Annotated in this window: 52 protein-coding genes (2 of these 52 only partly in view); 29 read left to right on the top strand and 23 right to left on the bottom strand. The window is 64.9% G+C overall.

Annotated features, from left to right (window positions below):
- The 5 genes from ACWFUC_RS03135 to ACWFUC_RS03115 all read left to right on the top strand — a co-directional run.
- Positions 1-921, top strand: the 3' portion of a protein-coding gene (locus ACWFUC_RS03135) for a XylR family transcriptional regulator (protein ID WP_209569452.1). Its footprint begins 345 nt before the window's first position; only the last 921 of its 1,266 coding nucleotides appear in the window; its start codon lies beyond the left edge, outside the window; it ends in the stop codon at positions 919-921.
- Positions 918-1,982: an aldose epimerase family protein gene (locus ACWFUC_RS03130; protein WP_489637439.1), complete on the top strand. Its 1,065-nt coding sequence runs from the start codon at positions 918-920 to the stop codon at positions 1,980-1,982. The genes ACWFUC_RS03135 and ACWFUC_RS03130 overlap by 4 nt, the downstream gene beginning before the upstream one ends.
- Before the next feature lie 264 nt (positions 1,983-2,246).
- Entirely contained in the window at positions 2,247-2,861 is a 615-nt protein-coding gene (locus ACWFUC_RS03125; protein ID WP_134223783.1) for a (2Fe-2S)-binding protein, read from the top strand.
- Entirely contained in the window at positions 2,858-5,110 is a 2,253-nt protein-coding gene (locus tag ACWFUC_RS03120) for a xanthine dehydrogenase family protein molybdopterin-binding subunit (RefSeq protein ID WP_489637438.1), read from the top strand. The genes ACWFUC_RS03125 and ACWFUC_RS03120 overlap by 4 nt, the downstream gene beginning before the upstream one ends.
- 18 nt (positions 5,111-5,128) lie before the next feature.
- Entirely contained in the window at positions 5,129-6,487 is a 1,359-nt protein-coding gene (locus tag ACWFUC_RS03115; protein ID WP_489637437.1) for a c-type cytochrome, read from the top strand.
- Between the two features lie 104 nt (positions 6,488-6,591).
- On the opposite strand, the gene ACWFUC_RS03110 is transcribed toward ACWFUC_RS03115, so the two are convergent.
- The gene (locus tag ACWFUC_RS03110; protein WP_489624074.1) at positions 6,592-7,605 is read right to left on the bottom strand and encodes an XdhC family protein; all 1,014 of its coding nucleotides are present in this window, start codon (positions 7,603-7,605) and stop codon (positions 6,592-6,594) included.
- A 371-nt stretch (positions 7,606-7,976) separates the two neighbouring features.
- On the opposite strand from ACWFUC_RS03110, the gene ACWFUC_RS03105 reads away from it, so the two are divergent.
- The gene (locus tag ACWFUC_RS03105) at positions 7,977-9,026 is read left to right on the top strand and encodes an NAD(P)-dependent alcohol dehydrogenase (RefSeq protein ID WP_039783185.1); all 1,050 of its coding nucleotides are present in this window, start codon (positions 7,977-7,979) and stop codon (positions 9,024-9,026) included.
- Positions 9,027-9,126: 100 nt separating this feature from the next.
- On the opposite strand, the gene ACWFUC_RS03100 is transcribed toward ACWFUC_RS03105, so the two are convergent.
- Positions 9,127-9,540 carry a (R)-mandelonitrile lyase gene (locus ACWFUC_RS03100; protein WP_489624073.1) on the bottom strand — a complete coding sequence of 138 codons (414 nt, stop codon included), beginning with the start codon at positions 9,538-9,540 and terminating at the stop codon, positions 9,127-9,129.
- Positions 9,537-10,766 carry an MFS transporter gene (locus tag ACWFUC_RS03095; RefSeq protein ID WP_489637436.1) on the bottom strand — a complete coding sequence of 410 codons (1,230 nt, stop codon included), beginning with the start codon at positions 10,764-10,766 and terminating at the stop codon, positions 9,537-9,539. Before ACWFUC_RS03095 ends, ACWFUC_RS03100 begins: the two co-directional genes overlap by 4 nt.
- A gap of 256 nt (positions 10,767-11,022) precedes the next feature.
- Between ACWFUC_RS03095 and ACWFUC_RS03090 the strand changes: the two genes are divergently transcribed.
- Both ACWFUC_RS03090 and ACWFUC_RS03085 read left to right on the top strand, forming a co-directional pair.
- The gene (locus tag ACWFUC_RS03090) at positions 11,023-11,934 is read left to right on the top strand and encodes a LysR family transcriptional regulator (RefSeq protein WP_489635016.1); all 912 of its coding nucleotides are present in this window, start codon (positions 11,023-11,025) and stop codon (positions 11,932-11,934) included.
- A gap of 115 nt (positions 11,935-12,049) precedes the next feature.
- A complete protein-coding gene (locus ACWFUC_RS03085; RefSeq protein ID WP_489624070.1) occupies positions 12,050-12,514 on the top strand; it encodes a cyclophilin-like fold protein in 465 nt (154 codons plus the stop codon).
- Positions 12,515-12,527: 13 nt separating this feature from the next.
- On the opposite strand, the gene ACWFUC_RS03080 is transcribed toward ACWFUC_RS03085, so the two are convergent.
- Complete coding sequence (locus tag ACWFUC_RS03080) at positions 12,528-13,481, bottom strand: LysR family transcriptional regulator (protein ID WP_489624069.1); 954 nt, start codon at positions 13,479-13,481, stop codon at positions 12,528-12,530.
- Positions 13,482-13,632: 151 nt separating this feature from the next.
- Here ACWFUC_RS03080 and ACWFUC_RS03075 point away from each other — a divergent pair, with 151 nt between their 5' ends.
- Together ACWFUC_RS03075 and ACWFUC_RS03070 are read left to right on the top strand one after the other, a co-directional pair.
- Entirely contained in the window at positions 13,633-14,190 is a 558-nt protein-coding gene (locus tag ACWFUC_RS03075; protein ID WP_489624068.1) for a flavodoxin family protein, read from the top strand.
- A gap of 126 nt (positions 14,191-14,316) precedes the next feature.
- A complete protein-coding gene (locus ACWFUC_RS03070; RefSeq protein ID WP_489624067.1) occupies positions 14,317-14,853 on the top strand; it encodes an SRPBCC domain-containing protein in 537 nt (178 codons plus the stop codon).
- A 3-nt stretch (positions 14,854-14,856) separates the two neighbouring features.
- Here the strand turns inward: ACWFUC_RS03070 and ACWFUC_RS03065 are convergent, their stop codons facing one another.
- Entirely contained in the window at positions 14,857-15,774 is a 918-nt protein-coding gene (locus tag ACWFUC_RS03065; RefSeq protein ID WP_121040963.1) for a LysR substrate-binding domain-containing protein, read from the bottom strand.
- A gap of 233 nt (positions 15,775-16,007) precedes the next feature.
- Between ACWFUC_RS03065 and ACWFUC_RS03060 the strand changes: the two genes are divergently transcribed.
- Complete coding sequence (locus ACWFUC_RS03060; RefSeq protein ID WP_489624066.1) at positions 16,008-18,032, top strand: TonB-dependent receptor; 2,025 nt, start codon at positions 16,008-16,010, stop codon at positions 18,030-18,032.
- Between the two features lie 59 nt (positions 18,033-18,091).
- On the opposite strand, the gene ACWFUC_RS03055 is transcribed toward ACWFUC_RS03060, so the two are convergent.
- From ACWFUC_RS03055 to ACWFUC_RS03020, 8 genes are read right to left on the bottom strand one after another with little or no spacing between them, the layout of a single operon-like run.
- A complete protein-coding gene (locus ACWFUC_RS03055) occupies positions 18,092-18,463 on the bottom strand; it encodes a RidA family protein (RefSeq protein WP_083859679.1) in 372 nt (123 codons plus the stop codon).
- Between the two features lie 52 nt (positions 18,464-18,515).
- Positions 18,516-19,919 (bottom strand): FAD-dependent oxidoreductase, encoded by a 1,404-nt coding sequence (locus ACWFUC_RS03050; protein ID WP_489624065.1) that lies wholly within the window; start codon positions 19,917-19,919, stop codon positions 18,516-18,518.
- Positions 19,916-20,227, bottom strand: a complete 312-nt coding sequence (locus ACWFUC_RS03045) for a (2Fe-2S)-binding protein (RefSeq protein ID WP_121041360.1) — start codon at positions 20,225-20,227, stop codon at positions 19,916-19,918. The genes ACWFUC_RS03050 and ACWFUC_RS03045 overlap by 4 nt, the downstream gene beginning before the upstream one ends.
- Entirely contained in the window at positions 20,199-21,323 is a 1,125-nt protein-coding gene (locus ACWFUC_RS03040) for an NAD(P)/FAD-dependent oxidoreductase (RefSeq protein WP_121040959.1), read from the bottom strand. Before ACWFUC_RS03040 ends, ACWFUC_RS03045 begins: the two co-directional genes overlap by 29 nt.
- The gene (locus ACWFUC_RS03035) at positions 21,320-22,120 is read right to left on the bottom strand and encodes an ABC transporter permease (protein ID WP_034334763.1); all 801 of its coding nucleotides are present in this window, start codon (positions 22,118-22,120) and stop codon (positions 21,320-21,322) included. Before ACWFUC_RS03035 ends, ACWFUC_RS03040 begins: the two co-directional genes overlap by 4 nt.
- Positions 22,117-22,977, bottom strand: a complete 861-nt coding sequence (locus tag ACWFUC_RS03030; protein ID WP_121040957.1) for an ABC transporter permease — start codon at positions 22,975-22,977, stop codon at positions 22,117-22,119. Before ACWFUC_RS03030 ends, ACWFUC_RS03035 begins: the two co-directional genes overlap by 4 nt.
- Positions 22,974-24,026, bottom strand: coding sequence for an ABC transporter ATP-binding protein (locus tag ACWFUC_RS03025; RefSeq protein WP_489624064.1), 1,053 nt, complete (start codon positions 24,024-24,026; stop codon positions 22,974-22,976). The genes ACWFUC_RS03030 and ACWFUC_RS03025 overlap by 4 nt, the downstream gene beginning before the upstream one ends.
- Positions 24,027-24,065: 39 nt before the next feature.
- Complete coding sequence (locus ACWFUC_RS03020; protein WP_489624063.1) at positions 24,066-25,097, bottom strand: ABC transporter substrate-binding protein; 1,032 nt, start codon at positions 25,095-25,097, stop codon at positions 24,066-24,068.
- 240 nt (positions 25,098-25,337) lie between these two features.
- Here ACWFUC_RS03020 and ACWFUC_RS03015 point away from each other — a divergent pair, with 240 nt between their 5' ends.
- Entirely contained in the window at positions 25,338-26,231 is an 894-nt protein-coding gene (locus ACWFUC_RS03015) for a LysR family transcriptional regulator (RefSeq protein WP_034334773.1), read from the top strand.
- Here ACWFUC_RS03015 and ACWFUC_RS03010 read toward each other — a convergent pair.
- Entirely contained in the window at positions 26,209-27,195 is a 987-nt protein-coding gene (locus tag ACWFUC_RS03010) for a LysR family transcriptional regulator (RefSeq protein WP_051057571.1), read from the bottom strand. The genes ACWFUC_RS03015 and ACWFUC_RS03010 overlap by 23 nt on opposite strands.
- Before the next feature lie 155 nt (positions 27,196-27,350).
- On the opposite strand from ACWFUC_RS03010, the gene ACWFUC_RS03005 reads away from it, so the two are divergent.
- The 3 genes from ACWFUC_RS03005 to ACWFUC_RS02995 are packed head-to-tail and all read left to right on the top strand — an operon-like array spanning position 27,351 to position 29,117.
- Positions 27,351-27,977, top strand: coding sequence for an FMN-dependent NADH-azoreductase (locus tag ACWFUC_RS03005; protein ID WP_489624062.1), 627 nt, complete (start codon positions 27,351-27,353; stop codon positions 27,975-27,977).
- A 13-nt stretch (positions 27,978-27,990) separates the two neighbouring features.
- A complete protein-coding gene (locus tag ACWFUC_RS03000; RefSeq protein ID WP_489624061.1) occupies positions 27,991-28,302 on the top strand; it encodes a YciI family protein in 312 nt (103 codons plus the stop codon).
- Positions 28,303-28,316: 14 nt separating this feature from the next.
- Positions 28,317-29,117 (top strand): alpha/beta fold hydrolase, encoded by an 801-nt coding sequence (locus tag ACWFUC_RS02995; RefSeq protein WP_489637435.1) that lies wholly within the window; start codon positions 28,317-28,319, stop codon positions 29,115-29,117.
- 21 nt (positions 29,118-29,138) lie between these two features.
- On the opposite strand, the gene ACWFUC_RS02990 is transcribed toward ACWFUC_RS02995, so the two are convergent.
- From ACWFUC_RS02990 to ACWFUC_RS02970, 5 genes are all read right to left on the bottom strand, one after another.
- Positions 29,139-30,590 carry a cytochrome c gene (locus ACWFUC_RS02990; protein ID WP_489624059.1) on the bottom strand — a complete coding sequence of 484 codons (1,452 nt, stop codon included), beginning with the start codon at positions 30,588-30,590 and terminating at the stop codon, positions 29,139-29,141.
- 11 nt (positions 30,591-30,601) lie between these two features.
- Positions 30,602-32,383, bottom strand: a complete 1,782-nt coding sequence (locus ACWFUC_RS02985) for a GMC family oxidoreductase (protein ID WP_039783206.1) — start codon at positions 32,381-32,383, stop codon at positions 30,602-30,604.
- A 45-nt stretch (positions 32,384-32,428) separates the two neighbouring features.
- Positions 32,429-33,136 (bottom strand): gluconate 2-dehydrogenase subunit 3 family protein, encoded by a 708-nt coding sequence (locus tag ACWFUC_RS02980; RefSeq protein WP_209583350.1) that lies wholly within the window; start codon positions 33,134-33,136, stop codon positions 32,429-32,431.
- Positions 33,137-33,278: 142 nt separating this feature from the next.
- Positions 33,279-34,859: a methyl-accepting chemotaxis protein gene (locus ACWFUC_RS02975; protein WP_489624058.1), complete on the bottom strand. Its 1,581-nt coding sequence runs from the start codon at positions 34,857-34,859 to the stop codon at positions 33,279-33,281.
- Positions 34,860-34,962: 103 nt separating this feature from the next.
- The gene (locus ACWFUC_RS02970; protein WP_209533924.1) at positions 34,963-35,874 is read right to left on the bottom strand and encodes a SphA family protein; all 912 of its coding nucleotides are present in this window, start codon (positions 35,872-35,874) and stop codon (positions 34,963-34,965) included.
- A gap of 427 nt (positions 35,875-36,301) precedes the next feature.
- Here ACWFUC_RS02970 and ACWFUC_RS02965 point away from each other — a divergent pair, with 427 nt between their 5' ends.
- The 5 genes from ACWFUC_RS02965 to ACWFUC_RS02945 all read left to right on the top strand — a co-directional run bounded on the left by ACWFUC_RS02965 (position 36,302) and on the right by ACWFUC_RS02945 (position 41,488).
- Entirely contained in the window at positions 36,302-37,090 is a 789-nt protein-coding gene (locus ACWFUC_RS02965; protein WP_039783210.1) for an SDR family oxidoreductase, read from the top strand.
- 104 nt (positions 37,091-37,194) lie between these two features.
- Positions 37,195-38,445 carry a styrene monooxygenase/indole monooxygenase family protein gene (locus tag ACWFUC_RS02960; protein WP_489624057.1) on the top strand — a complete coding sequence of 417 codons (1,251 nt, stop codon included), beginning with the start codon at positions 37,195-37,197 and terminating at the stop codon, positions 38,443-38,445.
- A 117-nt stretch (positions 38,446-38,562) separates the two neighbouring features.
- Entirely contained in the window at positions 38,563-39,015 is a 453-nt protein-coding gene (locus ACWFUC_RS02955; protein WP_245202271.1) for a flavin reductase family protein, read from the top strand.
- Between the two features lie 45 nt (positions 39,016-39,060).
- Positions 39,061-39,858, top strand: a complete 798-nt coding sequence (locus ACWFUC_RS02950) for a cyclase family protein (RefSeq protein ID WP_489624056.1) — start codon at positions 39,061-39,063, stop codon at positions 39,856-39,858.
- Between the two features lie 4 nt (positions 39,859-39,862).
- A complete protein-coding gene (locus ACWFUC_RS02945; RefSeq protein ID WP_489624055.1) occupies positions 39,863-41,488 on the top strand; it encodes a phytoene desaturase family protein in 1,626 nt (541 codons plus the stop codon).
- A gap of 81 nt (positions 41,489-41,569) precedes the next feature.
- On the opposite strand, the gene ACWFUC_RS02940 is transcribed toward ACWFUC_RS02945, so the two are convergent.
- Entirely contained in the window at positions 41,570-42,595 is a 1,026-nt protein-coding gene (locus ACWFUC_RS02940) for an AraC family transcriptional regulator (RefSeq protein WP_489624054.1), read from the bottom strand.
- Between the two features lie 482 nt (positions 42,596-43,077).
- Between ACWFUC_RS02940 and ACWFUC_RS02935 the strand changes: the two genes are divergently transcribed.
- The 9 genes from ACWFUC_RS02935 to ACWFUC_RS02895 all read left to right on the top strand — a co-directional run bounded on the left by ACWFUC_RS02935 (position 43,078) and on the right by ACWFUC_RS02895 (position 54,192).
- On the top strand, positions 43,078-45,282 hold the full coding sequence (locus ACWFUC_RS02935) for a thiamine pyrophosphate-dependent enzyme (RefSeq protein WP_489624053.1): 2,205 nt from the start codon (positions 43,078-43,080) through the stop codon (positions 45,280-45,282).
- Positions 45,283-45,341: 59 nt separating this feature from the next.
- Positions 45,342-46,850 (top strand): indolepyruvate oxidoreductase subunit beta family protein, encoded by a 1,509-nt coding sequence (locus ACWFUC_RS02930; protein ID WP_489637434.1) that lies wholly within the window; start codon positions 45,342-45,344, stop codon positions 46,848-46,850.
- A gap of 10 nt (positions 46,851-46,860) precedes the next feature.
- The gene (locus ACWFUC_RS02925) at positions 46,861-47,304 is read left to right on the top strand and encodes an acyl-CoA thioesterase (protein ID WP_039783218.1); all 444 of its coding nucleotides are present in this window, start codon (positions 46,861-46,863) and stop codon (positions 47,302-47,304) included.
- Positions 47,301-49,622, top strand: a complete 2,322-nt coding sequence (locus ACWFUC_RS02920) for a bifunctional salicylyl-CoA 5-hydroxylase/oxidoreductase (RefSeq protein WP_489624051.1) — start codon at positions 47,301-47,303, stop codon at positions 49,620-49,622. The genes ACWFUC_RS02925 and ACWFUC_RS02920 overlap by 4 nt, the downstream gene beginning before the upstream one ends.
- Before the next feature lie 31 nt (positions 49,623-49,653).
- On the top strand, positions 49,654-50,793 hold the full coding sequence (locus ACWFUC_RS02915) for a cupin domain-containing protein (RefSeq protein WP_204726887.1): 1,140 nt from the start codon (positions 49,654-49,656) through the stop codon (positions 50,791-50,793).
- Between the two features lie 53 nt (positions 50,794-50,846).
- The gene (locus ACWFUC_RS02910) at positions 50,847-51,782 is read left to right on the top strand and encodes a fumarylacetoacetate hydrolase family protein (protein WP_039783224.1); all 936 of its coding nucleotides are present in this window, start codon (positions 50,847-50,849) and stop codon (positions 51,780-51,782) included.
- Positions 51,783-51,842: 60 nt separating this feature from the next.
- Positions 51,843-52,868 carry a carbon-nitrogen hydrolase family protein gene (locus tag ACWFUC_RS02905; RefSeq protein WP_209533916.1) on the top strand — a complete coding sequence of 342 codons (1,026 nt, stop codon included), beginning with the start codon at positions 51,843-51,845 and terminating at the stop codon, positions 52,866-52,868.
- Positions 52,865-53,647, top strand: a complete 783-nt coding sequence (locus ACWFUC_RS02900) for a maleate cis-trans isomerase family protein (RefSeq protein WP_051156182.1) — start codon at positions 52,865-52,867, stop codon at positions 53,645-53,647. The genes ACWFUC_RS02905 and ACWFUC_RS02900 overlap by 4 nt, the downstream gene beginning before the upstream one ends.
- 101 nt (positions 53,648-53,748) lie before the next feature.
- Positions 53,749-54,192, top strand: coding sequence for a MarR family winged helix-turn-helix transcriptional regulator (locus ACWFUC_RS02895; protein WP_034333847.1), 444 nt, complete (start codon positions 53,749-53,751; stop codon positions 54,190-54,192).
- A 15-nt stretch (positions 54,193-54,207) separates the two neighbouring features.
- Here the strand turns inward: ACWFUC_RS02895 and ACWFUC_RS02890 are convergent, their stop codons facing one another.
- The 3 genes from ACWFUC_RS02890 to ACWFUC_RS02880 all read right to left on the bottom strand — a co-directional run.
- Entirely contained in the window at positions 54,208-54,825 is a 618-nt protein-coding gene (locus tag ACWFUC_RS02890; protein WP_489624050.1) for a flavin reductase family protein, read from the bottom strand.
- 141 nt (positions 54,826-54,966) lie between these two features.
- A complete protein-coding gene (locus ACWFUC_RS02885; protein WP_209583334.1) occupies positions 54,967-55,899 on the bottom strand; it encodes a TorF family putative porin in 933 nt (310 codons plus the stop codon).
- Positions 55,900-56,049: 150 nt separating this feature from the next.
- On the bottom strand, positions 56,050-56,566 hold the 3' portion of the coding sequence (locus ACWFUC_RS02880; RefSeq protein WP_034333841.1) for a putative urea ABC transporter substrate-binding protein. It continues 560 nt past the right edge of the window; the window shows 517 of its 1,077 coding nt (coding positions 561-1,077); its start codon lies beyond the right edge, outside the window; its stop codon occupies positions 56,050-56,052.

Here is a 56,566-nt window from a genome sequence, read left to right as displayed (position 1 = left end):
CACCTGATCGAAGCCGGCCTGCAGCATTTCGCCCTGTTCAGCCTGCCCGAGTCGCCCTGCAACCGCTGGGCGCAGGAGCGCGAGCGCATCTTCACCGACCTCACCGGTGCTGATGGCATCACCGGCCACATCTATCGCGGCGTGGGCACCAGTGCGCAATCCTGGGACGCCGCCGTGGAGCAGCAGATCGCCTGGGTGCGCAGCCTGCCCAAGCCGGTGGGCATCATCGCCGTCACCGACGCGCGGGCGCGGCAGTTGCTGCAGGCCTGCCTGTTCGCCGGCATCGCGGTGCCGGAGCAGGTGGCGCTGATCGGCATCGACAATGATCCGCTGGCCCGCGTGTTGACGCGCATCCCCTTGAGTTCGGTGATCCAGGGCAGCGTGGAGATGGGCCGCACCGCTGCGCACCTGCTGCACCAGATGCTGCACGGGGCGCGCTTTCCGGACACGCGCATCATGGTGCCGCCGGTCGGCATCAATGTGTTGGCCTCCAGCCGCCATGAGGTGCGCAACCATCCGCACGTGATGCAGGCACTGCACTTCATTCGCCAGTACGCCTGCCAGGGCATCAAGACTGACCAGGTGGCCGATTACGTGGGCATTTCACGCTCGTCGCTGGAATGGTATTTCCGCCGCGAGCTCGGCCGCAGCGTTCATGATGAAATCCTGCGCTTCAAGCTGGAAGCCGCCAAGCGCATGCTGGAGCAGGCCGGCAGCCATGCGGCCGAGATTGCCGTCAGCTGCGGCTTCACCACCGTGCAATACCTGCACGCCGTCTTCAAACGCGAACTGGGCTGCACGCCCAGGGAGTACCAGGAACAATTCGCCGCCGGACTGGAGCGCTCGGCTGCACCGTCCGCCCCTGCCGTCCGGCCCAAGAAGAAAACCACGGGGCCCTCCCTTCTTACCACCACAAAATGACGCACTTCACCCTCTCCCACACCACCTCCGCTGACGGCATCCGTCTCTACACTTTGCGCAACCACACCGGCATGCGCGTGACCATCAGCGACCTGGGGGCCACCATGGTCAACTGGTGGGCACCCGATCGCTATGGCCGCGAGGCCGATGTCCTGCTGGGCTTTGAGCGGGTCGAGCAATACACGAACAACCCGGCGTATTTCGGCGCCATCGTCGGGCGCTGGGGCAACCGCATCGCGGGCGGCCGTTTCGAACTCGACGGCGTGGCGCACCAGGTCGATTGCAATGAAGGCGAGAACCACCTGCACGGCGGCCGCGAAGGTTTCCATGCCCAGCGCTGGCAGGTGCAGCCCGATCCGGAAGGACTGCGCCTGATGCTGGTCTCGCCGGCCGGGCAGGCGGGTTTTCCGGGCACGGTGATGGCGTCGGTGCTGTACCGCCTGGATGACGAGGGCCAGTTGCGCATCGATTACACCGCCACCAGCGATGCGGCCACGCCCATCAACCTGACCTCGCATGCGTATTTCAACCTCAATGGTGGCACCTGCGACATCCGCGACCACATCATCGCCATCGAGGCCGATGGCTACCTGCAGGTCGATGCCAGGCTGATTCCGGAAGGCCGCGCCGATGTGGCCGGCAGTGCGTTTGATTTCCGCCAGCCGGCCCCCATCGGTCCGCGCCTGGACTGGCCCGATCCGCAACTGAAGCTGGCCGGTGGCTTCGACCATTGCTATTGCCTGCGCAGCGAACACGAACCGCAGCCGGGCCAGAGCCGCGTGGCGCAGACCCTGCGCGAAGTGGCCAGCGTCTACGAGCCGGGGTCGGGGCGTGAATTGCGCGTCTCCACCACAGAGACCGGGCTGCAGTTCTACAGCGGCAATTTCCTCTCCGGCGTACAGGGTCGGGGCGAGCAGCCGTATGCCATCCATGATGGCTTCTGCCTGGAGGCGCAGTCCTATCCGGACCAGGTCAACACGCCGCTGCGCGAAGCGGTGATCCTGCGGCCGGGGCAGGTGTATCGGCAGACCACGGTGTATCGCCTGGGGGTGCGGGACTGACCAGGAGGGAGGCGTGAATACCCCCGGAAATTTCGCCGCCCTTCCTCTGACTTGCTCCCCTCCCTAAGGTAAATTCCTTCATCTCCAGACGAGAATTCATTAGCTCGTCTAATATCCCCATTAAGCCCGGCTCAGCTAATCAGTCCCCGCGTGATGCGCCATCATGCGGGGATCCTGTTTAGTGTCGCCTTGCTGCGTCCTTCACTTCCCCTCCAGAGCGCCCGTCCGCGCTGGCTTGCGTTCTCAACCCCGATGGCAGGAACCATGGAACTCCAGATCAACGACAAGACTTACCAGATCACCTCCGATGCCGAGACCCCCCTGCTGTGGGTGATCCGCGATGAACTCGGCATGACCGGCACCAAATACGGCTGCGGCCTGGCCCAGTGCGGGGCCTGTTCCGTGATGGTCGATGGCGAGGTGCTGCGCTCCTGCGTCATGCCCGTCGGCGCCATGGCCGGACGCAAGGTCACCACCATCGAGGCGGTCACCGCCGATCCGGTCGGCCAGAAAGTGGTCGATGCCTGGGTCCGGCACCAGGTACCGCAATGCGGCTATTGCCAGTCCGGCCAGGTGATGGCTGCGACCGCCTTGCTGAAACAGGTGGCCCAGCCCAGCGACGAACAGATCGTCGGCGCCATGGTCAACCTCTGCCGTTGCGGCACCTACAACGCCATCAAGGCCGCCATGCATGAGCTCTCCGGCGGCACGGGCGCACCTGCCGCCGCTGCTGCGGCCACCACGCCCGCTGCACCGGCCGGCGCCGATGGCGTCAACAAGGCCGCTGTGGCCGCTGCCGCCGTGGTCGGCGTGGGGGCCGTCGCCGCCATCCAGTGGAGCAAGACCCAGAAGGCCAAGGCCGGCAAGGAGCAAGCATGAACCAGCTGCATGATCTTCCCCTGAACGAATTGCTGCCGGATGGTGCGCCGGTCAACGTCTCGCGCCGCCGCTTCCTGCTGGCCTCGGCCGGCACCGCTGCCGGTTCGCTGGTGGTCGGCTTCACCTTGCCGGCCGGCAATGCCCGCGCCCAGGCCAATGCTGCGCCGGCAGCACCGGGCACGCGCGTGCCGGCCTTCCTGGAAATCCGTCCCGACAACAGCATCCACCTGCAAAGTCCCTTCGTCGAAGGCGGGCAGGGCATCTTCACGGCCATGGCGCAGATCGTCGGCGAAGAACTCGATGCCGACCCCGCCCGTTTCGTGCTCCACAACGCGCCCGCCAATGACCAGTACAAGGTGATGGACATCGGCATCCGCATCACCGGCGGCAGCATGTCGGTGCGTACCAGCTATCCGACCATGCGGCGTGTGGGCGCACTGGCGCGCCACCTGCTGCTGCAGGCGGCCGCCAATCAATGGCAGGTGCCGCTGGAAAGCCTCACCACCGAGCCCGGCCGTGTCATGCATGCGGCCAGTGGCCGGTCGGTCAGTTATGGCGAACTCGCACCCAAGGCGCTGGACCTGCCCAATCCGCCGCTGGAGACCATCAAGCTCAAGGACGACAAACAATTCCGCTGGATCGGCAAGCCGCTGGCGCGGCTGGACGTGCTGGACAAGTCCACGGGCCGCGCGCAATACGGTATCGACACGCAAGTCGAGAACATGCTGCAGGCCGCCGTGCAACACGCACCGCGCCTGGGCCTGGACGTCGGCAGCATCCGCAATGAAGCCGAGGTACGCAAGATGACCGGCGTGCATTCGGTGCATCGCCTGCCGGGCGCTGTCGCCGTGGTGGCCGAGCGCTGGTGGAATGCCAAGCGTGCGGTGGAAGCGCTGCAGGTGGACTGGAGCGATCCCGGCCCGGCACCGGATCGCCGCTATGTGCCGGCCGACTTTTCCACCGAAGGGTTTGCCGAGCAGTTGGCCAAGTCCACAGCGGCCGTCGATGAAGCCGAGACCGAAGGCGATGTGACCAAGGCCCTGGCCGGTGCCAAGACCGTGGTGCAAGCCAGCTACCGCAGCCAGTACCTCAATCATGCCCAGCTGGAACCGCCTTCGGCCACGGCCCGCTTCAATGCCGATGGCACGCTGGAGATGTGGCTGCCCAACCAGGCCCCGGAAATGTTCCAGGCCGCCATCGCCAAGCAGACCGGATTGTCCCCGGAAAAGATCACCATCCATTCGCCCTTGCTGGGCGGCTTCTTCGGCCGGCACTTCCTGTACGAGACGGCCATGCCCTTCCCGCAGGCGATCCAGCTGGCCAAGGCCGTGGGCCGCCCGGTCAAGGTGATCTGGAGCCGCGAGGAAGAATTCGCTCGCGACACCATGCGCCCGATGGCGGTAGTGCAGTTCCGTGCCGGCCTTGATGACAAGGGTTTCCCCATCGCCATCGAAGCCATCAGCGCCACCGAAGGGCCGACCGAATCGATTGCCAACAAGCGCAACAAGATCGACCCCACTGCGCTGGAAGGGCTGGCCGGCAAGTCCTATCAGTTTGCCCACAAGCGCATCGGCCAGCGTTTCGTGAAGAATCCGCCCATCGTCGGCTACTGGCGCTCGGTCGGCAATTCGATGAATGACTTTTTCTACGAAGCCTTCCTCGACGAGATCGCCGACAAGGGCGGCCAGGATCCGCTCGATGTGCGCCTGCGCCTGCTGCAGGGAAATGATCGCCTGACCACGCTGCTCAAGGCGGCCGTGGATCTCTCCGGTGGATGGAAGCGCGGTCCTTTCACCGCCCCCGACGGCACGCGCCGTGCGCGCGGTGTGGCCATGGCCAAAGCCTTCGGTACCGAGACCGCAGCCATTGCCGAAGTCTCCATCGAGAACGGCCAGGTGCGCGTGCATGACATCTGGGAAGCCATCGATCCGGGCCGCATCGTCAACCCGGCCATTGTCGAGGCCCAGGTCAACGGAGCCGTGACGCTGGGTTTGTCGCAGGTGCTGCTGGAGGAAGTGGTCTACAAGGAAGGCGCACGGGTGGCCCGCAATTACGATCTCTATCCCATCCTGCCGCCGCAGCGCATGGCGCGCGTGCACGTCAAGATCATCGAGAGCGGTGCCAAGATGGGCGGCATCGGCGAACCGCCCCTGCCGGCCGTGCCGCCGGCGGTGGCCAATGCGGTCTCGCACCTGACCGGCCAGCGCATTCGCAGCATGCCGCTGTCGCATTACACCTTCAAGGCCTGATGGCAGACTGACGCATCCATGACTGATCATAAAAACGGCAAGCTGCGCGTCTTCCTGCTGATCCTCGCCGCGCTGCTGATCGCCGCAGCCTGGGTCGCCCTGCGCACTCCGGCCTCGCCCTTCGACAGCGCAGCTGCGCCGCCGCCTCCCTCCGCCGCGCTGATCCAGCGCGGCGAGTATGTAGCGCGCCAGGCCGATTGCGTGGCCTGCCACAGCACCCCCAAGAGCAAGCCCTTCGCCGGTGGCCTGGAGATGGCCACTCCGCTCGGTGCCATCTACGCCACCAACATCACGCCCGACCGCGGCAGCGGCATCGGTGACTACAGCCTGGCCGAATTCGACCGCGCCCTGCGTCACGGTGTGGCACGCGATGGGCACCGGCTCTATCCGGCCATGCCCTATCCGTCCTACGCCAAGATGTCGGATGAGGATGTGAGCGCGCTCTATGCCTACTTCATGCATGGCGTGAAACCGGTGGTGCAGGCCAACCAGGAGAGCGACATCCCGTGGCCGCTCAACATGCGCTGGCCGCTGGCGTTCTGGAATCTGGCCTTCACCAGCCCGCATCCCTACCAGCCCGATCCGAAACAGGATGCCCTCTGGAATCGCGGTGCCTACCTGGTGCAGGGCGCGGGCCACTGCGGCAGCTGCCACACGCCACGCGGCGTGGCGATGAACGAGAAGGGTCTCGACGGCGGCCATCCGCTGTACCTGTCCGGCGCGCTGCTCGATGGCTGGTATGCCCCCAGCCTGCGTGGCGACGTCAACACCGGCATCGGACGCTGGAGTGAAGCCGAGGTCGTGCAATTCCTCAAGACCGGCCGCAACCAGCACGCGGTGGTGTTCGGTTCCATGGCCGATGCCTTCAACAACTCAACGCAATTCCTGAGCGACTCCGACCTGCAGGCCATCGCCCGTTACCTGAAGTCGCTGCCGGGCGATCCCAAGCGCGATGGGGAACCGTGGAAATACGATAACGGCACCACCACCGCCCTGGCCGCACAACGCCTGGACAGCCCCGCTGCACGCACCTACATGGCCAACTGCGCGGCCTGCCATGCGGTCGATGGACGCGGGCGTGCGCCGTGGATTCCACCGCTGGCCGGTGCCGTCTCCTCGCTGGCCAAGGAGGATGCCTCGGCCATCAACGTGACCTTGAATGGCTCGGTGCGCGTGGTGGCTGATGGCGTACCGGATTCGTATCGCATGCCGCCCTTCCGCAGCCAGTTGAGCGATGCCGAGATTGCCGACGTGCTCAGCTTCATTCGCAGCAGCTGGGGCAATCATGGCGGTGCGGTCAAGGTGGACGACGTCAAGACTCTGCGCGACCGTACCAATCCGGCCAGCAGCAATCCCATCGTCTTGCAGATGCGCTGAATCGTTTTTTCATGAAGTCCCGTTCGGACCGCTGACCTTTGCAGGCAGCGGTCCTTTTTTCATGACGGGAGGAAAGAGGAAAAGCTGGCGCGAAGGATGAGAACTTAGAACGCAGTACCGGCCGTCTTCATCGCCGCCACCGAATGCACCGGCGTCAAGGCCACGCCATTCTTGACGGCCAGCACCTCGGCCATCACGCTCACCGCGATCTCGGAAGGCGTCTTGCTGCCGATATAGAGCCCGATGGGCCCGCGCAGGCGCGCCAGGCTTTCTTCGGTCTGCTCGAAGTGGGTGATCAAGCGGTCCTTGCGCGCAGCACTGTTGCGGCGCGAACCGATGGCGCCGACATAGAACGCCGGACTGGCCACCGCTTCCAGCAGTGCCAGGTCATCCAGCTTGGGATCATGGGTGAGGGCGATGACGCAGCTGCGCTGATCGGGACGGAAATCCAGCACCGCATCATCGGCCATGTCGGTGACGATGCGCACGCCCTCCACCGACCAGCTGCCCAGGTATTCCGAACGCGGATCGCAGATCGTCACCGCAAAGCCGTTGAAGAGCGCCATCGTCGCCAGGTATTCGGCCAGCATGCCGGCACCGATCAACAGCATCCGGTAATCCGGCCCCATGGTATGGCGCAGCGTATTTCCATCGAACAGCAGTTCGGCCGGTGACTCGCTGACCTCGATGCGGCTGCTGCCATCATGGCAATCGACGCGGCGACAGACCAGTTGGCCACGTTCCAGCGTACTCACCAGTTCGTCCAGCATGTTCAGCGCAGGATCGAATTCGAGCAGCAGCGTCAGCGTACCGCCGCAGGGCAGGCCGAAGCGATGCGCTTCATCGGCATCGATGCCGTAGCGCACCTGTTGCGGTGATCCTGCCTGGCCCCATGTGGCGGGGCGCTGGCGCAGGTACTGGAACAGCAGGTCATCCTCGATGCAGCCGCCGGAGACCGAACCGATGAGCCGGCCATCGTCACGGATGGCCAGTTGCGAGCCGACCGGACGCGGCGACGAGCCCCAGGTCGAAACCACGGTGGCCAGCAGCGCACTGCGCCCATTGCGCCGCCATTCGCGCAGGGCGCGCAAGACCTTGAGGTCGGAAGTATCGTTCATTGCGGCATCAGTTTACGTTCGATCGGAGGTCCAGTCTGCCATGACATCGGCACAGGAACTAATTAGCCGGGCTTATAGACCAATTAAGCCCGGTCCGGCTAATCCCGGTACCAATGATGAGGCAGAATCTGCAAGCTCGCACGCAGTGTGTGCGAGCGCCGTGTTGCCGGGGCACACGGAAGCGGATGTCGCGGGAATGACGCGCTTGTCTTCGCGATGGTCTCGGAATTTTAGGCAAGAATCATCGCGAAATAGGTCTGTCTTCGCGCATTGTCGGACGCCACAATCATCCATTTTCAAGACAGGTTGCCCACCCCTGACCTGTTCTTTCTCAACGCCAGCTTATTGGCCCGTTTACTGAGGAGATCCCCATGCCAGTCCACGCTTATGGCGCACACGCCGCCGACAAGCCACTCGAACATCTGGAAATCACCCGCCGCGCCACCGGACCGCACGATGTGCAGATCGACATCGCCTATTGCGGCATCTGCCACTCCGACCTGCACCAGGTCCGTTCCGAATGGGCCGGCACCCAATACCCCTGTGTCCCCGGTCACGAGATCGTGGGCCGTGTCGCCGCCGTCGGCAACCACGTCAGCAAATTCAAGGTCGGTGACCTGGTCGGCGTGGGCTGTATCGTCGACAGCTGCCAGACTTGCCCTGATTGCGAAGAAGGCCTGGAAAACTATTGCGACAACATGGTCGGCACCTACAACGGCAAGACCGATGACGCGCCCGGCTGGACCATGGGTGGCTACTCGCAGCAGATCGTGGTGCACGAGCGCTACGTGCTGACGGTCCGCCATCCGGAAGCCGACCTGGCCGCCGTGGCCCCGCTGCTGTGCGCCGGCATCACCACCTATTCGCCGCTGCGCCACTGGGGTGCCGGTCCCGGCAAGAAGGTCGGTGTGGTCGGCATCGGCGGCCTCGGCCACATGGGCATCAAGATTGCGCACGCCATGGGTGCGCACGTGGTGGCCTTCACCACCTCGGATTCCAAGCGTGCCGATGCCAAGGCCCTGGGTGCCGATGAAGTGGTGGTCTCGCGCAATGCCGAAGAGATGGCCGCGCATGCCAAGAGCTTCGACTTCATCCTCAACACCGTGGCGGCACCGCACGACCTCGATGCCTTCCTCTCGCTGCTGAAGCGTGAAGGCACCATGACCCTGGTCGGCGCACCAGCCACGCCGCATCCGTCGCCGAATGTCTTCAGCCTCATCATGAAGCGCCGTTCGCTGGCGGGTTCGTTGATCGGCGGCATCCCCGAAACCCAGGAGATGCTGGACTTCTGCGCCAAGCACAACATCGTGGCCGATATCGAGCTGATCCGCGCCGAGGAGATCAACACCGCCTACGAGCGCATGCTCAAGGGCGACATCAAGTATCGCTTCGTGATCGACAACGCCAGCATGGCGGCCTGAGGGCCAACGGCTGACCTGACATCGTAGTGAACGAAATCGGGCGGGCACCCACAAGGTGTCCGCCCGATTTTTTGATTACTGAGCGAAGTGGGGGGAAGCCTCAGTCCCTGACGACTTCACCACCGAGATACTGCGCATCGGTGACCGCCTCCATCCACTCCACGTTCTTGCCATCAAGCAGTTCGGTGATGGCCACGTGCGTCATGGCGGTGGTGTCGGTGGCACCGTGCCAATGACGGCGCTGGCACGGACACCAGACGACGTCGCCGGCGCGGATCTCGGTGCGCGGGCCGCCTTCGCATTGGGTCCAGCCGACGCCTTGCGTCACGATCAGGGTCTGGCCCAGCGGATGGGTGTGCCACACGGTGCGCGCACCGGGTTCGAAGGTGACGATGGCACCGCCCGCGCCCGCCGGTTCTTCACCCTGGAAGAAACTGTCGATGCGCACATGGCCGGTGAAGAAGGAGGCCGGTCCCTTGGCCGATGGGGTGCTGCCGTTGCGAATGATCTTCATGGAGATGTCCTTTCGTTGGAAGATGGCCGGCGATCCTGGCGGGCCGTGAGCGCCGCCAGCAAGGCTGCGGCCAGCAGCACGCCTGCGCTGGCAAAGAAAGTGATGTGATGGCCGCCGTGGTCAAACAGCAGTCCGCCCAGGGTGGACCCCAGGCCGATGGCCAATTGCACCAGCGCCACCATCAGCCCGCCGCCGGCTTCGGCATCGTGCGGCAGGGTGCGCGCCACCCACGACCACCAGCCCACCGGTGCGGCCGTAGCGACCAGACCCCACAGCGCCAGCAGCAAGCTGACCGGCAGGACGTGATGGCCGCAGGCCACCAGCGCCAGGGCGATGACGGCCATCAGCAGCGGGATGAAGACCAGCGTGCCGTAGAACGAACGGCGCAGCAGCCGTCCGATGAGCGTAGTACCGATGAATCCGGCCACGCCGATGGCCAGCAGGATCAGCGACAGGGTTTGCACCTGCACCCGCGTTTCGCTTTCGAGGAAGGGGCGCAGATAGGTGAAGAGCGTGAACTGCCCCATGAAGAGCAGGCTCACGCCCGCCATGCCCAGTGCCACCAGCGGCGTGGCGAGCAGGGCCAGCGGATGCGTGGGCGCGGTGTGGCGCGCGGCCGGACGCATGGCCGGCAGGCTGAGCGCCTGCCACAGCAGCGCCAGCAAGGTCACCGGTGCCAGGCACAGGAAGGCGCCACGCCAGCCGATGAGTGCGCCCAGGTAACTGCCCAGCGGGGCGGCCACGACGGTAGCCAGGGCATTGCCGCCATTGAAGACGGCCAGTGCACGCGCCACGTCCTGCGGCGGCACCAGGCGGATGGCGGCGGCGGCCGACATCGACCAGAAGCCGCCGATGGCGATGCCGATCAGTACGCGCCCGGCCATGTAGACCGGATAGTTGGGGGCCAGCGCAATGACCGGGCCGGAGATCAGCATCAGCGCCGTCAGCCACAACAGCAGCGTCTTGCGTGGCAGCTGCCCGACCAGGCGCGCAATGCTCAGGCTGGTGAGCACGGCGAAGGCGCCAGAGACCGAGATCGCTTGCCCGGCCAGGCCTTCGCTCACGCCCAGATCCTGTGCGATGGGCGTCAACAGGCTTACCGGCATGAATTCGGAAGCGACCAGGGCAAAGGCCGTGAGCGTCATCGCGAAGACGCCGCCCCAGTGCGCCTGTACCGGGGTGTCGGTGGCCTGCAGTGAAGAGGTGGTGCAAGAGGAACTGCTCATGATGATGTCGGGCAAGACTGTGCCCGCCGCAGCACGCCGAAAACCAGCATGCACGGGTCGCAGCGCTTGCCGTGGAGAATGTGAAGGCAATCAGTGTCGCGCGCGTGCGCCGTATTGACTAGGTAATCAATCCTTAATTACCCTATTAGAAAAACTAATCAATGAATCCCGTCCCCCTTCGGTACCGACCCCGAGTTTCACAGGCGCGGCCTCCGGCTGATCCGGCTTTATTGCTCACCACAGGAAGGGTGGCTGCATGATCAAACGCAATCTCAATGACTTGCTGGGTTTCGTGACCGTGGCGCGCGAGGGCAGTTTCACGCGTGCCGCCGCCACGCTTGGCGTGACGCAATCGGCGCTGTCGCAAGCCATCCGCGGCCTCGAAGAGCGCCTGCAGATCCGCCTGCTGACCCGCACCACGCGCAGCATCTCGCTCACGCCCGCTGGCGAGCGCCTGATCCAGTCCATCGGCAACCGCTTCGACGAGATCGAGGCCGAGCTCGATGCCCTCACTGCACTGCGCGAAAAACCTGGTGGCACCGTGCGCATCACCTGCGGCGACGGCATGATCCAGCGCGTGCTGCTGCCCAAGCTGGCCCCGCTGTTGCAGCAATATCCCGACATCAAGCTGGAATTCGACATGAGCTACGCCCTGCGCGACATCGTGGCCGACCGCTTCGATGCCGGCGTGCGCTGGGGCAAGACCATCGACCGCGACATGATCGCGGTGCCCATCGGCCCGCCGCTGCGCATGGTGGTGGCGGCCTCGCCCGAGTACTTCACACGCTATCCGGTGCCGCTGCAACCGAACGACCTGATGGCCCAGGATTGCATCAACCAGCGCATGCCGTCCTCGGGCGGGCTTTACGTATGGGACTTTGAAAAGGACGGCGAAAAGATCAACGTGCGTGTCGACGGTTCGCTCATCTTCAACACCGTGCCGCCGCAGATCGATGCGGCCTTGGCCGGGCTGGGCGTGGTCCTGCTGCCCGAAGACGACCTTCAATCCTATCTGGAGAGCGGCCAGCTGGTGCGGGTGCTGGAGGACTGGTGTCCGGTCTTCGAGGGCTATCACCTCTACTATCCCAGCCGCCGCCAGCCTTCGCCCGCGTTCTCGCTGGTGGTCAATGCCCTGCGCTACGAAAACCGGCCACGTCAGCCGGGGTGATGACAGGGCGCCTGATTCATAAGCTGGACTGATGACCGCATTCAGGCCGGCGGGACTAATCACGAACCGATGATGCAGCGACAATCAGGCCAGATCGATTGCCTCCGGATTGCCCATGTCTTTCTCTTTCCTGCCGCGCCTGACCGTAGTTGCCGTGCTGATGGCCGGCGCGATGAGCCTCTGCCCGATGACGGCAGCGGCGCAGACCCTTCCCCCTGCCAAGAGCCTGCCCATGACCCTGCGCATCACCATCGCCGACACAGTCCTGACCGCGCGTCTCGAACCCGGCCCGGCCGCCCGCGACTTCGCCGCCCTGTTGCCGCTGACGCTGGAGCTGTCCGACTACAACCAGACCGAGAAGATCGCCCAGCTGTCGCGCAAGCTGGCCACGCGCGGCGAGCCTGAGGGCTATACCCCGCGCAGCGGGGACATCGCCTTCTATTCGCCCTGGGGCAATATCGCCCTGTTCTACAAGGACTTCGCTTACTCGAAGGGATTGGTCAAGCTGGGCCACATCACCGGAGACATCGCGGTCCTGCGCCAGCCAGGACCGTATATGGCCCTGATCGAGCAGGAATGAATCGCTGCCGCAATCAGGCCGCGTACTTGCGCAAGGCGGCCAGCGGCACGTGCAGTTCCTCGCTGGCGGCGAAGCCTTCCAGCAGGTAATCCACCGCCACCCGCACGCGCGGCGCGATCAGCGCCCGGTGCGGGTATTGCAGGCACATCTCGTAGTTGCCCGGATGATGGCTGCGCAAGAGCAGCACCTTCAATCGCCCGCGTTGCAGATAGTGCCACGCGTGATGCACCCCGACTTCGGCGATACCCATGCCGGCCAGGGCCGCCTGGACCAGCGCTTCGGGCGAGGACAAGGTCAGCAGTGCGTGTTCGGTATTCCAGGTCATGATGCTGCCGTCGCTGCCCTGGAAATTCCAGGGTGACACCTTGCCGCCCAGAAACTTGCGCGTGATCAGGCTGTGCTTGTGCAGATCCTGCGGGCGGCGCGGTGTGCCGCGGGCCTCCAGATAGGCGGGACTGGCGACCAGCGCCAGGTTCAGTTTGCAGATGCTGCGCGAGACCAGCGACGAATCGGCGATACGTCCGCCCCGGATCGCCAGGTCATAGCCGTCCTGCACCAGCTCGCTGAGGCGGTCATCGAAATCCACTTCCACCGACAAGGCCGGATAGCGCTGGCTCAGGCCGGGCAGCAGCGGCAGCAATTGTTCGCGGCCGAAGGCCGCACTGGTGGAGATGCGCACGCGTCCGGTCGGTGTCGCGCGTGCCGCCACCACGTCATCGGTTGCCTGTTCCAGTGCATCGAGCGCAATGCGTGCCTGACGCAGGAAGGCACTGCCTTCCTCGGTCAGGTTCAGGCTGCGCGTCGTGCGGTTCATCAGACGCACGCCCAGCGCAGTCTCCAGCCCGGCCACATTCTGGCTCACCGCAGCTGAGGAGATGCCCAGTGTCCGCCCGGCACCGGCGAAGCTGCCGCTATCGGCGGCCTGCACGAAGGAAATGATGGCGCGTACCCGTTGCGACGTATCCATGGCCGTTGCTCTCCGAAAAATGGATTGATAAGTTCATCTTGATGAATCCTAAAGGATTGCACTGCTGCCGTCATGTAATCCATTTGCGCAGAATGAGCCTGTTACGTCATTCCCCGGTCCCGAACAGTTTGATTTATCCACAGGAGAAAACATGAACATCAGCATCGTCTCTGACAGCGGCTACGGCCATACCGAAAAACTCGCCCAGTCCGTGGCGCGCGGCGTGGAGGAAGTCGCAGGGGCTCACGCCACCCTGGTGCCGCTCGCCGCCGGCAGCGTGGACTGGGCTGCCATTGCCGCCAGCGACGCCATCATCTTCGGCTCGCCGACCTATAACGGCACCATCTCGGCGCGCTTCAAGCAGTTCATGGAAGACTCGACCCGCCAGGCGTGGATCCCGCAGACCTGGCGCAACAAGGTCGCGGCCGGTTTCACCAATTCCGGCGCGCTGCACGGCGACAAGCTCAATTCCCTGGTGACCCTGGCGCTGTTCGCCGCCCAGCACGGCATGCTCTGGACCGGTGTCGATCTCTTCCCCGGCAAGAGCGGTGATGAACTCAATCGCATCGGTGGCTGGCTGGGAGCGATGGCGCAATCGGACGATGCCCCCGCCGAGGTCACGCCCGGTGCCAGTGACCTGGCCACGGCTGCCTATCTGGGCAAGCGCGTGGCCGAGGTGGCGGCGCAATTCGCACGCGGCCGCGCCTGAACCTCAGGCCCGTGCCCTGATCCAGATATCAGTTTTCCCGATATCCATCATCGTTTTTCAGGATTGGCGTAATAACTGGACGGTCCGCATCATGCAGACCTGTCCAACAATCCGCCAAGGAAAATCATGTCTGCCATCACCACTCAAGCCGCCATCATCTGGCCGGCCGGCTATCTGCCCGGCACCACCGACAACTACGTTTCCAATGAAGTGATCATCGCCGGTCTCTCGGCGCCCCAGGTGTGGCCGCTGCTCAACGACACGCGCGCCTGGGCCGGCTATTACGGCAATGCCAGCGAGATCCGCTTCCATGATGGCAGCGGTCCGCTGCTGTCGGCGGGTGCACGCTTCCGCTTTACCACCTTCGGCTTTGCGGTCGAAGCGGAAGTGACCGAATACCTGCCGCCCCAGCCTGGCCAGGCCGCTCGCATCGCCTGGCACGGCTGGGTCGAAGGCGATGCCGCGCAGCGTCTGGATGTCCACCACGCCTGGCTGTTCGAAGACCTGGAGGGCGGCCGCGTGCGCATCCTCACACAGGAGACCCAGAACGGCCAGCCCGCGCGCGAGCTGGCAGCCACCTTACCCAATCCCATGCTCAATGCCCATCAGGAATGGATCACCGGCCTGGCGCGGGCAGCGGCTGAGGCCGTTGCGCTGCGCTAAGGATCAGCGCAGAGGCACCAGCCCGGCCGTGGCAAACAGCAGTTGCCGCAGCCAGCGCTGCGCTGGATCGCGATGCGTGCGCTCGTGCCACGCCGCTGTCTTGGTGAAGCCGGTGATCTCCAGCGGCGGCGGCAACAGCTTCAGGCCCTCCACCCCGGCCACCAGCCGGGACGGCACCACGGCCACCAGGTCGGTGCTGCGCAAGATTTCCGGCAACACCAGGAAGCGCTTCACTGACAGGCTCACGCGCCGCTGCAGGCCGCGCTGTGCCAATGCTTCATCGGTGACGCCATGGAAGGGATCGCCCGCATACGACACCAGCGCATGATCCAGCGCGCAGAATTGCTTGAGCGAGAGCCGCTGTCCCCGCACCACCGGATGATCCTCACGCATCGCGCAGACGTAATGTTCGTCGAACAGCCGCCGCGCATGCAGGCCCGGCGGCGTATCCTGCGGCGTGGTCAGTGCCAGGTCGATCTCGCCGCGCTCCAGCCGCTCCTGCAGCGGTGCATCTTCCATCGACGCCAGTGCCACGCGGATGAACGGGGCATGCTGCTTGAGCGCCGTCAGGAAGGGCAGGGCGACCGCGCGCAAGGCATAGTCGGTGGCGGCGATGGTGAAATCCAGATGGGCCGTGGCCGGGTCGAACACCGGCGGATGCAGCAGGCCATCGATGTCGCGCAGTACGCGCTGTACCGGTTGCGCCAGTTCCAGCGCCCGTGGTGTGGGCACGATGCCGCGCTGGCTGCGGGCAAACAGGGGGTCATCGAAATTCTCGCGCAGCCGCGTGAGGATGCCGCTCATGGCCGGCTGGCTCACCCCCAGCCGCGCCGCCGCACGCGTGACGTTGCGTTCATCGAGCAGGGCGGCCAGTGCCTTGAGCAGGTTCAGGTCGAGGGTACGGAGGTCCGGTTTTTTCATGCGCGCAGGATCAGCAGGAAGAGATCTCGCATGGTAGCAAGCCCCTGCGACAAATTGCCACATTCAACAAGTGGTCATACCAGATTATGCTTGCCGCTCCTGATTTCCCATGCGGCATCCAGGGGACGGCAGCGCAGCTGCCGGGGGAGGCCGCATGCTCTGCCTATACCAATACAAGACCAATGACGACTCACTCCGCCCGCCGGCCCGGGCCGCAGCATCGCGCACGACCCGTGTTCAAACTCACCGCCCTGTCCGGCCTGCTGGCCCTGGGGGCCGCACCTTGGGCGCTGACGCAATCGGCCAGCGCCGCTGAGGATTCTTCACTGACGCTCGGTACCGTGGAAGTGAGCGCACGCCGCAGTGGTCCGCTGCAACTCAACAACGTGCTGACCTCGGTGGACCTGATCGGGGCCGACCGCATCCAGCAACAGCAGGTGCAATACAACTGGGAGCTGTTCGCGCAGTCGCCCGGCGTGATGCTGACCCAGTTCCGCCAGGGCAATGAATCGGGCAAGCTGTCCTTCCGTGGCTTCAATGGCGAGGGCGAGGTCAATGCGGTCAAGCTGCTCATCGACGGCATCCCCAGCAATGACAATGCGGGCGGCATGCCCTTCCTGGGCACGCTGTTCCCGCTCGATATCGCCCGCATTGAGGTTGTACGCGGCACCAACGATGCGCGCTACGGCCTGCACAACATCGCCGGCAACGTCAACATCGTCACCCGCCAGGGCGGCAACTACGACGAGGCGCGCCTGACCTACGGCAGCTTCAACACGCGCCAGGTGCAGGTGGTCAAGGGCGTGGAAAACGGCAACTGGTCCCAGAATTATTTCGTCGGCTACGAAAAATCGGATGGCTATCGCGACCATGCGCAGGCCGAGAACATCGCCTTCTCCGGCAAGTGGTTCTACACCAGCGATGATGGCCGCTATCGCACCGGCCTGAGCATCCGTCATGCCAATGCCTATGCCCAGGAACCGGGCTACCTGACGGCCCAGGATGCGCGCAGCAACCCGACTTCGTCCTATGCCTATGCCCAGTCCGATGGCGGCAACCGCCAGATGGACCAGGTCAGCCTGCACTTCGATGGCGACATCGATGACCAGCTCTCGGTCGGTGCCAAGCTCTATCTCAATCGTGTGCGTGACCAGCGCTGGCTGCGCTATTCCTCCACGACCTCGCAGCAGGAGCGCGTCATCGACGAGACCCACTACGGGCTGTTGACCAATGCCACCTATCGCCCGCGCTGGAAGGCGCTCGAAGGCATGAGCGACCTGGCACTGGAAGGCGGCTTCAGCATGGAGCGCCAGGAAGACCAGAGCCCGCGCTACAACACGGTCAACCAGGTACGCGTATCGCAGACACGCGACCATCATTTCGTCTTCGATACGGTGGGTGCCTATGTACAGGCCGTGATCAAGCCTGTGGAGTCGCTGCGCATCATCCCCGGCTACCGGGTCGACCATGTGGGAGGACGTTTCAACGATCCCTCGCGCGGGGTGAGCTATGGCATCCAGGATTACGGCTACATCCGCCAGCCCAAGCTGAGCGTGGTCTATGCACCGATCCGCGAGGCCAGCCTGTATGCCAACTGGGGCCGCACCTTCCAGGTCGGCGCGGGCGCGGCGGCCTACAAGTCCAACAACAATGACCTGCGTCCTTCCATCAATGACGGCTGGGAAACCGGCGTCAAGTTCACGCCGGTGGACTGGCTCGATGGTCGCGTGGCGGTGTGGGAGCAGCGAGCCTCGGATGAAGTCAAGCGACGCCTGAACGATCCCACGGGCGATTCGGAAAACGTGGGACGCACGCAGCGCAAGGGTGTCGACCTGCAAATCAATCTGCGCGCCGGCAAGCGCACCACGCTGTGGCTGGCGTATTCGCGCCAGCGTTCGGAAATCATCACGCCGGACCCGACCGCACCCAACACCCTCGGCAAGGAAATCGACCACGTGCCGCGCCAGGTGTATTCCGGTGGCATCGATTACCAGGCCACGGCGGACCTGAAGCTGTCGGCCTCGGTCAACGGCCAGGGCAGCTACTACCTGACCACGGCCAATACCGGCGGCAAGTACGGTGGCTATACGCTCTTCAATGCCAGCGCGACCTATCAGGTCAACGACAAGCTGAGCCTGGAACTGCAGCTCAAGAACCTGGCCAATCGCTACTATGAATATGTCTGGATCAACGACCAGACCCGGCATGCACCGGGGGATGGGCGGGCGGTCTACCTCTCTGCCAATGTGAAGTATTGAGCAAAAAATACGGAAGGGCAGGCAGCCGCAATGGCTGCCTGCCCTTCTTTTTTTTCTGCTTATCGGGCAGCGATCACGGTCATCTCGACCAGCAGATTGGATGCGCCCAGTCTGGCTTCGAGCGTAGTACGGGCCGGCGCGGTTCCGGCAGGCACCCAGGCATCCCACACCGCATTCATGGCCGCAAAGTCGGCGATGTCGCGCAGGTAGATGGTGGTCGAGAGGATGCGCTCCCGGCCGGTGCCGGCTTCCTGGAGCAGGGCATCGATCCGGGCCAGGACTTCGCCGGTCTGGGTCGCGATGTCGGCCTCGGCATGCGGTCCGCCATTGGCGGTCTGGCCGCACAGGTAGACCAGGCCGCCATATTGGACGATCTTGCTCATGCGCGCATTGGTGTGTTTTCTCTCGATGCTGTGGTCGGTGGTGCTCAAGCGATTCTCCTGTCAACGATGGATCATGTCACTGCCATGGGGCTGCCCCGGATCATTCCGGGGCCAGCGGTTCGGTATCGGCCAGTGCCGCCAGCGAAGCCAGCGCAATGGGTTTGAGCGGCGTGCGGATGTGATAGGCGCCGACTTCCTCGGGCGACTTGTGCAACGCCTGCGCCAGCATCTGCGTGACGGTCAGGCCGCACATGCGTCCCTGGCAAGGACCCATGCCGCAGCGGCTGAAGAACTTGGTCTGGTTCGGCCCCTGGCATCCCAGGCGCGCCATCTCGCGGATCTGTCCGGCCGTGACCTCTTCGCAGCGGCATACGATGGCCTCGTCCGGCGGCTGCGCGAGCCATTGCGGCGGACGATAGAGGGCGTCCAGGAAGGGACGGATCCGCAGATGCCGGTCACGTTCCGCCTGCGCTTCCCGCACGCTGGCGGCGCACGTGGGCGCATCGATTTTGCCCACGGCCAGTGCGGCATGGGCGGCCGCAATGACGCCCGCCGGTTCTGCCGCACGGGCGCCCGCAATAGCGGCACCGTCGCCGGCAATGCGCAATCCGGGCAGGGAGGTCTGGCCGCCTGCGTCCACTACCGGCGTCCAGCAGAGATTGATGGCATCCCACTGGTGATCGAGGCGCAGCTGGCGGCTGAGCTGCGTATTGGGTACCACCCCGTGATGCAGCAGAACGACCTTGGCCGCCAGCGTGTGGCGCTGTGGTCCGATATTGAACTGGACCTGCTGTACCTGATGCTCGCCCTCGATGCGCAGCTCGCTGGCACCTTGATAAAGCGGTACGCCAGCCCGGCGCAAACGCCACAGCATCTTCATACCCTTGATCAGATAGTGCGGCGCGCCCAGCGCTGCGGGCAGATGACGCAGGGCGCGGCGCAGGTTTTCGCGGGGCGCTGTCTGTACCACGGCCGCGACTTCGGCCCCCGCCTCCAACAACTGGCAAGCCACCAGCAACAGCAGCGGGCCCGCACCGGCCAGTACCACCGGCCCCTGCGGCACCGAGGCCGAGGTCTTCATCGCGATCTGCGCGGCACCGGCGTTGAGCACGCCCGGCAAGGTCCAGCCCGGAACCGGCGAAGGCCGTTCCATGGCGCCGGTAGCGGCAATGATCTGGCGCGCCCGCACGCGTGAGGAACGCTCATCCTGCTGGAACGTGACCACCAGATCCTCGGTGATCTCCCAGACCAGGGCACCGCGACGATAGTCCACGCCGCATTGCTGCAGGCGCTCGGCCAGGCTGCGTCCATGACGATAGTCCGGGCCCAGTACCGCAGCCACCTTGGGCGGCACTTGCGTGACATTGCGATAGATCTGGCCGCCCGGGTGGCTCTGCTCATCCAGCAGCAGCGTCTTCAGACCGAGCGCGGCCGCATGCAGCGCGGCGGACATGCCGGCCGGTCCGGCACCGATGATGATCAGATCGTGAGTGGGGGCCATCATGCCGGGTCTCCCACGTGACGCGCGCCGTCGGGCAGGCGGACCTGCATCCCTGCATGCACCTGCACCATGCAGGATTGCACGTTCTGGCGGCCATCGACCTCGACCAGGCAATCGAAGCACACCCCCATCAGGCAAAAGGGGGCGCGCGGACTGCCCGAGACCGGCGTATGCCGCAAGGGGACGACGCCCGCATTGAGCAGGGCAGTGGCGAGGCTTTCACCTGCGCGTGCCCGGATGGTCTTGCCATCGACCAGGATGGCAATGTCGGCGCGCTGGTCTTCACTGGCCGTCAGCATGGACTTGAACATGGAATCGCTCCGCTTTGAAGGTGGAAATGGCGGCTGGCTCGGCCGCACCCCGGATCCAGTCCGCCAGGGGACCGGCGTGCATGGCGGCCAGCGTGATGCCGCTGTGGCAGGTCACCAGGAAGGCGCCCGGGCATTGACGTGATTCTTCGTAGATCGGGAAGCCGTCCGGCGTCATCACCCGCAGCGCTCCCCAGGTACGGACCACGTTGGCCCCGTCGAGCAGAGGAAAATATTTGCGCGCGCGATGGGCGATGTGGGCCAGCTGATCGATCGAGGTGCGGTCATCAAATCCGACGTCCTCCTTTGAATCGCCGATCTGCACCACGCCCTCGCCGGTCTGCCGCACGTGCCCCGACGGATGGCGCAGGAAGGGCTGCATGCGTTCGGTCACCAGCACCTGTCCGCGATTGGGCGCGACCGGGGCATGCAAGCCGACCATCGGGCCCAGCGTGCGGTTGCCCAGCCCGGCCGCCAGCACCAGCTTGCCGGCGACGTATTCCTTGCCGCCCGCCTGCACGTGGAAGCGGTCGGCACGATGGACGATCTGCTCGCAGCGCACGCCATTGCGCAGGATGCCGCCCAGCGTGTGAAAGCGCTGTACCAGCGAGCGCAACAGGCGCAGCGGACTGACGTGGCCGTCACGCGGACCGTAGACCGCACCGACCACTTCCGGGCCGATGTGCGGCGAGAGCTGTTTCAGCGCGACCGGATCGAGGACCTCGAAGGGGTAGTCACCGACGGCGGCGCGCAGGTTTTCCAGCTTCCGTACGTAGGCCCGCAGTTCGTCCTCGTCCAGGAAGAATTGCAGGCCGCCGATCTGCTGCAGCTCCAGGTCGATGCCGTTGGCCGCCGTCAGCTCCTGCGCAAAGGAGGACCAGCGCAGCACCGAGGCCATGCTCCAGCGCGCATAGTCGGGCCGTTCTTCGCCCTTGCCCTGCACCCAGACCAGGCCGAAATTGCCGCGTGCGGCACGAAAGGCATCGTCGCCCTCGTCCAGCACCAGCACTCGTTCGCCGGCTTTGGAGAGGCCGTAGGCGATGGACATGCCCACCACACCGCCGCCGATGACCAGCGTATCGATATCCGTTGAAATCATGATGTCTTTCCAGAGAGAATCCGGTCCAGCCCGTAGAAGCGTTCCAGCAGCGCCATCAGCACCAGGGTCAGCACGATGAGTACCGTGGAGACCGAGGCCAGCAGCGGATCGATGGTGTTGGCGATGTGGTTGTACATCTTCACCGGCAGGGTCTCGGTACCGGCGGAAGCGACGAAGATGGACATGGTCAGTTCGTCGAAACTGTTGATGAAGGCAATGATCCAGCCCCCCGCCACGCCCGGGATGATGAGCGGCAGCTCGACCCGGCGGAACACCGTCCAGGCCGATGCACCCAGCGATTGCGCGGCCTGCGCGATGGTGCGGTCGAAGCCGGTGGCTGCGGCTACCACCAGGCGCAGTACGTAGGGCAGCACGATGACCGTGTGTGCCACCGTGAGGCCCCAAGCGGTACCGGGCGAGCCCAGCAAGGTCAGCAAGCGCAGCAGTGCGATGCCCAGCACGATGTTGGGCACCATCAGCGGCGACAGCAACAGCCCCAGCAAGGCATCGCGTCCGGGAAAGCGATACCAGGCGATGGCCATGCCGGCCGGCACCGCCAGCAAGGTGGCCAGCGTGGCTGCCGTGACACCCAGCGACAGGCTGCGATAGAAGGCCGTCATGAAACTGTCCTCGCGCAGAATGGCACCGTACCAGCGCAGCGAGGCGCCATCGAAGGGCAGCGAAATATAGCCCTTGTCGGTGAAGGAAACGCAGACCACCATCACCAGCGGAGCCAGCATGAAGGCCGCAAAGGCGAAGTGGAACAGCAACAGCGGAAGCGGAGCGCGCGTCTTCATTGGAACACCTGCCTGTAGCGGCGCTCCACCAGGCGGTTCACGCCCAGCGAGACAGCCAGCACGATCACCAGCAGCACCACCGACAGCGCCGCCCCCAGTGGCCAGTTCAGATTGCCGAGGAATTCGTCATAGATGGTGGTCGGTACCACTTTCAGTCGTCGTCCGCCGATGATGGCCGGCGTGGCGAAGGCGCTGGCCGCCAGCGAAAACACGATCAGTCCGCCCGAGAGCACGCCCGGGATCACCTGCGGGAAGACGATGCGCAGCATGATGGTTCCCAGTCCCGCGCCCAGCGATTCGGCAGCCTGTTCGGTGGCCGGATCGAGCTTCTGCAGCGAGGCCCAGACGGCCAGCACCATCATCGGCACCAGCACATGCACCAGGGCGATCACCACGCCGGTAAAGGTGAACAGCATCTTGAGCGGTGTCTCGATGAGACCCATCGCCATCAAGGCCTTGTTGATCACGCCTTCGTTGCCCAGCAGGATGGCCCAGCCCAGGGTGCGGACCACGACCGAGATCAGCAGCGGGCCCAGCACGATCACGATGGACACCGCCCGCCATCTTTCCGACAGGCGCGACAGCACATAGGCTTCCGGTACGCCGATGGCAATGCAGATCAGGGTGACCACCAGCGCCAGCCCGAAGGTGCGCAGGAAGATGCTCTGGAAGTAGTCATCGGTGGCGATGTCGAGATAGTGGGTCAGCGTGAGCTGATCGCCCGTGCCGCCACCGGCCACGAACGGAAAGAAGCTCAGCGACAAGGTCACCACCAGCGGCAGCACCACGAAGGCCAGCGTGAGCAGGGCGGCCGGTGTGCCCATCCAGTAGGGCAGGGCGCTGCTGCGGGCGGTCATCGCGCGGCTCCCGCACGGGGGACCACGTGCGCATGTTCCGCGGCCCAGCGCAGGCTGACCGTATCGCCTTCGGCCGAGCTGGGGGCACCCCTGTTGGACTGGCTGATCTGCACCAGGCCCAGCGGGGTCTGCACCTGATAGAGCCAGTGATTGCCGAGGAATACGCGTGCCTCCACGCGCCCGGCCAGCATGGCTGTTTCCGGCGTGGTGAATTCCAGCTTCTCGGGACGCACGATGTATTCGACCTCGCCGTGGGTGGCCAGATCGGAGGCAGGCAGGCGATAACCCTGGAGTTCGACGCAGTCGCGGCCCTGCATGCGGGTGCCGGCAAACACGTTGGCCTTGCCCAGGAAGGTCGAGGAAAACCGTCCGTTGGGTTGTTCGTACATGTCGTAGGGACGGCCGATCTGTTCGATGCAGCCCTTGTTCATCAGCACCACGCGATCGGACAGGGTCATGGCCTCGGCCTGGTCATGCGTGACCATGATGGTGGTCACACCCACACGGTGCTGCAGGGCGCGCAGTTCGATCTGCATTTCTTCGCGCAGCTTGGCATCAAGCGCACCCATCGGCTCATCCAGCAGCAGCACCGGTGGCTGGATGGCCAGCGCGCGGGCCAGCGCAACACGCTGGCGCTGGCCCCCGGAGAGCTCTTTGGGATAGCGTTGCGCCAGTGCAGCCAGGTGCACCAGCTCCAGCGTTTCCGCCACCCGCCGGTTGCGTTCACCGCTGGCCAGCCCCTGCATCTCCATGCCGAAGGAGACGTTCTGCGCCACCGTCATGTGCGGGAACAAGGCGTAGTTCTGGAAGACGATGCCGAGGCCGCGCCGGCTCGGCTTGATGTCGGTGATGTCGCGGCCATCGAGCAGGATGCGTCCACTGCTGGGCTGCACGAAGCCGGCGATCATCTGCAGCGTGGTGGTCTTGCCGCAGCCCGAGGGGCCCAGCAGGCTGATGAATTCGCCCTTGGCCACCGACAGCTCGCACTGTCCCACGGCCACCACATCGCCGTAGTGCTTGGACAGGCCATTCAATTGAAGAAAGCTCATGGAGGAAATCCCCTGGTCTGATCTGGCAAGGAGGAGCGCTCAGCGCTCGACGGCGCGGTTCCAGCGATTGGTCCACTCGGCGCGCTGGGCATTGATCACGCCGTAGTTGGGAGCGATCATCTGGCTCACCTTCTCGGGTCCGTAGACCACGCGCTTCATGACCTCCGGTGCGAGCCTGGTGTTCTTGTTGACCGGTCCCCAGCCCTGGGCCGTGGCGAGGATGGCCTGCACCTCGGCCGACAGCACGTACTGCAGGAACTGCTGCGCCAGCTTGGGCTGCGGTGCACCTTCGACGACACAGGCGGCCGACATCAGTGCCACCGCCCCTTCCTTGGGATAGACGAATTCCACCGGTGCGCCCTGGTCGATGACCGCCTGCACGCGGCCATTGCCCCAGACGGCAAGGGCCGCCTCACCGGTCTGCAGCATCTCGGCCATCTTGCCCGGAGAGGGCTCCCAGGCCAGCACATTGGGCGCCACCTTCTTGATCATGGCGTCGAAACCCGGTGCGATCTTTTCTTCGCTGCCGCCGTTGAGGCGCGCCATCATGACCAGCGTCAGCAGGCCATAGCCGTTGGTGATGGGCGGAATCACCACCTTCTGCTTGTACTTGGGATTGGTCAGGTCCTGCCAGGAGTCGGGGGCCTTCCAGCCGTTCCTGGCAAAGACTTCCTTGTTGTAAGCCAGGCCGGTGGCGATGAAGCCGATGCCGATCGACTTGTCCCCGATCATGCGGGCGTTGGGATAGGCCTCGCGCGAGCCGCTGCCTTCTTCGATCCTGGCGCACAGGCCCTGGCCGACGGCCTGGTACATCGGACCATCGTCGATCATGGCCAGCGACATTTCCTGGCGGCCCTTCTGCGCTTGCAGCTTGGCCAGCAGGTCGGTGGAGTTGCCGGATACGTAGACCACCTTGCTGCCGGTCTTCGCTTCGAACGGCGGAATGATCTTTTCCTTGAAGGCCTGTTCGGTCGAACCGCCGTAGCCGCCGACATAGACCGTTTCCGCCGCATGGGAAGTTGCCGTGGCCAGCAAGGCGGCCGCCATCGTTATGCCAAGAACGCTTCGCATCAGGTATTCCTCCGGGTAGGGACTGCAGTTGAATGGACAGCAGGAGCCCCTAGTGTAGGCAGTCCTCCGCGCCTCAAATATTAAAATTTCGAGGGTTGCTTATGCCTGTTTGTTATGTGTCTTGTTGCGGTGCAAATCAGCGAATTTACGAGGGAAAAGGCACTGCAAAGATGCGATACTGCACCTCCTTGAGGCATATTTGCCGAACCATTACAGCGAGTTGGTTATATGAGAAACAGCGTGAATTTGCGCCAGATCGAAGCCTTCTATTCGGTCATGCGCACCGGCACCGTAGTGGGTGCCGCCCAGATGATGAGCGTGACCCAGCCGGCGGTGAGCCGGGCCATCGCGCATCTGGAGATCAGGATCGGCTACGACCTGTTCGAGCGGCGCGGCCGCAAACTGGTCGCCACACCCGAGGCCCAGGCCCTTTATGCAGAGCTCGAACCGATCTATGGCAACCTCGACCGCATTGCCCAGGTGGCGCACGATATCGGGCACCAGCGGGCCGGTGCATTGCGCATTGCGACATTGCCGGCGCTCTCGCAGAGCCTGGTGCCGCGTACGGTGGCACGCTTCGCGGCGGCCCGTCCGCAGGTGTCGGTCTTCGTGCAGACCTTGCCGTCACGCCAGATTGCCGAGATGGTTGCGACGAAGCAATTCGATATAGGAATTGTCGAGTTGCCGCTATCACAGCCTTCGATTTCGATCGAACCGCTGGAACCGCTGGAGCGCGCACTGGTGCTGCCGGTCGGGCACCGGCTGGCGCGCCGCAAGCGGATCTCGCTCAAGGAGCTGGATGGAGAGCGGATGATCCTGCTGTCGCAGCACAGCTACATGCGCTACCAGATCGATGATGCGCTGTCCAAGCTGCGGGTATCGGTGCAGGTGGCCATGGAGACGCCCAATTCGCTGGTGGCCTGTGCGCTGGTGGCGGAAGGGGCCGGGATCACGCTGGTATCGCGCATCACGGCGGAACCGTTCGTCAGCGCGGGCGTCGTGATCCGGCCGGTGGTGGAAGAGCTCGATACGCGTTGCGCCATCATCTTCCCTTATCCCGGCAAGCGGCTGGCACTGGCGGAGACATTCGCAGCCGACCTGCGGGACGAGCTCAGGCGCTGCCAGTCCGCCTGATCCGGGGCTTACCGGTCCGCGCTGGCTTGTGCGCCAGCAGCGCCAACAAGGCCTGGTTTTCCTGCTGCATGGTCTGCGACAGCTCAACCGCCATGAATTCAATGAAGGCGCGTACGGCCGGCACCAGTCCGCGCCGCGACGGAAACACCGCATGCAGCTGATGCGGCGTGCCACGATGCTGAGGGAGCAGCACCCTCAATTGACCGCCTTCGATGGCAGCGTGGCAGACGTTGAAGGGCAGCAGTGCCACGCCGGCACCGCCGATGGCAGCCTGCATCGCCAGATGCATGTCGTCCGTCACCATGGCTGCGACGTAGTCGATCTCGGCGACTTCTCCCTGCGGACCGTGCAGTCGCCAGCGCTGGGCCTGGCCCGGCATGCCGCCGGGACCCAGGCCGCGTTGTCCTTGCAGAGCCTCCACGCTGTCGAAGGGACCATGTCGCCGAATGTACGCAGGGCTGGCAGCCAGTACCTGCTGGCTGGTGCCGAAGGTACGCACTACCAGGTTGGAATCTTCCAGCGTACTCCTGACCCGCATGGCCACATCGAAACCCTCGCCGATGACATCGACCCGGCGATTGCTCAATTCCAGCTCCAGCCGCACGTCAGGATGGGCGCACAGGAAGCGCGCCAGCAGCGGCGCCAGGAAGATGTGCGCCACTCCCATGGGCGAACTCACCCTTAGCCGGCCCGCAGGTTTGGCCCCCGCCTGTTCGCTCACTTCCACCGCCGCCCGCGCCGCCTGCGTCATGGCTTCGCAGTGGGTAAAGAAAGCCGCACCCACATCGGTGACACGCACCACCCGTGTGGAACGTTGCAGCAGCCGCACGCCCAGTCGCTGTTCGAGCTCGGCCACCCGGCGGCTGATGCGTGATTTGGGAATGTCGAGCGCACGGGCGGCTGCCGAGAAGCTGCCGTGCACCACGACAGACGCAAACAAGGCGAGATCGTTGAGGTCTTCCATGCGCGCTCCGACGATGAGGGAAAGCCTGATTATAAGATCGGCATTGTTCCATGCATGGAACAATCTGGTGCGCCGATGATGGCTAGTGGCGCGGCCTTTGCGTCGGTATCGTCAGTCCCGTGCTCTTCCTCATTGATGAATAAAAGGACCTCGCCATGAAGATTCTCCACCTCGATACCAGCATCCTGGCCGATGCCTCCGCCTCACGTGTCCTGAGCGCGGCCATCGTCGATCATCTGCAGGCCCGGCATCCGCAAGCCCGGGTCAGCGCACGCGATCTGGTGAGTGCGCCCATCGCCCACCTGGACGGTGCCATTGCCGCCGGCTTCCGCCAGCCCGGTGGCAGCGTCACGGATGCGGGCGTACTGGCCGAGCACGCGCTTTCAGAGACGCTGGTCAGCGAATTCCTCGACAGTGACGTCATCGTCCTGGGCGTACCGATGTACAACTTTTCGGTGCCCAGCCAGCTCAAGGCCTGGCTGGACCGTGTGGCCCAGCCGGGACGCACCTTCCGCTATACCGAGCAGGGGCCGCTGGGTTTGTCCGGTGACAAGGCGGTGATCGTGGCTTCCACGCGCGGTGGCATGTATTCCAGCGGACCGGCGGCGGTGATGGATCATCAGGAGTCGTACCTGAAGGCCTTCTTCAGTTTCCTCGGCATCCAGCGCGTGCGCTTCGTACGTGCCGAACGGCTGACCAAGGGGGCCGAGCTGCGCAGCCAATCCATGCGCGCGGCGCTGGACGAGATCCCGTCCGTCGTGGCCGACCTGCTGGCCAACTGATCGGGAGCGCATCATGATCTTTGCCATCGTCCTCACCTATACCCGACCCATCGAGGAAGTGCAGCGGCACCTCGACCCGCACAAGGCCTGGCTTGCCGCGCAGATCAAGCAGGGCCGCGTGATATGCGCGGGCCCGCTGGCGGCGGGCGGCGGCGGACTCATCCTGGCTTCCTGCGCCGATGAAGCGGAACTGCACGCGATGATGGCGCTGGATGCCTTCATCAGCCAGGGCGTGGCCAGTTACCAGGCCCATGGCTGCACACCCGCCCTGGCTGCCGCTGGCTTCCCGGCGCACTGGGTGCCACAGGCCACCTTCATCGGATGAGGAGCGCAAGAGCGATGAAGCACAACCTGGACCGCCATCGCCTGCGCAGGCGTTGGATGCTGGCCGGCCTGATGGCCTGGCTTTTTCTGATCTCGTTTCTCTCACCGGCCCAGACCATGCGTACCGAGCCCGCCCCCTTGATCGATATCGTCCTGGTCCACGGCGCGTTCGCTGATGGCTCCAGCTGGAGCAAAGTGATCGCGCTCCTGCAACGCAAGGGTTATCACGTGACGGCGGTACAGAATCCGCTCAGCAGCCTGGCGGCCGATGTGGCGGCCACTTCCCGCGTCATTGCGCGCCAGCCGCATCCGGTGCTGCTGGTCGGGCATTCGTGGGGCGGGGCGGTGATTTCGGAGGCCGGGAATCAGGAGAAGGTGAAGGGACTGGTCTATCTGTCAGCGCTGGCACCGGATTCCGGCGAGAGCGTGGCGCAGGCCTTGCAGCGACTGCAGGCACCCATGCAGGGCCTGCAGCCGGACCACGACGGACTCATCTGGCTGGATGACCCCAAGGTATTTGCGCAGGTGATGGCGCACGACGTGGCGGTCGATCAGGTACGTGCGCTGGCGGCCGTGCAGCAGCCCATTGCCGCCAGCGCCTTCGCGGAAGCGGTCATGCACGCGGCCTGGCACGACAAGCCCGGCTGGTATCTGGTCACGCAGGGAGATCACGCCTTGTCGACCGCCGTGCAGCAGCAGTTTGCCGCTGCCATGAAGGCGCAGACCGAGACCATTGTTTCCAGCCACCTGTCGCTGGTCTCGCATCCGCGACAGGTGGCCGACCTGATTGATCGTGCCGCCCGTAGCCTGCATTGAAGGGGTGCAGCGGCGTTGCGCTCAGGGTGCCCGGTCTTCTACGGGCTTGGCCGTCTTGCGGATCTTGGCCACATCGGCCGCACTCACGGTCGCGCCGCGATTGCCCCAGGCGGTCTGGATGTAGGAGGTGACTTCGGCTACCTGCTGATCGTTGAGCAGTTGCGCATAGGGTGCCATCACCAGCCCCGCCGTGGCGGAATCGGTGGAGGGCTGGCGTCCGCCTTGCAGGATGATGCGGATGGCCGAGGTGGCATCCGCGGTTTGCAGCACCGGATTGCCGGCCAGCGCCGGGAAGGCCTTGCCATAGCCGGTGCCGTTGCTGCGATGGCAGGCCGCGCAGCGATCCAGGTAGAGCGCTGCGCCCGGCGTCTGCGGACGTCCTTCGTAAGCCGCCGTGGCCGCGGCCTCGTCATAGCGATAGGGCTCGGCTCCGTTGCGTGGTGCCAGGCTCAACAGGTAACGCGACATCGCATTGAGATCGGCCTCGGTCATGTATTGCATGGAATGCTCGATCACGTCATTCATGGCACCGAAGGAAGCGGTGTACTGGTTGCGGCCGGTACGCAGGAATTCCACCAGGTCGGCCTGGCTCCAGCCCGCGATGCCACCGCCATGCTCGTTGCGCAGCGACGGTACGCTCCAGCCATCGACCACCTGCCCGCCGGAGAGATACAGGCGGCTGCTGTCATCCCGCAGCGATTTCTCCTGCATCGTGGTCGAGCGCGGCGTGTGGCAGCTGCCGCAATGGCCCAGTCCTTCCACCAGATAGGCCCCCCGCGCCAGTTGTGCGTCAGTCCCGGCGGGTGCCGCATAGGGCGCTGGTGTCGGCGCGAACAACTTGCGCCAGATCGCCAGCGGCCAGCGCATCGACAAGGGCCAGGGGATGTCATTGGCACGATTGGCCTGCGCCGAAGGCGGCACGGCCTTGGTGAAATACGCGTACAGCGCCTGCATGTCCTCATCGGTCAGGCGCGAATACGAGGGATAGGGCATGGCCGGATAGACCGTATAACCCGCCTTGGTCACGCCGGTGCGCATCAGGCGCGCGAAATCTTCGTAGCTCCAGTCGCCGATGCCGTGTTCCTTGTCGGGCGTGATGTTGGTGGAGTAGATCGCACCGATCGGCGAGGCCAGCGCCAGTCCGCCTGCGAAGGGCGCACCTCCCTTGCTGGTGTGGCAGGCCACGCAATCCCCGGCGCGTGCAAGATAAGCACCGCGCAAGAGTAGCTGGTCATCGGCACTGGGGCTGTCTTTTTTGGCGACGCGCTCGGCCAGTGCCGCATCGGCTGGCGGCGTGGCCAGCGGGCGCAGGGGTGGGGTCTCCCGGTTGAGCAGGCGCGCGCCCACGGGCGGCTTGGGTGGGGCAGGAACGCTCAGCGATGCATCGGCATGCGCCAGGTTGTAGGCGGCACTGGCGGCCAGCGCCGCCGTACCGAGCGCCAGGGCGGAGATCAGGATCAGTCGTTTCATCATCGCTCCCGTCTTCACGCGCTGACCAGCGGTCGCGGGTCCTTCAGGTATTGCTCACGGATGGCGCGCGCCGACCAGTAGGTCAGCGCCACCGCCGCCCCGGTCGGGTTGTAGCCGATGCCCTGGGCAAACACGCCCGAGCCCACCGCAAAGACGTTGTGCACATCCCAGCTCTGCAGGTAGCGGTTCACCACGCTGGTGGACGGATCCGTGCCCATGGCCACGCCACCGGCCCAGTGCGTGGTCTGGTAGCTGCGCAGGTCGGGCGCGGCACCGAAGTCCTTGACGGTGACCTTGATCTCGCGCGCCTTCAGTTCGTGGGCGATCTTGACCGCCTGGTCGGTGACGTAGCGGCTCATGCGGATGTCGTTGTCCTTCCAGTCGAAGGTGAAGCGCAGCAGCGGCTGGCCGAAGGCATCCTTGTAGTTGGGATCGAGATCCACATACACGTCGCGATAGACCATGTTGGCGCCATGCACGTCGAAGGACATGGTGTTCAGATAGCTGGCCTTGACCGCACGCTTCCAGTCGCGGCCCCACTTGGGCGTACCGCTGGGCACGGCGATACCCGAGATCGGCTTGGCCCCGGCCGGGTTGCACCAGATCGGCGAGCCACCGACGAAGCCCAGCGGGCCGTGGTCCATGTGATCGCCATTGAAATCATCCACCGCCACGCCATTGCCACCGGCACCGATGAAGCCGTTGATGTTCTTGCCCGGATCGAAGAAGGCATTGATGGTCGACATCATCTGGAAGGCGATGTTGCGGCCGACCGCACCGGTGTTGCTCACCGGGTCATAGGGTTTGCCGATGCCCGAGAGCAGGAACAGCCGCGCATTGTTGTACGCGAAGGTACTGGCGATGACGATGTTGGCCGGCTGGAACACGGTATCGCCATTGGCATCCACGTAGGTCACGCCGGTGGCCTTCTTGCGGGTGCTGTCGAGTTCGATGCGCAGCACGTTGCAGCTGCTGCGCAATTCGAACAGCGCACTCTTGCGCAGGGCCGGCATGATGTTGACGTTGGGCGAGGCCTTGGAATAGTTGTAGCAGGCATAGCCGGAGCAGTAGCCGCAGAAGGTGCAGGGCCCCATCTGGCAGCCGTACTGGTTCACGTAGGGCGCCGAGGCATTGGCCGAGGGCAGGGTGAAGGGATGGAAGCCCGCCTGCTGCGCGGCCTTGCGGAACAGCGCGGCCTGGTATTGCTCCTTCTGTGCGGGCAGCGGGAAGTTGTCCGAGCGGTTGGCTTCGAAGGGATTGCCGCTGTCGTCGACCACCTTGCCGCCGACGCGGTAGGCGGTGCCGGAGGTGCCCATCATCTTTTCGGCGAAATCGAAATACGGCTCCAGTTCCTCGTAGGTCACTCCCCAGTCCTGCAAGGTCATATCCTTGGGAATGAAGCCCTTGCCGTAGCGTTCCTCGTAATGGCTGCGCATGCGCAACTCTTCCGGCAGGATGCGCCAGTGGCAGCCCGACCAGTGCAGGCCCGCACCGCCCACGCCTTCGCCCGGCTTGAACATGGCGATCTGGCGATAGGGGATGGCGCTGTCGCCGGTCTTGCGGCGGAAGGTGAACGAGGATTTGTTCAGATTCTGGAATAACTTGAAGCGCTGCTGGTATTCCAGCTCATTGATGGTCTTGGGATAGGCGCCATCCGGATAGGTGTCGCGATAGACGCCGCGTTCCAGCGCCACCACGCTTTGTCCGGCCTCGGTCATTTCCTTGGCCATGATGGCACCGGTCCAGCCGAAGCCGACGATGACGACGTCGACTGCTTTCATGTTCTTGTTGGCCATATGCTTGGGCTTTCTGGGTCAAACGATGCGAGGAGGAAGCAGCGATCAGCCGCGCGAGATCGGAGGCAGGGGATAGGTGCGGCCGTACTGGTCAACCCAGTCGTAATAGTCGGCGCGGGCACCGGGGAAGCCGATCATCTTCCACGAACCCATGCCCTTGTTGCCGCCATCGGTGGGGTCGCAGAAATAGCCTTCGTGCACGTTCTGCAGCAACAGGTTGAACAGCGCCGCAGGCGGGATGGTGGCCATCTTGAGGCTGCCCTGGTCGCCCTTCTCGAACTCGCCCATCATCTTTTCGCGTTGCTGGGTGTTCAGTTCCACATAGCCGTGGCCGTACTGCTGGCGGATGGCCGCGTCGAATTCGGCCAGTCCCTTCTTGTACAGTTCGCGTGGCGGATAGGGCAGCTGGTAGCCGAATTCGGGCGGAGCGTCCGGGGTGAAGGGGCCTTGCATGTACCACAGCTGGCCCTGCCCGTAGGGGGTATTCATCTGCGCATCGATGAAGGCGGGTACGCCCGCTTCGAGCGCACCGGGCCCGGTCTCGTCGGCGGGGATGAGGGTATCGGCCAGGGCGCTCAGGAGCGCGAATTCATCCTGGTTGAAGAAGACGGGTTTGTAGGGGACGTTGCCGGCTTGTTCCTGGGCACTGGCGGAGAGGCTGCCGGTGGTGACGGCCAGCGCGGCAGCGGGCGCGGCGGTCAGCGCGCCGCGCAGGAAACGGCGGCGATTGGCGGAGATGCTTATTTTTTTCATGGCGCGTTTCCTTGAGGGAAATCCGGAGCGTGAGCAAGTCCTCGCCTTGCCCACAGCTGAGCCATGATGCGCCGGATGAAGCCGCAGGGGGATCAGTCATCCTGTGCTTTTGATGTGGGAAAAGTCTGACGCGCTCTTGTCATCAGGCAATCACGGGCAGCTGGAAAGTCCGCACCGAACGCGCCAGTTCGCCCGCCTTGTCATTGAGGAAAATCGAGGCCGCCGTCGCTTCTTCCACCAGTGCCGCGTTCTTTTGCGTGAGGTCGTCGAGCTGGATCAGCGCCTGGTTCACTTCGCCGATGCCGGTGCTCTGTTCCTGGTTGGCCGAAGAGATATCGCGCATCACGCTGTTGACGCGTTCAATGCTCTCCACCACCTGCTGCATGGCCGCCCCGGCCTCGCGCGACAGCTTGCTGGCAGCGGCGCTGCTGTCCACCGATGCCAGGATCAGTTGCTTGATTTCGCGCGAGGCCGCTGCCGAACGCTGGGCCAGCGTGCGCACTTCGGTCGCCACCACCGCAAAGCCGCGCCCCTGCTCTCCCGCACGCGCCGCTTCCACCGCCGCATTCAGGGCGAGGATGTTGGTCTGGAAGGCCAGGCCCTCGATGACCGAAATGATGTCCACAATCCGGCCCGAGCTGGTATCGATTTCCTGCATCTGCGCGATGACGCGCTCCACCACTTCGCGCCCGCTGCGGGTCGCGGCCGATGCTTCATCGGACAGGCGACAGGCCAGCGCCGACTGGTCGGCGGTGTAGCGCACCTTGCTGCTCAGTTCACCCATCGAGGCCGTGGTCTGCTGCAAGGAGCTGGCCTGGATTTCGGTGCGCTCGGAGAGATCATGATGTCCCTGCGCGATCTGCTGGCTGGCCGACGCCACCGCCTGCGCATTGTGATTGACCAGGCCGACCACGGCGATGAGCTTGTCGCGCATCTCGCGCATGGCCGCCATCATGCTGGCCTGGTCGCGTCCGGCCACCGGTACCGTCACCACCAGGTTGCCGCCGGCGATCTCGTGCGCGACATGCAGCGCATCATGCGGTTCGCCCCCCAGACTCTTGCGCATGCCGGCAATGAGCGCGTAACCCGCCCCGCCTGCAAAGACCAGGCAAGCCACGAAGCACGCTCCCATCAGCCAGCGCGCGCGCTGGCTGTCCCGCTGGCTCTGCAGTTGCAGCTGATGATTGCGTTCGGTCTGGACATCGATGAGTGCCTGGATCGCCGCCTGCAATTGCGCCAGCGCCGGATTGAGTTGCGTGGCCAGCCAGCGGCCGGCTTCCTCGCGCTGTCCGGCCATACTTAGTTGCACGAAGTATCCAAAGGCTGGTTCGGCCTTCTGGTCGTTCACGGTGAAGACGGTTTGCGTCAGTTGCCGCATCTGCTCATCGGACACCAGTGCCAGCAGTGCCTTGCGCTGCTTGATGAAACGCTCATGCGCCGCGCCCCCGCGCTGCATGGCCGCCTCGGCCGCCGCCTTGTCGCTGATGATGATGACGCTCTGGAAGGATTCCACTCCGATATGGACCTGCCGCGACAGGTCCTGTGCCAGCGCCAGCTTGAGATTGCCGTCGTTGACCACGGCATCGAGCTTGCCGGTGACGAGCTGCAACTGCCATAGCCCGATCACGCCGGACAGGATGCACAGCAGTACCAGCGTGCCGAAGGTGAGGCCGATGCGCAATGCCAGGGGCAGAGGACGCGTGGTGCCAGGCTGGGTGTCCATGAGCGGAACTCCTGCAAATGAGGTCGCCGGCGATGGCCGGCAGGGAAGAGGCCCGCCACCGGCCGTCCTGGCCGATGGCGGGAGAGCCAGTCCGTGAGCCGCGTCAGAACGGCAGGATGGCCTTCACGTAGAACTGCTTGCCCTCGGGGCGATTGCGGACGTCATATTCCTGCTGGAACTTGGCAGTGACCACCAGGCCTTTGCCGTTGTCGTATTTGAGGTTGGGGCCGATGGCCAGTGCCTGCGACTTGCCGGCTGCGGCATTGGGGCCGCTGTCATTGGTCACCTGCTGGTAGGCATAGCCACCCACCCCGGCCACCAGGCCGTTGCCGAAGCCCCAGCCCAGCGCGTAGTCGGCGTGGATGGCCTGGCCCGAGCGGGTTTGCGTGGCACCGTTGCGGCCGTTGAAGTCATACATCAGCTTGACGTCGGCATTGACGCCTTCGCGCTGGATGTAGCTCAGGGCCACCAGCGGCTGGTAGACCCAGATGTTCTTGCCCAGGCTGGAGGGATTGTCGGCACTGTACTGGCCGCTGGGCATGGTGATGTCGAAGCCGACGGCGTAATGCAGGGCCGGCGAGGCGTGATACGCCAGGGCCGGGCCGACGGTGATGTCACCCAGGCCGCGGCTGTGGAAATTGCGGCCGCCTGCACGCACATCCACATCCAGCAGCGGTGCCAGTGCGTGGAAGGCCAACTGGCCGCCGAGGATGCTCTGTTGCGTGACCCACACCACGCGCGGTGCCAGCACGCCGACCTGCACGCGGAAGTCCGGCGGGCCGATGTCCTGGCCGTTGTTGCCGCGGATATGGTCGTATTGTGCAAAGCCGGTATAGACCATGCCGTAGACCCCCGGTGGCGGCAGTGCTCCCGAACCGAAGTTTTCCAGCCCGTCCGGATAGGACGGCAGGCCGCTGCCGTCGATGGCATGGGCCGGCAGACAGGCCAGGGCCAGGCCCAGGCTGCAGCCCAGTCCCAGGGCGCGTGCCAGCAGTGTGCGTGGTGCGTTCTTCATGGTTTCCCTCTGTGTGTGAAATGGTGGTGGCAGGTCAGGTGCAGACGACGCGCTCGCTTCAGCACTTGCCGCGGCTCCAGCGTGCTGCTGTGTGAAACACCGGCGCGGGTGGCGGAGTGGCCTGGCGTGTAGATGAATTGAGGCGGATCAATGATCGCGGCAGTGCTCGCAAACCGATGATCCAGATTCGGTCATCGCTATCCCCTGAGTGCAGGAACTTGCGCGATCGGCGAACCCGGCCATGCCGGCCGGCAACGTGGGCCCTCTGCCGGACCCGGCTTTTCAAATTGCCGCAAACGATGGATAGCCCGTGCGCGCTGCGGATAGGGCTTTGCGGCCTGCTGCATCCATCATGCATTGCAGGCGCAGCGAGCAAGCGATGCTCTTCTCCCTGCATCACCACAACCGACAACAGAGGGTTAGCGCAATGAAAGATCTCGAAGGCAAAGTGGCGGTCGTCACCGGCGGTGCCACCCTGATCGGTGCAGGCGTGGTTCGCCGCCTGCGCAGCTATGGCGTCAAGGTGGCGCTGTTCGACATCGACGCCGACGGCGGCCAGCGCGTGGCCGGTGAAGACCGCAGCGCCTGTCGCTTCTGGCGCGTGGACATCACCGATGACGCGCAAGTGGCCAAGGCCGTGGAAGAAGTGGCGGCGCACTTCGGCCGGCTCGATTTCCTGGTCAACCTGGCCGCCTCCTATCTCGATGACGGTGCCGCTTCCTCACGCCAGGACTGGCTCAAGACCCTGGATGTGAATCTGGTCAGCGCCGTCATGGCCGCCCATGCGGTGCGGCCTTATCTGGTCAAGGCGGGCGGCGGTGCCATCGTCAACTTCACCAGCATCTCGTCCAAGGTGGCGCAGACCGGGCGCTGGCTCTATCCGGTCTCCAAGGCAGCGCTGGTGCAGGTCACGCGCAACATGGCCATGGATTTTGCGGGTGACGCCATCCGCGTGAACTCGGTCTCGCCCGGCTGGACCTGGTCGCGCGTGATGGATGAACTGACCGGCGGCGACCGCGCCAAGACCGACCGCGTGGCGGCCGATTTCCATCTGTTGAAGCGCGTGGGCAACCCGGAAGAAGTGGCTGATGTGGTGGCCTTCCTGCTGTCCGGCCACGCTTCCTTTGTCACCGGGGCCGATTACGCCGTCGATGGCGGCTATTCCGCCATGGGGCCGGAGCAGGCCGTGCCGGCCATTCCGCGCCTCGCGCAGTGAAGCCATCAATGATTTATACGATTTATAACATTTAAACGATTTTCAACGATCGGTTCGCATCATTCAGCTGATCCGGATCGATTGACAACGAGAGGAGAAACATCATGCGTAGCATCGCGATCGTAGGTGGTGGTCAGGCCGGTCTTCCGCTGGCATTCGGTTTGCTGGAGCAGGGTTATCAGGTCACCGTGGTGACCAATCGCACACCCGATGACCTGCGCAACGGCAAGGTCATGTCCAGCCAGTGCATGTTCGATCCGTCGCTGCAGATCGAACGCGATCTCGGCATCAATGACTGGGAAAAGCAATGCCCGCCGGTGGAGGGCATCAGCTTTGCCGTACCGCATCCGGAAGTGGCCGGAGCCAAGGCCATCGACTGGAGCGCCCGCCTGGACCGTCCGGCACAGGCGGTGGACCAGCGTCTGAAGATGTCGTCCTGGCTGGAACAGGTGGAGTCGCGCGGCGGCAAGGTCCTGATCCAGGATGCCGGCGTGGCCGAACTGGAAGTGCTTTCCGAACAGCATGACCTGGTGATCCTGGCGGCCGGCAAGGGAGAAGTGGTCAAGCTCTTCGAGCGCGATGCCGCCCGGTCTCCCTTCGACAAGCCGCAGCGTGCCCTGGCCCTGACCTATGTGCATGGCCTCAAGCGCCAGCCGGACTATTCCAGCGTAGCCTTCAACCTGATCCCCGGCGTCGGCGAGTACTTCGTGTTCCCGGCCCTGACCCTGTCCGGCCCGTGCGACATCATGGTCTTCGAGGGCATCCCCGGTGGTCCGCTGGATTGCTGGCGCGAGGTGCGGACTGCGCAGGAGCATCTGGCCACGTCCAAGGACTTCCTGCGCAAGTTCCTGCCTTGGGAGGCCGAGCGCGCCGAGCACGCCGAACTGACCGATGACAAGGGCATCCTTGCCGGTTCGTTCGCGCCTACCGTGCGCAAGCCGGTACTGACGCTGCCGTCCGGCCGCCTGGTCTTTGGCCTGGGTGACGCCGTGGCCACCAATGACCCGATCACCGGGCAAGGGGCCAACAATGCCACCAAGGCAGCCAAGGTCTATCTCGATGCCATCCTGGCCCATGGCGACCAGCCCTATACCCGTGACTGGATGGAGCAGACCTTTGAACAGTTCTGGGATTACGCCAAGTGGGTGGTGCAGTGGACCAACTCCCTGCTGACCCCGCCGCCACCGCACATCCTCGGCCTGCTGGGTGCAGCCGGACAGATGCCCTCGCTGGCCAAGGAAATCGCCGAAGGCTTCAACCACCCGCCGCGCTACTTCCCCTGGTGGGCCGATGCTCAGGCCTGCGAGGAACTGGTGGCCGGCCATCAAGCCAAGGCCGTGGCCGTCGCTGCATAAGGAGCCATCATGTCGTCCATTGCAACCCTGGCCTTGGCCGAAGCCACGCCTGATCTGCAGGCGCAACCGGCCCCGTGGGGCCAGACCGACCTGGCACCGCGCACCCTGCGCAACCTGATGGGGGCCTATCCGACCGGGGTGGCCATCGTCACCATGCGCACCCGCGACGGACGCGATGTCGGGCTGACCATCAATTCCTTTGCCTCGCTGTCGCTGGATCCGCCGCTGGTGCTGTGGAGCCTGGTGAACCACTCGCCCAACCTGGAGGCCTTCCGCGATTGTGCGCACTTCGCCATCAACGTGCTGGCCGACGGACAGGAAGAGTTGGCGCGCCGCTTCGCCACCCCGGCCATCGCCGACAAGTTCGAGGGCGTGGCCGTGGCCCAGGCACCGGAAGACCTGCCGGTGATCGCCGGTGCGCTCACCGTGCTGGTGTGCGAGAACGACCATAGCCGTACCGTGGGCGATCACCTGCTGATGGTCGGGCGCATCGTGCGCACCGGCCACCAGCCCGCCGCACCGCTGGTGTTCCATGCCGGGCGCTTCACCGCCCTGCAGGCGGCGGCCTGATGGCCTCCTGATTTCATCCTGTTCGCATCACTGAAGGAGCCCTCCATGGCATCCCCCTACACCTCCACTGCGCTGCTGCCCGCCCTGGCCGCCGGTCTGGCCGATGGCCGCCTGCGCGTGGTCGACCTGACGCAAACGCTGTCTCCGTCCTTCCCCGCGCTGCAACTGCCGCCGCAATTCGGCCAGGTGCAGGGCTTCAAGATCGAGCGCATCTCGCACTACGATGAATCCGGTCCGGCCTGGTACTGGAACAACTTCTCCTGTGGCGAGCACACCGGCACCCACTTCGATGCGCCGGTGCACTGGATCAGCGGACGCGACCATCCCGGCAACAGCGTCGATACCATCGCGCCCGGCAATTTCATTGCGCCGGCCGTGGTGATCGATGCCAGCGCCGAAGTGGCCGCCAATGAAGACTGGCTGCTCGACGTGCCTTTCCTCGAACAATGGGAAGCGCAGCATGGTGCCATCCCGGCCGGTGCCTGGGTCCTGCTGCGTACCGACTGGTCGCTGCGGGTCGATGATGCGGACGCCTTCCTCAACCTGCGCGAGGACGGTGCGCATACGCCCGGTCCCACGCAGGCGGCTGTCGAATGGCTGATCCACCAGCGCAAGGTACACGGCTTCGGCGTGGAAACCATCAATACCGATGCCGGCCAGTCCTACGCGTGGCCGGTTCCCTATCCTTGCCACACGCTCATGCACGGTGCCAATCGCTACGGTCTGCAATGCCTGCGCAATCTGGACCAGTTGCCGCCGCAGGGGGCGATGCTCTTCTCCGCACCGCTCAAGATCGAGGGCGGTTCCGGCAGTCCGCTGCGCGTGCTGGCACTGGTGGAGTAAGCACATGGCCAGCGCACATTCCTTTGCCGGGCCGGATGCGGCCGATGTCATCTTCGTCGGCAGCGGCATCAATTCACTGGTCGGCGCCGCGCTGCTGGCGCGGCGCGGCAAGCGCGTGCTGGTGCTGGAACGCAATGACCGCGCCGGTGGTTGCATCCGCACCGAGACGCTGTTTCCGGGTTATACCCACGAGGTATTGTCGTCCTGGTATCCGCTCTTCATGGGCAGCCCCGCCTATGCCGAACTGGCCGACGACCTCAAGGCGGCCGGACTGGAATTCCTGCAGCCGGCCTACACCACCGGACTGGTCACGCCCGATGGCCGCGGCCTGGCCCTGCGTCAGGACCTGGCCGATGCCGCTGCCCGCATCGACGCGCTGGCACCGGGCGATGGCGCGGCCTTGCTGGCCATGGCGCAGCGCCTGTTCGGACAGGATGCGGCGCTGACCTTCGGTCTGCTGGGCAGCGATCCGTATGGCTGGAAGCTGCTGCGGCTGCTGTTTTCCGAATGGCGGGCGCGCGGACTGGATGGCCTGCTCGGTTTTGGCGCGGATGCCATGGAAAGCTTCCGCCGCTGGGCGCAGCGCACGCTCAAGTCGGATCTGGCGCGCGCCCTGATCGCCCCTTGGGTGCTGCATTCCGGTCTCGGTCCGGACGATGCCACCTCGGCCCTGATCGGCAAGCTGACCTTCGCTGCCGTGGTCAGCGGTGGCATGCCGGTGGTCAAGGGCGGGGGCGGGCAACTGGTGGCGGCCCTGTCGCATCTGATCATGCGGCACGGCGGCGAGGTGCGCACGCACGCGGACGTGGCCCGCATCATGACGCGCGGCGAAGGCCGCAAGCAGCGCGCCACCGGCGTCGAGCTGGGCGACGGTACGCAGTTGCAGGCTGGACAGGCGGTGGTCTGCAACGTCACGCCGCCGCAGCTTTATGGCCGTCTGCTGGCGCAGGCACCGCAGGCGGTGCGGGAGCGGGCCGGGAGCTACCAGTTCGGCCGTGGCGGCATGCAGATCCACTTCGCCCTGAATGCCCCACCGGCCTGGACTACCCCGGAGCTGTTGCAGGTGCCGCTGGTGCACCTCACGGAGAGCATGGAGCAGGTGTGCGCCAACGTGACCGGGGCCAACAATGGCTGGCTGCCGGCGCGTCCTACCTTGGCCATCGGCCAGCCGGTGGCCGCCGATCCCTCGCGCGCACCGGCGGGGGGCTGGATCCTGTGGATACAGATGCAGGAATTGCCGTCCCGCCTCAAGGGCGACAGCGCCGGCGAGATCGCCGTTGCGGCAGATGGCCGCTGGACCGCCGAGGTGCGCGAGGCCTTCGCAGACCGGGTGCAGGCGCAGCTGGAGCAGGTCATGCCGGGGTTGGGCCAACGGGTCGTGGGCCGCCGCGCTTATTCGCCGGCCGATCTGGAGGCGTTGAACTGCAACCTGGTGGGCGGCGATCCGTATTCGGGCGTATGTTCGCCCGACCAGTTCTTCTGGCTGCGTCCGTTTGCCGGCAGCCACGGGGCGCGCGGACAGCAGACTACCGTGGCCAATGTCTTCCACATCGGTGCCAGCACCCATCCCGGACCGGGACTGGGCGCGGGTTCCGGCTACATGGTGGCGCAGCGGCTGGCCCCGCGCTGACGCGGTCTTTCTCTACTCTCTGGTCTGGAGGGTTTGTGCGCCGGGTGATCCCGGCGCATTTTTTTCGTCAATCGCCAGGGGTCAGCGCGCCCGCAAGGTCTTGCTGGGCGATTCGCCGTAGCGTTGCTTGTATTCGTTGCTGAAGCGGCCCATGTGGGCGAAGCCCCAGCGCAGCGCCACGCCGGCCACGTGGTTGCTGTCGCCGCTCATGAGTTCGGCGCGGGCGCGTTCCATGCGCAGGTCGCGCAGGTATTGCATCGGGCTCACGCCGAGGAAATCCTTGAAGCCCGCATAGAGGCTGCGCACGCTCACGCCGGCGGCCTGGGCCAGTTGCTCGGCCGTGACCGGCTCGTGTGCATGGGCTTCCAGGAAATCCTGGGCGCGCCGCACATGGCGCGGCAGGATGGTACTGCGGCGTGCCGGGGCGTCCTCGCAATGGTTGTGACGATGCGAAGTGACCAGGATGGAGGCCGCCAGCTGTTCGATCTGCGACACCACGATCTTGTGCATGGCCAGGTCGGGATGCTGCAGGGTGCAGTCGATCAGGTAGGACAGCATGCATTGCCACGGCGCACACTTGCGCCAGCGAAAGCCCAGCTCGAAACGCAGCGGCTCGTTGAGCGGATGGCCGAGATAACCGACCAGGGTGCGTTCCACCAGCGAGCGCGACAGGCGCAGCATCAGCTGATCGGTACCGGCCATCCAGGTCATGCGGGTGGCTTCCTGCGGGCTCAGCACCGAGGCCAGCTCGGCCGAGGAATCGATGTGCTGTGCACCGCTTTCGATACGCGCCATCCCATAAAGAGGCATCTGCACCAGAAAGAAGCTGTCCAGCGAGCCCGGCTCGATCTGTACCGCCGAGCCATAGCGCAGGCGGCTCACCGACAGGTCGCCCAGCGAGGTGTAATGCATGCGCGCATCCAGGCGCTCGCCCTGGCCGGTGAGGTCCAGCCGGTGCGGTTTCATCACGCGGCCGACCATGGAGCGCACTTCGTCCAGGTCGGACGAGGCGAACAGGAGCTTGTTGGAACCATTGAGCAGGCGTTCGACCGACGCCGGCATGGGCATGCGCCCGGTGGAGGGATCGGAGTGGAGTACGTTCATCATGGCTGCTACCTCTGCAGGCTAGTCCGGCGGTGGTGTCTCTTGTCATCATCAGGGCGGAAACAAGAGGGCGGAAATGACTTCCTTTGCCTAACAAGTTTCGTGCCAAGATGTATGAAAAATCATGTTTTAGTTCTTGTGACGTCTTTATCTCATTGCCGGGCCCGTGGTGGCAATATGCGCTGCAACATGGCGTCATCGATGGCGTGCAGCGGATGTTGTCGGCGAGTAACGAAAAATCCGTAAATCATTATTATTGGTGATTTTCCCCACGGTTTAAGGCTTTCTGGCGCCCCCGGCCATCGGCGGAAAAGTTGTCTTGCCGCCCGTTTCCATCCTTGGTCCAATCCTGTTTCTATCCCCGGAATGCGCGCCTTATCCAGCCTCTGCCAAAAGTCCTAATGCATGATTAATCATGTATTGACGCCAGCCTCCCCGGGAACGAAAGTGCAACACAAGGAAATTCATTGCACACGGGGACCACGATGGCCGAGCGATCATTCGTAGAAGAAGTCAAGAAACTGCGCCTGGGCGCAGGGGAAGTATTCAGCGGCGAGGGCATCCTGGCCGTCACCAAGGCCTTGCTGGAGTCGGGCGTGGCCTATGTGGCCGGTTACCAGGGCGCACCGATCTCGCACCTGATGGACGTGCTGGCCGATGCCCAGGACATCCTGTCGGAACACGGCATCCGCTTCGAGAACAGCGCCAGCGAAGCGACCGCTGCCGCCACCCTGGCAGCCTCGGTGAACTATCCGCTGCGCGGCGCGGTGACCTTCAAGGCCACCGTCGGCACCAACGTCGCTTCCGACGCGCTGGCCAACCTGGCCTCGGGCGGGGTGCTGGGCGGTGCGCTCATCATCGTCGGGGAAGACTATGGCGAGGGCTCCTCCATCATGCAGGAACGCAGCCATGCCTTCGCCATGAAGTCGCAGATGTGGCTGCTCGATCCGCGTCCCAACCTGCCCTGCATCGTACAGGCGGTCAAGGATGGCTTCGACCTGTCCGAAGCCAGCAGCACGCCGGTGATGTTGCAGATGCGCATCCGCTCCTGCCACGTGCACGGGCAGTTCGTCAGTTCGGCCAATCGCCGTCCGTCTTTCACCGTCAAGGATGCGCTGGAAAATCCGGCGCGCGATCTCAGCCGCATCGTGCTGCCGCCCGCCAGCTTCCTGCATGAAAAGGAAAAGGTCGAGCAGCGCTGGCCCGCCGCCATCGAATTCATCCGCGCCCGCCAGCTCAATGAGTTCTTTGCCGAAGACGCAGCCGATGTCGGCATCGCCCTGCAGGGCGGTACCTACAACACGCTGATCCGTGCGCTGGAACAACTGGGCCTGTCCGATGTATTCGGCGAGTCGAAGATTCCTCTGTACGTGATGAACGTCGCTTATCCGCTGGTGGATGCCGAGTTTGAGCGCTTCTGCCAGGGCAAGCGCGCCATCCTGGTGCTGGAAGAAGGCCAGCCCAACTTCGTCGAGCAGAACGTGGCCAACATCCTGCGCCAGCTCGGCCTGCCCACGCAGCTGCATGGCAAGGACCTGTTGCCGATGGCCGGTGAATACAACACCGCCACCGTACTGGCCGGGGTGCGCAAGTTCCTGGAGCGCTACCAGATCATCGAGGCGCAACCCGATCCCGCACCGGCAGCCAGCACGCCGCGCGTGATCCCCATCGCCAACGGCAATGCCCCGGCCAGGAGCGCCGAGGTCACCATCAAGGAAGCGAAACTGCCCACGCTGGACCAGTCGGTGCATGCACGGCCGCCGGGCTTCTGCACCGGCTGTCCGGAGCGGCCCATCTTCACCGCCATGAAGCTGGTGGAACGTGAGCTGGGCGAGCACCACATCAGCGCCGACATCGGCTGCCACCTGTTTTCCATCCTGCCGCCCTTCAACCTGGGCAACACCACCATGGGCTATGGCCTGGGCGGGGCCGGGGCGGCGGCGCTCAATGCGCCGGCCGGCAAGCGCGCCATCTCGGTGATGGGCGATGGCGGCTTCTGGCACAACGGTTTGACCAGCGGCGTGGCCAATGCGGTCTTCAACCAGAGCGACAACCTCACCATCATCATCGACAACAACTACACCTCGGCCACCGGCGGCCAGGACATCCCGTCCTCGCGCGCCGTCAACGCCACCCGCAGCACCGGTCATGAGATCGAGACGGCGGTCAAGGGCGTGGGTGTGAAATGGGTGCGCACCATCAAGCGCACCTATGACTTGAAGCGCATGACCAGCACCCTGCGCGAAGCCCTGACCACCACCGAGAAAGGCCCCAAGGTCCTGGTGGCGCAGAGCGAATGCATGCTCAACCTGCAGCGCCGCGAAAAACCCAAGGTGCGCAAGGCCGTCGCTGCCGGCCAGCGCGTGGTGCGCGAGCGCTTCGGCGTCGATCCCGAGACCTGCACCGGGGACCACTCCTGCATCCGCCTGTCGGGCTGCCCGTCGCTCTCCATCAAGAGCAACCCCGATCCGCTGCGGCGTGATCCGGTCGCCACCGTAGTGGACAGCTGCGTGGGTTGCGGCCTGTGCGGCGAGGTCTCGCATGCGGCGGTGCTGTGCCCCTCGTTCTTCCGCGCCGAGATCATCACCAACCCCAGCCGCATGGACAAGCTGCGCCAGCGCGTGCGCACCGTGGTGATCGGCTGGCTGCAGGCACGCGACGCCAGGCGCCGTGCGCGTTACGCCTTCTGAGCCGGGACGCGCCATGACTGCAATGAACAAGAACCTGACCTTGAAGATGGAGCTGCACCATGTCCCCTAAACCGATCAAGATCGCCATCCTCGCCATGGGCGGCGAGGGCGGTGGCGTGCTGGCCGACTGGATCGTCGACCTGGGCGAATCCAACGGCTATTTTGCCCAGACCACCTCCGTGCCCGGCGTGGCCCAGCGCACCGGTGCCACCATCTACTACGTGGAACTGTTCCCCGGCGCCGGCCAGCCTGGCGCACGCACGCCGGTGCTGGCATTGATGCCCATGCCGGGCGACGTGGACGTGGTGCTCGCCTCCGAGCTGATGGAAGCGGGCCGCGCCGTGCAACGCGGCCTGGTCACGCCGGACCGTACTACCTTGCTCAGTTCCACCCATCGCGTGTATTCCATCGGTGAACGCACCGCCATGGGCGATGGCCGGGTCGACAGCGACGCGTTGATCGAACATGCCCGCAAGGCTGCCAAGCGTTTCGTCAGCTTCGACATGGCCGAGTCCGCCGAGCGGGTGGGCAGCGTCATCAGCGCCGTGCTCTTCGGCAGCCTGTGCGGCACCGGTATACTGCCGTTCAGCCGGGCCCAGTTCGAAGCCACCATCGAGCGTGGCGGGGTCGGCGTCAAGCCCAGCCTGAAAGCCTTCGCCGTCGGCCACGACCAGGCGCGGCAGGCCGAGGCGGCTGTACCTGGCGCAACGGCCGAGGCAGCGCAGTTCAAGCCGGTGCAACTGGCCGCTATCGCCGACCAGCAGGTCGTGCGCCTGGTGCAGCAGGCCCAGGCCTATCCCGATCCGGTGGCCGCCATCGCGGTGGAGGGCGTGCGTCGCCTGATCGACTATCAGGACCCCGACTACGCCGCGCTCTACCTGCAGCGGCTCGCTGCCCTGGCCACGGCCCCCGGCGGCCAGGACACGGAACTGCTGGCCGAATCGGCGCGCTACCTGGCTCTGTGGATGTCGTATGAAGACACCATCCGCGTGGCCGATATCAAGACCCGCAGCAGCCGCTTCAACCGGGTGCGCAGCGACGTGCGCGCCAAGGAGGAACAGCTGGTCGATATCAACGAATTCATGCACCCGCGCCTGGAAGAAATCTGCGAAACCCTGCCGGCCGGCCTGGGCCGCTGGCTGGCGCGACCGCACTGGGCGCGTCGCCTGGTACGCCGCTATACGCAGGAAGGCCGCGTCATCAAGACCAGTTCGCTGCCCGGCTTCCTGCTGCTGTACGGGCTGTCGCGCTGGCGTCGTTTCCGCCGCGTCACCTTGCGTTATGCCCAGGAGACCGAGCGCATCGAACGCTGGTGGCAGCGCGTGACCGCACTGGCGGCGGTCAATCCGGCGCTGGCCTTGGAGGTGGCGCAATGCCAGCGGCTGGTCAAGGGCTACAGCGATACCCATGTGCGCGGCCTGCGCAACTACGAGACCCTGATGCAGGTGGTGGACCGCCATGCCCGTGCATTGGCCCCCGCCGTCCTGCGTGAACTGCGCGATGCGGCGCTGGCCGACGAGCACGGCCACAAGCTGCGTGCCAGCCTGCAACAGCACGCACTGCAATGAGGAGGACGGCATGACATTTCCGCGATTCGAACGTGCCCACCGCATCCGCTTTTCCGAATGTGATCCGGCCGGCATCGTCTTCTATCCGCAGTACTTCGTGCTGTTCAACGATCTGCTCGAAGCCTGGATCGACCACCTGCTGCCCGGGGTCGGCTTTGCCGGCTACATCGGCCAGTTGCGCTACGGCCTGCCGACGGTGGAACTGCATGCGCAGTTCGAGGCGGTCTCGCGCATGGGCGATGAGGTCACGCTGGTGCTGGAGGTGGAGCGCCTGGGCGGCAAGTCGCTCACGCTCAATCTGTCCTGCATCGCTGCAGGCGGAGAGCTGCGCATGAAGGTGCGGCAGGTGCTGGTGTGTACCTCGCTGGAGACGCATCGCTCCATCGATGTGCCCGCCCTGCTGCGCAACGCCCTGGAGACGGGGGCTCACCAACAACAAAGGAGTGCGACATGAACATCGTCTGTATCGGCGGCGGTCCCGCCGGCTTGTATTTCGGTCTGCTGATGAAACTGCAGGACCCGTCTCACCGCGTAGTGGTGGTCGAGCGCAATCGTCCCTATGACACCTTCGGCTGGGGCGTGGTGTTCTCGGATGCCACGCTGGACAACCTGCGCGAGGCCGATCCGGTATCGGCCGCCACCATCACCGGCGAGTTCAGCCGCTGGGATGACATCGACGTGCATTTCAAGGGCAGCGTCATCAGCAGCGGCGGCCACGGTTTCATCGGTATCGGCCGCAAGCGCCTGCTCAACATCCTGCAGGCGCGCTGCGAAGAACTCGGTGTGGAACTGGTCTTTGAAACCCAGGTGCAGGATGACCAGGAGATCGCGCGCCAGTACCAGGCCGACCTGCTCATCGCCAGCGACGGCATCAACAGCGCCGTGCGCACCCGCTATGCCGATACCTTCCGGCCCGACATCGACCAGCGCAATTGCCGCTTCGTCTGGCTGGGCACGCGCAAAGTCTTCGATGCCTTCACCTTCATCTTCGTGCCGACCGAATACGGCTGGTTCCAGGCGCATGCCTATCGTTTCGAGAATGGCCTGTCCACCTTCATCGTCGAGACCACCGATGCCGCCTGGCAGGCGGCCGGCATCGACAAGATGTCGCAGGAAGACGGTGTGGCCTTCTGCGAAAAACTGTTCGCCCCGTGGCTCGATGGCGAGAAGCTCATCTCCAATGCCACCCACCTGCGCGGCTCGGCCATCTGGATCCGCTTCCCGCGCGTGATCTGCGACAAGTGGGTGCAGTGGACCCGTCCGCATGGCGAGGCCGGTGCCGAGGTGCCGGTGGTGCTCATGGGCGATGCGGCCCACACGGCGCACTTCTCCATCGGCTCCGGCACCAAGCTGGCGCTGGAGGACGCCATCGAACTGTCGCGCATGCTCAAACAGGAAGGCAGTCTGCGCGCCGGTTTGCAGCGATATGAAGCGGTACGCGGGGTGGAAGTCCTGAAGATCCAGAATGCGGCGCGCAACTCCACCGAATGGTTTGAGAACATCGCCCGCTATGAAGACCTGGAACCGGAACAGTTTGCCTATTCCCTGCTGACCCGCTCGCAGCGCATCTCGCACGAGAACCTGCGCCTGCGTGATCCGCAATGGCTGGAAGGCTACGAACGCTGGCTGGCCAAGCGGGCCGGGCTGCCCGCCGATGGCGCGCGCCCCACGCCGCCGCTGCTGACGCCCTTCAAGGTGCGCGAGCTGACGCTGAACAATCGCGTGGTCGCCTCGCCGACCTTGCTGTATGCGGCACGCGAGGGCGTAGCGGGCGACTTCCATCTGGTGCATCTGGGTGCGCGTGCGCTGGGCGGCATCGGCCTGCTGCTCACCGAGGCCACCGCCGTCAGTCCCGAAGGCCGCATCACGCCGGGCTGCCCCGGCCTGTGGAACGAGGAACAGAAGCAGGGCTGGAAGCGCGTGGTCAACATGGTCCACGCCAACAGCCAGGCACGCATCGGCCTGCAACTCAATCACGCGGGCCGGCGTGGCTCCACCCAGCTCGGCTGGGAGCAGCCGGATCGTCCGCTGGCGGCGGGCAACTGGCCGCTGGTTTCGGCCAGTGCGCTGCCCTATCTGGAAGGTGTTTCGCAGGTCCCGGCCGAGGCCAGCCACGAGGAACTGGCGCGCATCCGCGAGGACTTCGTGGCCGCCACGCGACGTGCCGTCGAGGCCGGTTTCGACTGGCTGGAATTGCAGGCCGGGCATGGCTGCCTGCTCTCCAGCTTCCTCTCGCCACTGACCAACCAGCGTCAGGATCAGTATGGCGGCACGCTGGAAAACCGCCTGCGCTACGTGCTGGAGGTGGTCAAGGCGGTGCGTGCCGCCTGGCCCGCGCACCTGCCGCTGTCGGTCCGCATCTCGGCCACCGACTGGGCCGAGGGCGGCACGACCGTGGATGAGGCGGTGGAAATCGCCCGCCAGCTGCATGCGCACGGGGCCGACGTGATCGACGTCTCTTCCGGCGAAGTGACGCCGGCGCAGAAGCCGGTCTATGGCCGCATGTTCCAGGCACCGTTTGCCGACCGCATCCGCAATGAGGCCGGGGTGCCGACCATCGCCGTGGGGGCCATTACCGAGGCCGACCAGGTCAACGGCATCATCGCCTCCGGCCGCGCCGACCTGTGCGCGCTGTCGCGGCCGCTGCTGGCCGACCCGGCCTGGCTGCTGCACGAGAGCGCCCGCCAGGGCTGGCGCGAGGTGAGCTGGCCGCCCGCCTACCAGTGGGGCCGCGACCAGCTGGAACGCAGCCTGTCCGGCACCCGCCGTTGAGCCGTCCATCCGTCAATGAAAGGGAAGCATCGTGAGCAATGACACCTACGATCAGTACCGCGAAAGCGTGGCCGGCCGTGCCGATGTCTCGGACACGCCGGAACTGCTGGCCTACTACCGCCAGCTGGAACAGTTGAAGACCGGCGCACTCTGGACGGTGGCCAACAAGATCGAGCCCTGGCAGCCGAAATCGCAATCGGTGCCGGTGCTGTGGCGCTATGCCGAGCTGCGCGAACACGTGCTGCGTTCGGTGGCGCTGGTCTCGCCGGAGAAGGCGGGCCGGCGCGTGATCTATCTCGACAATCCGGGCCGCCGCGAGGTCTCGGCGGCCGTCGGCTGGCTCTATTCCGGCCTGCAGGTGATGCATCCTGGCGAGGTCGCCAGTGCGCACGCGCATTCCTCCTCGGCCCTGCGCTTCATCATGGAAGGACGCGGTGCCTACACCATCGTCGACGGCCACAAGATGACGCTGGAAGCCAATGACTTCGTGCTCACCCCCAATGGCACCTGGCACGAACACGGCGTGGAAGCCGATGGCCTGCCCTGCATCTGGCAGGACGGCCTGGACATTCCGCTGGTCAATGCGCTGGAGGCCGGCTTCTACGCCGTGCATCCCGACCTGCACCAGGCCGTGGCCCATCCGGTTGACGATGCGGTGGCGCTGTGGGGCGCACCGGGCCTGCGTCCGCAGGATGTGGGCTGGAACAGGCCCTACTCGCCGCTCTTCAAGTACCAGTGGGGACCGACCTATGAAGCCCTGCAACGCTATGCCCGCGCCACCGAGGGCAGCCCCTTTGATGGCCTGCTGATGCATTACACCAACCCGGTCAGCGGCGGCCACGTGATGGCCACCATCGGTGCCAGCATGCAGTTGCTGCGTCCGGGTTTCGCGGGCCGCGCGCATCGCCATACCGGCAGCTTCATCTACCAGGTGGCCAAGGGCCATGGCCATTCCATCATCGATGGCCAGCGCTTCGACTGGAAGGAGCGCGACATCTTCTGCGTTCCGTCCTGGGCCTGGCATGAGCACGTCAATGGCAGCGCCAGCGAGGATGCCTGCCTGTTCTGCTTCAGCGATTTGCCGGTCATGGAGAAGCTGGGCCTGTATCGCGAAGAAGCCTATGCCGAGCACCACGGCCACCAACCCGTCATTACCCCTGCAGCCGCGTGAGGCTGCAGGGATTTTCTGAACGCCCTACCAACATCCAACAGGAGTGAGATGCCATGAAACTGGTTACCTACCGCGCCAATGTGAGCGCCGCCGCCCGCCTGGGCGCCATCGTCGATGACCTGGTCGTCGACCTGCAACAGCTGGGCCTGTACGCCGGCGAGGCGCTGCCCGACAACATGCTGGACTTCATCGACCTCGGCCCGTGTGCCATCACCAGCACCACCGCGCTGCTGGAGCGCCATCGCGGCCAGTGGCCGGTGGGCGTGGCCCGTCCGCTGGTCAATGTCCGCCTGCTGGCACCGATTCCGCGTCCGCGCAAGAACATCTTCGGCATCGGCCTGAACTACGTGGAGCACGTGGAAGAATCCAGCCGTACCCTGGATACCTCCAAGGAGCTGCCCAAGCAGCCGGTGATCTTCTCCAAGCCGCCCACCACCGTGATCGGCCAGGGTGACGCCATCGAGCACAACCAGGCCATCACCCGCCAGATGGACTGGGAAGTGGAACTGGCCGTCATCATCGGCAAGCAGGCCAAGGGCGTGAGCAAGAACGATGCGCTGGACTACGTTTTCGGCTACAGCGTCATGAACGACATCAGCGCCCGCGACAACCGCCGCGCAGGCCAGTGGATCTATTCCAAGGGCCAGGACACCTACGCACCCTTCGGCCCCATGATCGTCACCGCCGACGAGATTCCCGACCCGCACAACCTGGACCTGAGCCTGACCGTCAACGGCGTGACCAAACAAAGCTCCAACACCCGCCACATGCTCTTCAAGGTCGATACCCTGATCGCCGACATCAGCGCCGGCATCACCCTGGAACCAGGCGACATCATCGCCACCGGCACCCCCGCCGGTGTCGGTGCCGGCCGTTCGCCGCAGGAATGGATGTGGCCGGGTGACGTGGTGGTGGCCACCGTCGAGAAGATCGGCAGCCTGCGCAACCCCATCGTCGCCGTGGGCGAGCTGCCGCCGGGCAAGGCCTGAGCCTCTTGATTCAAGTGCGGTCTGCCGTGCGGGCCGCCGTTCTCTCACCAAGGAACTGACATGCTCGAACTTCAACGTTTCAAGGCCGCAGCGGTCCAGGCGGCCCCGGTCTTCCTCGATACCGATGCTACGGTGGACAAGGTGGTGGCGCTGATCGCCGAAGCCGCCGGCCATGGTGCAAAGCTGGTGGCTTTCCCGGAAGTGTTCGTGGCCGGCTATCCCTACTGGAGCTGGATCATGAACCCGATCGAGGGCAGCAGCTGGTTCGAACGCCTGGTGCGTTCGGCCATCGAGATCCCCGGTCCCGAGATCAGCAAGATCGCGCAGGCGGCCGCGCGCCACCAGATCAACGTGGTGGTGGGCGTGAACGAACGCAACCGCCACGGCATCGGCACCATCTACAACACCGTGGTCACCATCGCCGATGATGGCCGCATCATCGGCCGCCATCGCAAGCTGGTCCCAACCTGGGCCGAGAAGCTGACCTGGGCCCCGGGCGATGCGTCGGGCCTGCGCGTGCACCAGACCAGCATCGGTCCGCTCGGTGCGCTGGCCTGTGGGGAAAACACCAATACGCTGGCGCGCTTCTCGCTGCTGGCGCAGGGCGAGCTGGTGCACGTGGCCAGCTACATTGCGCTGCCGGTCGCCCCGGCCGACTACGACATGGCCGAGGCCATCAAGGTGCGTGCAGCGGCCCACTGTTTCGAGGGCAAGGTGTTCACCATCGTGTCCTGCTCGACCGTCTCGGAAGAGATCATCCAGGCCATGGAAGCCAGCCATCCGCAGGCCCGCGCGCTGCTGTCACGCCGCAACAGCGCCTTCTCCGGCGTGCTGGGTCCGGATGGGCGGGTGATCGGCAGCCCGCTGATCGATGAGGAAGGCATCGTCTATGCCGACATCGATCTGTCGCGCTGCATCCAGCCGCGCCAGATGCATGACATCACCGGCCACTACAACCGCTTCGATGTCTTCAATCTCAACGTCAATCGCCAGCCCTTGCAGGCTGCGCATTTCTCCGATGGCGACGCTGTCATGGATGAAGTGCCGGTCGAGGCTGTGGCGGAAATTCAAAAGGATCGCCCATGACCACGAAAGTCAGCCAAGCCGCCGACAGTGCCCGCAGCTATCGCATCGGGCAGATCGTGCCCTCGTCCAATACCACCATGGAGACCGAGATCCCGGCCATCCTGCGTGCGCGTGAACTGATTCTGCCGGAGCGTTTCACTTTCCACTCCAGCCGCATGCGCATGAAGCACGTCACCAAGGAAGAGCTGGCCGCCATGGATGGCGACAGCGACCGCTGCGCGCTGGAATTGTCGGATGCGCGGGTGGATGTGCTCGGCTATGCCTGCCTGGTGGCCATCATGAGCATGGGGCGCGGCTATCACCGTGTCTCCGAGCAGCGCCTGCACCAGCGCACCGTGGACAATGGCGGCCCGGCTCCCGTGGTGACCAGTGCCGGCGCGCTGGTCGACGGCCTGCATGCCATCGGGGCCAAGAAGGTGTCCATCCTCACGCCCTACATGAAGCCGCTCACGCAACTGGTGATCGATTACATCGAGAACGAAGGCATCGAAGTGGTCGACAGCATCTCGCTGGAAATTCCGGACAATCTGGAAGTAGGCCGCCAGGATCCGCGCGCACCCATCGAGATCACCAAGCGTCTCGACACCCGGGGCGTGGATGCCGTGGTGGCCTCGGCCTGCGTGCAGATGCCTTCGCTGGCCTCGGTGCAGGCCATTGAGGATCGCGTCGGCCTGCCGGTGCTGTCTTCCTCGGTGGCCACCACTTACATGATGCTCAAGAGGCTGGAGTTGAGTACCGCCGTGCCGGGTTTTGGCGCGCTGCTGTCGGGGCGCTATTGAGCGGGGTCAAGAAAGCCCCGTCCGCGGAGGCCATGGGTCTCCCCATTGCGACCGGGGACGGGGTATCCTTGCTGCTTTCAGAAGAAGAGGCAGCGAGGGGAATGGCAAAGTCAAAGGCATTCGTCGACAACTACCTGCCGGCTCTGCTGGGGCAAGCCTGGCAGCTGTTGTCGACCCAGTTTCATGCGGTGGTGGAAGCACACGGCCTGTCGGTGCTGGAATGGCGCGTGCTGTCGATTCTGGCCAGCAACGGCGGCATGAGCATCTCGGCCCTGGCCGATGCGGCGGTAAGCAAGCAGCCCACGGTCACGCGGCTGCTGTTGCGGCTGGAAGCGCAGGGCCATGTCGAGCGCACCACCAGCCAGGATGATCGTCGCTTCACGCTGGTACGGGTCACGCGCAATGGCCGCCGGCTGGTCTCGGGCCTGATCGAACTGGCCGAGCAGCACGAGCGCGAGGTACTGGCCTCGATGAATCCGCAGAAGGTGGAGATGCTCAAGGAACTCCTGCAGGAAATCATCACGCGCTATCGTCCGCAGCGCTGACCCGGCGCGCAGCGCTTACTTGGGCCGCCGCATCTGGAACCGGCCCTGCGGCAGCACCTCGAAGTAATCCGCCGGTCCGCCGCCGCGCAGGATGTGCTGCGCCGCTGCCGTATCGTAGACGCCCTCGACCAGCAGCGACTGGTCGATGTGCACCGCCACCACTTCTCCGTAGACCATCCAGGTGTCCAGCGTGCGGCCCTCCAGCGTGGTCAGCGGCTGGATCTGCGTCACCTTGCATTCCATCGCCACCGGGCTTTCGCCCACGCGCGGTGCGGCCACCACCAACCCCGCTACCGGCGTCAGTCCGGCCAGCTCGAATTCATTGACCTCGCTTTGTTCCAGGCTGCTCTGGTTGACCTGCTCGGCCAGCGCCCGCGTGGCCAGGTTGTAGACGAATTCGCCGGTGGCCTCGGCATTGCGCACGCTGTCCTTCTTGCCGACGCTGGCGAAGGCGACGATGGGTGGCCGGTAGTTGAAGATGTTGAAGAAGCTGTAGGGCGCCAGGTTGGGACGGCCCTTGGCATTGCGGGTGGAGATCCAGCCGATCGGGCGCGGACCCAGGATGGACGGGATGGGATCGTGCGCCAGGCCGTGGCCATGGCGCGGTTCATAGCGGTGAAAGAGTTGGCTCATTGCAATAGGCGGGCAAGCGCTGCCGGATACGGATGGAAACCGTATTATGTCGCCCCTGCCGTCCAGGCAGGGGGAGCGCCGCATCAAAGCTGCCAGATACGGACGGTCACCGCGCTGCCTGGACTGTGATTGCTCCCCGGTTCAGAAGCCCCAGCTCAGCATGCCCACCAGCTGGTTGCCCTGCTTGACGTCAAAGCGGTTGTAGCCGCCGAGGATGGCCTGCAGCGACCAGGTGATGGAAGAGTCGGGGAAGGGCGCCGACAGGCCCAGCGTCAGGTGGCGCAGGCCGCCGCTGCTGGGGCCGTTGCCGGCGAAGCAGCCATTGACCACGAAGGCCTGGCCTGCCCCGCAGGAGGCACCGGTGGCGGTGTCGCGGGTGCCGAGATACTTGCCCTCGCGGCTGTAGGTGTAGGCGCCCAGCGTGCCGGTGAAGGTGATGTCGTAGGGCAGCGGCTTGGTGTAGACCAGGGTCCAGTAGGTATCGCCCTTGTTGCCCCAGACCACGTCGTTGAGCAGCGTCTGCGCATTGAAGGACAGCGCGCCCCAGGTCAGGCCGGCCTTGGTTTCCAGCGCATTGGCATGGCTGCCGTTGGCGTAGTAGTAGCCGGTCATGCCCAGGGTATAGCCGAGGTCGCCGCTGATGTTGCCGGCGTAGGCGAAGTAGAAATCGTTTTCCACCGAACGCGGTTTCTGGAATTCGGTGATGCTGCGATCACCGTAGGAATTGCCCAGCTGCTTGTACGAATAATTGATGGTCGAGGCCCAGTAGCCGAAGCTCCAGCCGCTGCTGTGGACGAAGTCGATGCCCCATTGCAGCGCGGCCTGGTCCGATTCGGGCGCGTCGGCTCCGGGATTGCCCAGTGGCTGGCCGTTGCCGTAGGTGGTGGTGACACCGCGCAGTACATAGCGCGAGGCCAGGTCGATGTGTTTGGTGATGGTCCACGGACCGGCCGGGGCCGCAGCCGGCGCGGCATCATCGGCCAGCGCCGGAGCGCAGGCCAGCAGGGTGGTGAGGGCAGCGGCGCAGGTGCCGAGGCTGCAAAGGCGCGACAGGGAAGTGGCGTAGGTAGTCAAGGTTCTCTCCGTGGTTTGGTCTGGAAGCAGCGTGGATCAGGGTGAAAGCAAGGGACGAGCAGGCCCCGGCGGGTCCGTTGCCGGACCCGCGCAAGACAGTGGGTGATGCTGTTGTGGTGGTGACGTTGCGCGTGCGTGCGCGCAAAAAACTTAAAGTTTTCCGTCGGCCGCCATCTTCATGTAGGCCGGGTCGAAGCGCAGCTTGACGTTCTTCTTGTCGCCGATCACCACGTTGCCGTCGAAGGCGACGCCGATGCCATCGGCGCTCTTGACGTTGGGACCGAGGATGCCGTGGTCAAAGCTGAACTTGGCGATGCGGCCCATGATGGCCGGCAGCTCCTTCTTGGTGGCGAATTCCAGCGCCGCCTTGGGTTGGTAGAACATGGCGGTGGCTGCCAGCTGCGACTGGAAGCCCGCCAGGTCGGTGCCGGAAGCCTTGCCCATGGCGGTCAGCGCGCGGGTGGCGCGCTCATCCTTGGCGGTCATGATGGCCATCATCTCGTACCAGGCACCGGTGAGGGCCTTGCCGAAGGCGGGGTTCTCCTGCAGGGTTTTTGTGTTGACCACCATCAGGTCCATGATTTCGCCGGGCAGCTGCTTGGAGGTGTAGACCAGCGACACATCGGGCGAGGCCGCAATCGAGGACAGCATCGGGTTCCAGGTCACC

Source organism: Herbaspirillum sp. Her4 (assembly GCF_057961335.1).
The sequence above is the reverse complement of the archived record's forward strand: the minus strand, read 5'-3'. Positions and strand labels throughout refer to the sequence as shown.

Coding starts and splice junctions, on each gene's coding strand:
- ACWFUC_RS03130 (WP_489637439.1), top strand. CDS start 918: ATGACGCACTTCACCCTCTCCCACACCACCTCCGCTGACGGCATCCGT.
- ACWFUC_RS03125 (WP_134223783.1), top strand. CDS start 2,247: ATGGAACTCCAGATCAACGACAAGACTTACCAGATCACCTCCGATGCC.
- ACWFUC_RS03120 (WP_489637438.1), top strand. CDS start 2,858: ATGAACCAGCTGCATGATCTTCCCCTGAACGAATTGCTGCCGGATGGT.
- ACWFUC_RS03115 (WP_489637437.1), top strand. CDS start 5,129: ATGACTGATCATAAAAACGGCAAGCTGCGCGTCTTCCTGCTGATCCTC.
- ACWFUC_RS03110 (WP_489624074.1), bottom strand. CDS start 7,605: ATGAACGATACTTCCGACCTCAAGGTCTTGCGCGCCCTGCGCGAATGG.
- ACWFUC_RS03105 (WP_039783185.1), top strand. CDS start 7,977: ATGCCAGTCCACGCTTATGGCGCACACGCCGCCGACAAGCCACTCGAA.
- ACWFUC_RS03100 (WP_489624073.1), bottom strand. CDS start 9,540: ATGAAGATCATTCGCAACGGCAGCACCCCATCGGCCAAGGGACCGGCC.
- ACWFUC_RS03095 (WP_489637436.1), bottom strand. CDS start 10,766: ATGAGCAGTTCCTCTTGCACCACCTCTTCACTGCAGGCCACCGACACC.
- ACWFUC_RS03090 (WP_489635016.1), top strand. CDS start 11,023: ATGATCAAACGCAATCTCAATGACTTGCTGGGTTTCGTGACCGTGGCG.
- ACWFUC_RS03085 (WP_489624070.1), top strand. CDS start 12,050: ATGTCTTTCTCTTTCCTGCCGCGCCTGACCGTAGTTGCCGTGCTGATG.
- ACWFUC_RS03080 (WP_489624069.1), bottom strand. CDS start 13,481: ATGGATACGTCGCAACGGGTACGCGCCATCATTTCCTTCGTGCAGGCC.
- ACWFUC_RS03075 (WP_489624068.1), top strand. CDS start 13,633: ATGAACATCAGCATCGTCTCTGACAGCGGCTACGGCCATACCGAAAAA.
- ACWFUC_RS03070 (WP_489624067.1), top strand. CDS start 14,317: ATGTCTGCCATCACCACTCAAGCCGCCATCATCTGGCCGGCCGGCTAT.
- ACWFUC_RS03065 (WP_121040963.1), bottom strand. CDS start 15,774: ATGAAAAAACCGGACCTCCGTACCCTCGACCTGAACCTGCTCAAGGCA.
- ACWFUC_RS03050 (WP_489624065.1), bottom strand. CDS start 19,919: ATGATGGCCCCCACTCACGATCTGATCATCATCGGTGCCGGACCGGCC.
- ACWFUC_RS03045 (WP_121041360.1), bottom strand. CDS start 20,227: ATGTTCAAGTCCATGCTGACGGCCAGTGAAGACCAGCGCGCCGACATT.
- ACWFUC_RS03040 (WP_121040959.1), bottom strand. CDS start 21,323: ATGATTTCAACGGATATCGATACGCTGGTCATCGGCGGCGGTGTGGTG.
- ACWFUC_RS03035 (WP_034334763.1), bottom strand. CDS start 22,120: ATGAAGACGCGCGCTCCGCTTCCGCTGTTGCTGTTCCACTTCGCCTTT.
- ACWFUC_RS03030 (WP_121040957.1), bottom strand. CDS start 22,977: ATGACCGCCCGCAGCAGCGCCCTGCCCTACTGGATGGGCACACCGGCC.
- ACWFUC_RS03025 (WP_489624064.1), bottom strand. CDS start 24,026: ATGAGCTTTCTTCAATTGAATGGCCTGTCCAAGCACTACGGCGATGTG.
- ACWFUC_RS03020 (WP_489624063.1), bottom strand. CDS start 25,097: ATGCGAAGCGTTCTTGGCATAACGATGGCGGCCGCCTTGCTGGCCACG.
- ACWFUC_RS03010 (WP_051057571.1), bottom strand. CDS start 27,195: ATGGAAGACCTCAACGATCTCGCCTTGTTTGCGTCTGTCGTGGTGCAC.
- ACWFUC_RS03005 (WP_489624062.1), top strand. CDS start 27,351: ATGAAGATTCTCCACCTCGATACCAGCATCCTGGCCGATGCCTCCGCC.
- ACWFUC_RS03000 (WP_489624061.1), top strand. CDS start 27,991: ATGATCTTTGCCATCGTCCTCACCTATACCCGACCCATCGAGGAAGTG.
- ACWFUC_RS02995 (WP_489637435.1), top strand. CDS start 28,317: ATGAAGCACAACCTGGACCGCCATCGCCTGCGCAGGCGTTGGATGCTG.
- ACWFUC_RS02990 (WP_489624059.1), bottom strand. CDS start 30,590: ATGATGAAACGACTGATCCTGATCTCCGCCCTGGCGCTCGGTACGGCG.
- ACWFUC_RS02985 (WP_039783206.1), bottom strand. CDS start 32,383: ATGGCCAACAAGAACATGAAAGCAGTCGACGTCGTCATCGTCGGCTTC.
- ACWFUC_RS02980 (WP_209583350.1), bottom strand. CDS start 33,136: ATGAAAAAAATAAGCATCTCCGCCAATCGCCGCCGTTTCCTGCGCGGC.
- ACWFUC_RS02975 (WP_489624058.1), bottom strand. CDS start 34,859: ATGGACACCCAGCCTGGCACCACGCGTCCTCTGCCCCTGGCATTGCGC.
- ACWFUC_RS02970 (WP_209533924.1), bottom strand. CDS start 35,874: ATGAAGAACGCACCACGCACACTGCTGGCACGCGCCCTGGGACTGGGC.
- ACWFUC_RS02965 (WP_039783210.1), top strand. CDS start 36,302: ATGAAAGATCTCGAAGGCAAAGTGGCGGTCGTCACCGGCGGTGCCACC.
- ACWFUC_RS02960 (WP_489624057.1), top strand. CDS start 37,195: ATGCGTAGCATCGCGATCGTAGGTGGTGGTCAGGCCGGTCTTCCGCTG.
- ACWFUC_RS02955 (WP_245202271.1), top strand. CDS start 38,563: ATGGGGGCCTATCCGACCGGGGTGGCCATCGTCACCATGCGCACCCGC.
- ACWFUC_RS02950 (WP_489624056.1), top strand. CDS start 39,061: ATGGCATCCCCCTACACCTCCACTGCGCTGCTGCCCGCCCTGGCCGCC.
- ACWFUC_RS02945 (WP_489624055.1), top strand. CDS start 39,863: ATGGCCAGCGCACATTCCTTTGCCGGGCCGGATGCGGCCGATGTCATC.
- ACWFUC_RS02940 (WP_489624054.1), bottom strand. CDS start 42,595: ATGATGAACGTACTCCACTCCGATCCCTCCACCGGGCGCATGCCCATG.
- ACWFUC_RS02935 (WP_489624053.1), top strand. CDS start 43,078: ATGGCCGAGCGATCATTCGTAGAAGAAGTCAAGAAACTGCGCCTGGGC.
- ACWFUC_RS02930 (WP_489637434.1), top strand. CDS start 45,342: ATGTCCCCTAAACCGATCAAGATCGCCATCCTCGCCATGGGCGGCGAG.
- ACWFUC_RS02925 (WP_039783218.1), top strand. CDS start 46,861: ATGACATTTCCGCGATTCGAACGTGCCCACCGCATCCGCTTTTCCGAA.
- ACWFUC_RS02920 (WP_489624051.1), top strand. CDS start 47,301: ATGAACATCGTCTGTATCGGCGGCGGTCCCGCCGGCTTGTATTTCGGT.
- ACWFUC_RS02910 (WP_039783224.1), top strand. CDS start 50,847: ATGAAACTGGTTACCTACCGCGCCAATGTGAGCGCCGCCGCCCGCCTG.
- ACWFUC_RS02905 (WP_209533916.1), top strand. CDS start 51,843: ATGCTCGAACTTCAACGTTTCAAGGCCGCAGCGGTCCAGGCGGCCCCG.
- ACWFUC_RS02900 (WP_051156182.1), top strand. CDS start 52,865: ATGACCACGAAAGTCAGCCAAGCCGCCGACAGTGCCCGCAGCTATCGC.
- ACWFUC_RS02895 (WP_034333847.1), top strand. CDS start 53,749: ATGGCAAAGTCAAAGGCATTCGTCGACAACTACCTGCCGGCTCTGCTG.
- ACWFUC_RS02890 (WP_489624050.1), bottom strand. CDS start 54,825: ATGAGCCAACTCTTTCACCGCTATGAACCGCGCCATGGCCACGGCCTG.